Consider the following 57671-nt stretch of genomic DNA (forward strand, 5'->3'; position numbering starts at 1 on the left):
GGTCTTGAAACCGGCATAGACGGCAAGCTTTACGAGACGGCAATGGGAAGCCTGATCGGCGGGATTACCGCGCATTACGGCTATGCCAAGGCCACCATGGGCTCGGTCCACGGCCAGGGCGGGGTCGATGCCAACGGATATGGCTTCGGTGGCACGCTGACCTGGTATGGCGACGATGGCGTCTATGTCGATACTGTGGCGCAGACGACCTTCTACACCAACGACCTGACCTCGGACACGGCGCGGCGTTCCCTGGCCGACGATATAGACGGCTTCGGCTATGCGCTGAGCTTCGAAGCGGGCAAGCGGGTGGCCATCAACTCGAACTGGACGGTGACGCCGCAGGCGCAGCTCACCTGGTCATCGGTCACGTTTGACGGCTTCCGTGACACCTTCGATGCCCATGTGAGCCACGATCAGACCGATAGCCTGAAGGGCCGTCTCGGCATCTCCGCCGATTATGGCAATGCCTGGCGCGACGAGCAGGGGCGGCTGACCCAGACCCAGCTCTACGCCATCGCCAACCTCTCCTATGAGTTCGGCAAGGCGAGCAAGATCGAAGTGGCGGGCGTTCCCTTCGCCACACAGAACGACCGCTACTGGGGCGGCCTCGGCGGCGGCGGCACCTATAGCTGGGCCGACGGCAAATATGTGCTCTATGGCGAAGTCACCGTCGACACCAGCCTCGAGCACTTCACTGACAGCTACAGGTTGAACGGAAACCTGGGAATGAAGGTGAAGTGGTAATCGGGATTGGAAAAGCTCGAATAGTGTGCGCCGAATGGCCCCGGCCAAAAGGCCGGGACTTGCTCGGACGCGGCGGCGTCCTACTCCACCGGCCTCATCACAATTGTTTCGGCAGCAGGCGGTCCACGGCGTAGCGGCCGCCTCCGGCGATTGCAATGTGCAGAGCCACGAAACCGAGCATGAGGGGGTATTCAAGGCCCCGGTCGATCCAGGCGAAGGTCGGCGCGTGCGCGACGCAGATCACTGCCATCTCCACTGCAAGGGCGGCTGCAAAGGCGCGGGTCATGAACCCGGCGGCGACCGCGACGGCTCCGATGGTTTCAAGCAGCATGGCCGCGATGGCGAGCGCGTATGGAAACGGCAGATGCAGCACATTGGCGATCAAATTGGTCGCCCCCGCGAGCGGGTCGGCCATGGAGCCGTGCGGCAGTCCCAGGGCTTTCGGAATCCCGTGGGTGAGAATGATAAGCCCGAAGGAGGCCCGAAGCAGCGCGTAAGTGACCGGCTGCATGGCCGCGTAGAACGGCGCCAGCTTCGGAAACAGATAGGGCGTGGAAACATCCCGGTCTTCATGTTCCACTCGCAGATAGGATGTTTCCTCAGTCACGCAGTACCTCTTTCCCTTGTTCCTCTATATCGTCGGATGTTAGCGGCGGCGCTTGCGCGCGATAATCGGCCTCAAAATGAACGGCCCGTCCGGCTGGCCGGACAGAACGCGGCGTACGGCTTTTCGAACGGCGGCGACTGGATTGATGCCTCTTGCCGGATAATGCGCGGCTTAGTACCAGTGGAAGCCAAGCGTGAGGGGCGTCCCGGATGGTCAGCCGCGCGGGATTGAGAGGGATGATGGCTTCGCCGAATTTCGCTGACATCTCGAACTTCATTGCGGTCGTCGATGCCGGTGGCTTCCGCGTCGCCGCGCAGATCAAGCGTATCAACGCATCCACATTGAGCGATTCCATCAAGCGGCTCGAGGCGGATCTCGGTGTGCGGCTCCTCAACCGGACCACGCGGAGCATTACGCCCACGGAAGCCGGGACACGGCTTCTGGAGCGGGTGAAGCCGGCTTTTGCGGAGATCGAGGCGGCGGTCAACGATCTCCACGACGATGCCAGCCGCCCGGTCGGGACGCTGCGATTGAACGTGCCCGTTCCCGTGGCGCGGCATATTCTGCCGAAGATCATTCCAGGCTTCATGGAAAAATATCCCGGTGTGAATGTCGACGTGGTGATGGAGAACGATTTCACCGATGTGATCGGCCGAGGCTTCGATGCGGGCGTGCGGTATGAGGAAAGCATCGCCAAGGATATGATCGCCGTGCCCATCGGCCCGCGCCGCCAGCGCTTCGTCGCCGCGGCGTCGCCCGTCTATCTCGCCCGCCATGGCACGCCGGAGGACCCGCGTGCGCTCGCCAGCCACCGCCTGATCGGCAACCGTTTTCCCAGCGGAGCGGTGGGGACATGGGAATTCGAGCGTGGAGACGAAGTGCTGCGCATCGTGCCCGCCGGCCCGCTGGTCTCAAGCTCCATCGATCTGCAAATCGCCGGCGCCTTGGCCGGAGCGGGCATCATCTATACGTTCGAGGAATATGTGCACCCCCATTTCGATACGGGCGCGCTGGTGCCGGTTCTGGAGGAATGGTGGCAGGCATTTTCCGGCCCTTACCTTTATTATCCCAGCCGCCGCCACATGCCGTCGCCGCTGCGCGCTTTCGTGGATTATCTGTGGACGGCGCGGGGCTGAAACGGGCTTTGCATGGGCGGATTGTCCGATAAGGCGGACGGCCCGTTGGGGACTCCTGGTCTAATCGGCCGGGCATAGCGCCGTTAATCTATCCCTGTCTTTGATATAAGCAGGGAAGAGCCGGATGTCTTCGATCAGCATACCCTCGGAAGTCAGGAACAACTGGAAGATCTTGCTGATCGCGATGATCGGCACCGGTTGCGGCCTGCTCTCGATCACCTTCTACACGCAGGGGCTCTTTTTCGGGCCGGTATCGCGCGAATTCGGATGGAGCCGCGCCGAGTTCTTCACCAGCTATACGGTGCTCATGCTCCTCGGCGTCGTCACCGGTCCGCTGGTCGGCAAGCTCATTGCGCGCTATGGCATTCGCACGATTGGCCTCGCGGGGCTTGCCGGGCATGGCATCGGCTATCTTCTGCTGGCGATCAATCCCGGTTCGCTCGCGCTCTGGTATGTGAGCTACGCGCTGCTTTCGATCCTGGCGGCGGGCTCGCTCCCCATCACCTGGACCGCGCTTATCAGCCGGCATTTCCAATCGCGGCTCGGCCTTGCCATCGGCATCACCATGTCGGGCACGGGTGTTGCCGCGGCGCTCGCCCCCCTCTATGTCCAGTTCGGCTTGAGCGCATTCGGCTGGCGCATGACTTATGCGACGCTCGGCCTCATCGCCTGGGCGCTGGCGACCGTGACCGTGCTCGCACTCTACCGCAACGAGCGGCAAGAGGGTTCAAACGCTCCCCGGCAGGCAGGCGATCAAGAGGGGATGACGCCCGCGGCGGCCTATCGCGACTATCGTTTCTGGTTCCTCTGCACGGCCGTTTTCCTGCTGTCGCTGGCCGTCGGCGGCCTCGTTCCCAATTTCGTCCCGCTGCTGACCGAGAAGGGCATCGCGCCTGATGATGCCGGGCCTGTCATGAGCCTTCTCGGCATCGCCGTCATTGCCGGGCGCCTGACCGCAGGGGCGATCATGGACCGCCTGTGGGCCCCTGCCGTCTCTACGATCTACTTTGCAGGCACGATTGTGGGCATCCTGATGATCTGGACGTTCGCCTCGCTGCCCATCGCGCTGGCGGCAATTGCGGCCATTCTTGCCGGCCTCGCCCTCGGCGCGGAACTCGATATCATCGCTTATCTCACGCGGCGCTATTTCGGCTCCCGCCATTACTCGGAGATTTTTGGCGGCGTTTATGTCGCCTTCGCGGTGGGCGTTGGGCTTGCCGCGCCGATATGGGGTGCGCTCCATGACCTGAGCGGCAGCTATACGCCCCATCTCATCGGCTCGATCCTCGTCATCGCCGCCGCCCATGCGATGATCCTGGCGCTGGGGCGTTACCCAGCCAGCTTTGCGGGCCACATGGACTCTGCGCGTCCGCTCCTCACTGCCCAAAGCAACTCTACCAACTAAGCACACAGAACAGGAAATGACCCATGTCAAACATTGAACGTCGCGTCGCGATCGTCACCGGCTCCTCGCGTGGCATTGGCCGGGCGGCGGCGGAGCGACTCGCAGCGGATGGCCTCGCCGTGATCGTCAACTATGCCGGCAACGAGGCGGCGGCGCGGGAAGCGGTCGAGGCCATTCTGGCCGCCGGTGGCGAGGCCAAAGCCTTTAAGGCCGACGTCGCGAGCGAAGAGGAGGTCAAGGCGCTCTTCGACTTCGCGGAGCAGGCGTTCGGCGGCGTTGATGTCAGTGTAAACTGCGCCGGCGTGACGACGACGAAGCCGCTCGTCGAATTCACCGTGGAAGAGTTCGACCGCATCCACGCGATCAATGTCCGCGGAACCTTCCTCATATCGCGCGAGGCGGCCCGCCGCATGCGGGCGGGCGGCGCAATCATCAATATCTCCACCTCGGCAGAGCGCCAGGCGCTGCCCGGCTACGCCCCCTACGCCATGTCGAAGGGGGCCGTGGAAGGGCTGAACCTGATCCTCGCCCGCGAACTCAGGGGCCGGGACATCACCGTCAATGCCGTCGCGCCGGGGCCGGTGGCAACGGAACTGTTCTTCCAGGGTAAGGACGAGGCGACGATAGAGCGCATCGCGAGCTTCAACCCCTTCAACCGCATCGGCCAGCCATCGGAAATCGCCGAGGTCATCTCTTTCCTCGCCGGTCCCGCCCGCTGGATCAACGGTCAGACCATCTTCGTCAATGGCGGGATGAACTGACCGCCAAGGCTGTTTTGCGGGCGAGCAGCTCAGTTTTCAGATAGCCAATGCGCTTTGCCGCAGGACGTCGATGAAGGCACGCAGCGCCGGAGGCACGCGCCGATGGCCGGGGTAATAGAACTTCAGCCCTTCGCTCGGAGGGCACCAATCCTCGAGCACGGATTTCAGGCGCCCCGCCGCCAGATGGGGCGCCGCTGCCAGGTCCATGATGTAGGCAATCCCCAGGCCGTTCAGCGCGGCTTCGATCATCAGGTCCTGATCGTCGAGGACCACGCCGCCGGGGACATCCACCGTGATTTCGCTGCCATGCCGTTCGAATTCCCAGCGGTAGAGCTTGCCGCTCGGCATACGGTGGCGGATGCAGCGGTGGTTCATGAGATCGTCGGGTGTTTGCGGCTCGCCCGCCTCTCCGAGATAGGCGGGCGAGGCAACGCAAAGAAAGCGGCGCGGGCCTCCGAGGGCGACTGCGATCATGTCTCGCGGCACCGCTTCCGCCAGACGCACACCGGCATCGAAGCCTGCTTCGACGATATCGATGAGACGCCCCTCCGTGACGATATCGACGGAAATTTCCGGATGCCGCGCCATCACGCGAGGAACAACATCGCGGACGAGAATGTTGGCCGCCAATTGGGGCGCGTTGATGCGAACCGTTCCCGCGACCTTGCCGCGGAAAGGCGCCACGGCCTCCAGCGCCGCATCGAGTTCGCCGATTGCGGGTCCGAGGCGCGAAACCAATTCCGCGCCGGCCTCGGTCGGCGATACGCTGCGCGTCGTCCGGTTGAACAGACGGACGCCGAGCTGATCCTCCAAAGCGCGGATCGCATGGCTCAGCGTCGAGGGGGCAACGCCGAGCTCATCCGCAGCCGCACGGAAACTGCGATGCGAAGCGACGGTCAGAAAGGCCGTGAGGTCGTTGAGGGAAGGGCGCTCCATTGCTGGCGATTTTGCATCAACCCGTGCAAATTTCAATGTCTAATCACAGCAAAGCCGGTTCCCTATCTTGTTTCCGAGACAACAAGGAGAAAGATTATGAGCAAGACATGGTTCATCACCGGGGCATCTTCCGGCTTCGGACGATTACTGACGGAAAAGCTGCTGGCGCGCGGTGACAGGGTGGCGGCGACGAGCCGCAACACCACAGCTCTCGACGATCTGCGCGAACGCTATGGCGAGCGCCTCTGGACGTCGGCGCTGGACGTGCGGGATTTCCACGCGGTAGCGCAGACGGTCGATCGCGCTTTCGCTGATCTTGGCCGGATTGATGTGATCATAAGCAATGCCGGATATGGCGTGCTGGGCGCGGCGGAAGAGACGACCGATGCCCAGCTGCGCGACATCATGGATACCAATCTCCTCGGCTCGATTGTGCTGATCCGCTCGGCACTGCCGCATCTGCGCCGGCAGGGCGGCGGCCGCATCCTGCAAGTCTCGTCGGAAGGCGGGCAGATCGCTTATCCCGGCTTCAGCCTCTACCATGCGACCAAATGGGGCATCGAAGGCTTCGTGGAAACCGTGGCGAAGGAAGTCGCGCCGTTCGGCATCGATTTCGTGCTCGTCGAGCCAGGGCCGGCCAGGACCAAATTCGGACAGGGCATCGTGCAGCCCGAGCCAATCGCGGCCTATGACAGTACGCCCGCTCACAATACGCGCGTTGCGCTGCTGGGCGGCGATTGGGTGATTATCGGCGACCCAAATCGCATGACAGACGCCATGCTCGCAATTGCTGAAGAAGCCAAGCCGCCGCTTCGTCTGGCGCTTGGAAGCACATCTTACCAGGCGATCCGCGATGCCCTCACCAGCCGCCTTGACGAACTGGAAGCCTATCGGACAATCACCGTTTCAACGGATTACCCCGGGGAGGAACTTGTCTGATTGTAGTCACCTCAACAAGCCGCTCCCGCCGAGCTCATATTGGCGGGAGCGGCTCCTCCCATAATTACTTGTTCAGGTCGGTGGCCATCTTCAGATGGTGTTCCAAAGCGGGGAGGGTCTTTGCGGCCCAAGCCTTGAGATCAGGATTCTCGCCCTCTTCGCCGTAACGCTTGAAGAGATCGACCGCGTCTTCATGAACGTCTTCCTGATCCGACCGATATTGCTTCGTGAAATCTTCACCCTGAAGTTCCTTCAGCTCATTCAGCATGTCCTGATGGGCCGAAGACATCGCAGTGGGGAGGGTAGCTTTCACTTTTCCTGACGTGACCAAATTTTTAAGCTCATCGGACGTCTTTTGATGATCGGTCAGCATCTGCTGCGCGAAAGCCTTCGTCGTCGCGTCGGCACGTTCGAGTGCGAGCTTGCTCGATTCGATCTCGAACAAATCGCTGCTGGCAGCTTCCGTGACAAAATCCTGAGTCTTGGGCGCGACGCCCAGGACGGAATTCACGCCGGTCTTTTCGGCTGCCGATTGAGCAAAAGCAGCCGAACCAGCGGCAACAAAAATGATGGATGCACAAATAAGGGTTTTCATGGGCTCTCCTCTTAAATCCAAGCTGAAAACCCCTAACGGTCCGTTTTGGTTCCGGTTCAAACCCGCAAAACCTTCTCCAGGAACTTCAGAACGGCTGCTGCCACGGCTTCCGGCTGCTCCTCGGGCTGAAAGTGTCCGCAATTCCTGACAACATCGCCGCTTACATCGATCGCATAGGGACGGAGCGCAGCAGCGATGTCAGGAATCGAGCCCTGATCCGCGCTCAGGCCCAACACGGGCATGGTCAGCTTGCGCTTTTTCAACAGCGCCCTGTTCTGCTCTGCGGATTGAGCCGCCGAGCGATAGAAGCTCAAGCCGGCGCGCAACCCGCCCGGCGCACGGAATATCCTGACATATTCCGCCATCGCCTCTTCGGTATAGCATGAGGGGTCTGCGGTCTTTTCGCGGAAGAACCAACCCAGATATTCGCGTTCACGCCCTGCGATGAGCGCCTCCGGCAGATCCGGCACGGCGTGAAATGCGAAGTGCCAGGTCTTCCATGACTTATCCGGTGAAGATGGAAGCATCTCAGGCATCGTCACGGCTGGAATGCCCGCATCCATAAGGACCAGCGCGCTGATTTCCTCGCCGAACAATAAGGCGTAAGGAAAAGCGACCCAGGCGCCGACATCGTGGGCGACAAGGCTATAGCGCGTGACGCCAATGGCGTGGAGAAGCGCGTGGACGCGTTCAGCGACCGTCTGTGTATCGTAACCGTCCAACGGGCGGTCGCTGTCGCCTTGTCCCGGCAGGTCTATCGCAAGGACGCGGTACCGCTCGCCCAGCATCGGCATGACGTGCCGCCACGCATACCAAGATTCCGGGAAGCCCGCGAGAAGGACGACGGTTTCCGCCACATCCGCGCCGCCGGCGACATAATGAAATCGCAAGCCGTTCACGCGCGTGAACCTGTGCGCGAAGCCGTCAGGTGCTCGCGGCATATCCATATTTTCCATTGATGGTCTCCTTTGAAATAAAAGTCATCAGCCGGCAAAGAGCGAGCCGGCAATCAGGATGGAGCGATCCATGATCATTCCAGGATCTTGAGTGCCAGCGAGACAAAGGAGGCGGGATCGTCGGTGAATGCCTCCGCCTTCCCAACGACGCGCATTCCATAGAGCAGCGTCAGAAGCACATCCGCTACCGCCTGCGGGGAACTGGTCGTGGTGACCGAACCGTCGCGCTGACCTTGCTCGACCAGATCGGACAGGAGTTTTCGACGCCTTAGAAGCTGCTGGCGCAGAATGTCGCCGGCGAAGGCGAACTGCGGCATTTCCGCAATTCCTGCAACCATCAGGCAGCCGAGTTTTCCCTCCTTGCCCTGGCTCAGCTCCACATAGATGCGGAGCAGGGCCGCAAGCCGGGCCCGTCCGTTTTCGGCCTGCGCCAGGATCGCGGAAATCCGCGTCTCACGCAGCGCGATGTATCTTTCCAACGCCTTCGCGAACAGGCCTTCCTTGTCCTGATAGGCCTTGTAGAGGCTACCGACTTTCACCCCGGTCATCCGGGTAAGGTCGTTTATCCCGATCGCGGAATATCCGGCTGAACTGAAGAGTTCGATTGCCTGATCGAGAAGCTTGTCTTCGTCGAAGAGCCTTGGACGTCCCCGGTTTCGTTGGCTGGAGTTTGCAACCATGGATGAGCCGAATAAATTATTGAGTGATCATTTCCTAAATTGGGGGAAGAGGGATGTCAAGCCTTGCCAGCTTGAGGGTTTCGATGGCGTAAAAGGACGACGCGGGGGAGGGAAGCCGGCAAACGCTATCGCCGCTGGCAGCTTCTCGTGCCCGCTCAACGGAAGCGTTTTGTATGGCAGGTGTTGCTGCTTTTCCTCTACGCCTTCGCGCGTTGATCTGGTATTGCGTTTTGGAGCGCTAATATAGCGCTTCCCGATCTGTCCTGCGGATGTTGCGATTCATTGGCAAAAGCCAGGCTGGTCCGGTGAGGGGTTACCAATAGAGATTCAAGGCGGGATGCCCGCCCCATTGCCACGCTTCCCGCACGGGAGGCGGTGGTCTCTACGAGAGCCTGAAGGATGCAAACGAATGGCGCAGATATCGAAGCGAAGCCTCAATCTGGATCCTGCCGTGGCCATCGGTCTTGCCGGGGCAATCGTCTTTTTTATCGTCAGCGGCTTTGTCTCCTATTTGAACCTGCAGGCCTTGCGGGAGGGCAATGCCGCGGTCATCCAGACGCATGTCACCATCGTTGGCCTGGATGAGCTGCTCTCGCAGGTTCAGGATGCCGAGACCGGCCAGCGCGGCTTCCTGCTCACCAACAATGAAAGCTATCTCGCCCCCTATAATACGGCGCTCCAGGCTATCCCGCGTGCGCTCGATAATATCGCCGAACGCATAGCCGACAATCCGGGGCAGGGTGAGAGGCTCGCCGTGCTGCGGCAGCGCATCGAGGCCAAGCTTGCAGAGCTTCGCCACGCAATCGACCTTCGCCGCACCCAGGGGCTGGAGGCGGCGCTCGCCGTCGTCAATACGGACCGCGGCAAGATCGAAATGGACGGCATCCGCGCGCAGATCGCCGCCATGGCCCAGGGAGAAACCGAGATCCGGGTCCAGCGGCTCGAGGAAATGCGCGCCGCGGAACAAAAAGCGTTCTCCAGCACCCTCCTGTCGGCAATCCTGGGCATCGTGCTGACCGCGACCATCGCCTATCTGGTGCGGCGCGCCACCATGGCCCGCCGCCGGGACGAATGGCTGCAAACCGGCGAAATGGGCTTGGCTTCCGCGATGATCGGTGACCAGACCGTCGATCAGCTGGGCAACAACATTCTCGATTTCCTCGCGCAATATACGGGCGCGGTGGCAGGAGCCGTCTATACCGGCGGCGGCGATGGTTACCAAAGGGCCGCCGTCTATGGCGTGCCGGAACAGGCGAATATTCCCGCACAGTTCCGGCAGAGGGAAGGCTTGCTCGGACAGGCCGCCGCGGAAAGCCGGACGGTCGTCGTCGATGACGTGCCGGACGGCTATCTCACCTTCGGCTCGGCGCTCGGACGGGACAAGCCTCGGCATCTGGTGATTCTGCCGGGGCGGATCGATGGCTCGGTCAACGCGGTCATAGAGCTTGGCTTCCTGCGGCCGGCCGGCGAACAGGTCGTTACCCTTCTGGAGCGTGCGTCGAGCGCGGTCGCGGTGGCGGTCAGGTCGGCGGTCTATCGTAGTGAGCTTCAGAATCTCCTCGAGGAGACGCAGCGGCAATCCGAGGAATTGCAGGCCCAGAGCGAGGAGCTCCGCGTTTCCAATGAGGAACTGGAAGAACAGAGCCGGGCCTTGAAGGAATCCCAGACGCGGCTCGAGCAGCAGCAGGTCGAGCTGGAACAGACCAACACCCAGCTGGAAGAGCAGGCCCAGCAGCTCGAGACACAGCGGGACGAACTTGAACGGGTCAATGCCTCGGTCCAACTCAAGGCACGGGAACTCGAACAGGCGAGCCGGTATAAGTCCGACTTCCTTGCGAACATGTCGCATGAATTGCGCACGCCGCTGAATTCCTCGCTGATTCTCGCCAAGCTTCTGGCCGACAATCCCGACGGCAATTTGAGCGAGGAGCAGGTCAAATACGCAAAGACGATCCAGTCCTCGGGTAATGATCTCCTGACGCTCATCAATGACATTCTGGATCTCTCCAAGATCGAGGCCGGGCATGTAGAGATGAGGCCGGAAGTCGTTCCTCTCGAACGGCTCGCCTATAATCTTCGCCAGGTCTTCCAGCCCCTGGCCGAGCAGAAAAAGCTAGACCTGGCGGTGGAAATCGCACAGGACTGCCCTCCAGTGATCGAGACTGATCCGCAACGGCTGGAACAGGTTCTCAAAAACCTCCTTTCCAATGCCATCAAGTTCACGGATGCGGGCAGCGTCAAACTGTCGGTCGGTCCCGCTGGCGATGGCCGCCTGGTCTTCACGGTATCGGACACCGGAATCGGCATAGCGAAGGAACAGCAGCAAAACATCTTCGAAGCGTTCCATCAGGCCGACAGCACGATCAGCCGCAAATATGGCGGCACCGGCCTTGGCCTCTCCATCTCGCGTCAGCTCGTGCGCCTTCTGGGCGGGACGATCGGGCTGGAAAGCCAGCCGGGACAAGGCAGCACCTTTACCGTCACGATTCCGGCGTCTTACGATCCGTCCAAGGTCGAACCGCGCAGCGAGCCGCCCATCCCTCCCGCGACCGCACCCGCAATTGTCGAGGCGGAGCAGGTCCATGCGAAACCGCGGCGGGCGGCGCGCAGGCTCAAAGACGACCGCGACGCGCTGAGCGAGGCAAAGCGCGTCCTGCTGGTTATCGAAGACGACGCCAGCTTCGCCGCCATCGTGCGCGACTTGTCGCGAGAGATGGGCTTTCAGACACTCATCGCGGGCACCGCCGAAGAGGCGCTGGGCCTCGCCAAGGAATTCATGCCCAGCGCCATCGTGCTCGATATCGGCCTGCCTGACCATTCGGGCCTCGCGGTTCTCGACCGGCTCAAAAACGATGTCCAGACCCGCCATATTCCCATCCATGTGGTTTCAGGCGCGGATCATACCGAAACGGCCTATTCTTTGGGTGCTATCGGCTATGCCCGCAAGCCGGTCGATCGCGAGCAGCTCATCGAAATGCTACAGAAGCTGGAGGGCAGGCTTTCCCAGCGGGTTCATCGCGTGCTGATCGTCGAGGACGATCCGGTGCAGCGCGATGCCGTGGCTAAGCTATTGGGCTCCTCGGATGTCCAGACGGTGACGGCAAGCACGGCGGCGGAATGTCTCGACCTGTTAAAGACCGAAACCTTCGACTGCATGGTGCTCGATCTGACCTTGCCCGACGCCTCGGGCTATTCGCTTCTGGAATCCCTCAGTCATGAGAGCGCCTACGCCTTCCCGCCGGTTATCGTCTATACCGGCCGGGAGCTCACGGCGGACGATGAACAAAAGCTCCGGCGCTACTCGAAGTCGATCATCATCAAAGGGGCGAAGTCTCCCGAACGCCTGCTCGATGAAGTGAGCCTGTTCCTGCATCAAGTCATCTCGGAGCTCCCCGCCGAGCAGCAGAAAATGATCCGCAAGGCGCGCAACCGGGATGCCCTGCTCGAAGGCCGGCGCATCCTCGTCGTTGAAGACGATGTGCGCAATGTCTATGCCCTGACCAACATCCTCGAGCCGCGCGGAGCAATCGTCGAGATTGCCCGCAACGGACAGGAGGCGCTGGATGCCTTGGAAAAGGCTGCCAATGAGCGCAATACGCCCATCGACCTTGTCCTCATGGATGTGATGATGCCCGTCATGGACGGGCTTACGGCAACCCGCACAATCCGCAAAAACCCGGCTTGGAAGAAATTGCCGATCATCACCCTGACGGCCAAGGCGATGCCCGACGACCAGCAGCGCTGCATCGAAGCCGGTGCAAACGATTATATGGCCAAGCCTCTCGATGTGGAGAAGCTGCTGTCGCTTGTTCGTGTCTGGATGCCGAGATGAAGGACATGGCCGGTTTCGAGAAGATCGAAGACATAGAGATCCGGCTGCTGCTGGAGGCTCTGTTTCTCAAATATCACTATGATTTCCGCAATTATGCGATGGCGTCCATCAAGCGCCGCCTGAAGCAGGCGCGCGAGCAACTGGGCTTTGAGACCTTTTCCGCGATGCAGGAAAAGCTTCTGCACGATCCCGCCATGCTGCCGCAATTGCTGCGGTTCCTGACGGTCCAGGTCAGCGAGATGTTCCGCGACCCCGGCTACTTCAAGGCGATCCGCGAGAAAGTGGTGCCGCATCTGCGGACCTATCCTTCGCTCAAGGTCTGGGTCGCCGGATGCAGCCATGGCGAGGAATTATATTCGCTCGCGATCCTCTTCCGCGAGGAGGGGCTGGAAGACCGCACCATCTTCTATGCCACCGACATCAACCAGGAAGCGCTGCAGGCCGCGGAAGCCGGGATATTCCCATTGGATCGGGTGCAGCTTTTCACCGAAAATCATCGCAAATCGGGCGGAAAGTCGTCATTATCCGACTATTACCAGGCGGCTTATGGCAGGGTGACGTTCGACAAGACGCTGCGCCGCAACGTCGTGTTTTCGGACCATAGCCTCGTGACGGATGCCGTCTTCGGGGAGATGCATCTCATCTCCTGCCGCAACGTCATGATCTATTTCGACCGTGCATTGCAGGACCGCGCGCTGGGGCTTTTCAAGGATTCGCTGGCCCGCAAGGGATTTCTGGGGCTGGGGGCGAAAGAAAACCTGCGCTTCTCCCAGCACGCGAAAGCCTTTATAGATTTCGTCCCTACGGAGAGGATCTACCAGAGGCAGGGGGAATGATGGCGGTCCAACCAGAAGCCGTGGTCATCGGTGCGTCGGCGGGGGCCGTGGAAGCCCTCTCGGTGATCCTTCCGGCGCTGCCGAAGGATTTCAGCCTGCCGGTGATTGCGGTCGTGCATATTCCGCCCGACCGGCCGAGCGTGATGGCGGATCTTTTCCAGGCCAAGTGCCGGCTTCCCGTGCGCGAGGCCGAGGACAAGGAACCGTTGGCGGGCGGCACGATCTATTTTGCACCGCCCGATTATCATCTGCTCATCGAAGCCGATAAAAGCCTGTCTCTTTCCAGTGACGAGCCTGTCTTTTTCTCGCGTCCCTCCATCGACGTGCTGTTCGAAAGCGCGGCGGATGCCTATGGACCGGCGCTGATTGCAATCGTGCTCACCGGCGCCAATAGTGACGGGGCAAAGGGCCTCTATGCCGTCGTTGAAGCGGGGGGAACCGCCATCGTGCAGGACCCTGACGATGCGTATGCCGCCGCAATGCCTGCCGCAGCCATTCATATGTGTCCGGGGGCCCATGTCATGCCGCTCCAGGCGATAGCGGCATTTCTCAGAGGGGTTTGATAAATGAGCCCAGTACCGTTGCTTCTGGTCGACGATCTCGAGGAGAACCTCCTGTCGCTCGAGGCGCTGCTTCGGCGCGATGAATTGCTGCTGTTAAAAGCGCGGTCAGGCGACGAGGCGCTGGAACTGCTGCTTCAGCACGACGTCGCGCTGGCGCTGGTCGATGTGCAGATGCCGGGGCTCGATGGTTTTGAGCTCGCCGAGCTGATGCGCGGCAATGAGCGGACAAGGCGCATTCCGATCATGTTCGTGACCGCCGGAACCACCGATGGCAGGCGCCGCTTCCGCGGCTACGAGGCCGGGGCGGTGGATTTCATTCAGAAGCCGATCGAACCGGATATTCTTCGCAGCAAGGTGGAGGTCTTCTTCGAACTTTATCGGCAAAGGCAGCAATTGGCCGCGCAACGCGACGAGCTGGCCTCGCAGGCCGAAGCATTAAGGCAAGCTGCCCAGCATAAGGATATTCTGCTGCGGGAGATCAATCACCGTATTAAAAATCTCTTCAGCCTTACCGCCGGCCTCATATCGCTGAGCGCGAAGCCGGCGACGAGCGTGGCGGAACTCGAGACCGACCTTCGCTCACGCCTGCAAGCGCTCGCGCGGGCGCATGAGCTCACCCTTCCCGATCTTGTCAGGGATGGCGGAGTTCCCCAGATTGCAACGACCGTCATCGCTCTCCTCAAAGCGATTGTCGCGCCGCACGAAAGCTTGGAGGGGGCTCGCATCGAGATCAGGGGTTCCGATGCGCCGCTTTCCGGCAAGGCGCTGACCTCGCTCGCCCTTCTGCTGCATGAATTGACCACCAACGCGGCAAAATACGGAGCGCTGTCGATCCCGGACGGACGGCTGGCAGTGGACGTCTCCGTAGTGGACGACGAATTGCACATGACCTGGGAGGAGCATTGCTCGCCCAACCTCAGCGAAGTCTATGACCGCAAAGGGTTTGGCACCACGCTCGAAAGGGCAGCCTTGCAGGGGCTGAAAGCGACATTATCGCGCGACTGGTGGAGCGGCGGCCTGTTGCTGTCGCTGAAAATCCCGTTGACGAGCCTGGGCGCTGAATCATCCGCGCAACAGGCCTCCAATGCGGCGTCTCCTGTCGTCTAATGCCCATGCATAAAATAAGCCCCGGCGCCCTTTGGCGAACCCTGGAATTCCCAGCCATGCATGCATTGCAACCCTGCCTAGGAGAATTCCATAGTAGTCCTCTTACTCATGGCAATGTACTTTCATCGGGAAAGATAATCCTGAAGAGAGTTCCCCATGATCAAGCCAATCAAACGCCTCGCAAAAGCTCTTCGTGGCCGTACGAGAGAAGAAAAAGAGTTCGCATATCTTTCGGAAGCTTGCGATCTGATCGATCTTGAATATCGTCAACGTCAGATTGATCGCGGCCTTCTGGGCGGACGCTGATGTGTTCTCTGACGGTCTTGGCCGGACCTGACTATTTTTAGCGCCGCTACCCATTCGCAACGTCCTCGCAATGCTGCCGTAATCTTGAGGGCAGACAAGGGCAGTGAAGGCCCGAGGGACGATGCGACTTCTGCTGATCGAGGATGAGAGGGAATTGGCGAACGCCTTGTCGGCGGCGCTCGGCAAGCATGGCATCGTCACGGATCACACCATGCATCTCGCCGACGCCTTGGAGCTGACGCGCCAGAATGATTACGATGCGATTCTCCTCGATCGCCGCCTGCCGGATGGCGAGGGGCTGAGTTTTATTCCAACATTGAGGCGGTCGGGCTCGGGCACGCCCATCATCGTGCTGACGGCGCGAAACGAGCCGCTGGAGCGGGTCGAGGGGCTGGATATCGGCGCCGATGATTATCTCGGCAAGCCCTTTCTCGTCGAGGAGTTGATGGCGCGGGTGCGCGCCGTGCTGCGGCGGCCATCTCATGTGGCGGAGCCGAAAATAATTGCCGGGCGCATGGTGATCGATCCCCTGCATCTGGACGTGACCATCGATGGGGCGCCGCTCGATCTTCCGCGCCGCGAACTCCTGGTGCTGGTGGCGCTCGCCAAGCGCAAGGACAAGACCGTTCTCCGCTCCGCGCTCGAAACGGCGGTCTATAATTACGAGGAAGAAATTCAGTCGAACGCGCTCGATGCGCATATTTCGCGTCTGCGCAAACGACTCTCCGATGCGGGAGCCGGCGTGACGATCCACAGCATCCGCGGCGTCGGCTATCTCCTGAAGGAGGAGTGATGGGTGAGGCGCAGAAGCCAAATCCATCGCTTTGGTGGCGGCTTAGCTGGCAGCTCAGCCTCGTTATCGTCGCTGTGGTCGTCTCTGTCATTGCAGGGCTGTGCGTTTGGGCGACGACGATCATGTCGCCCAACATCGCCATGGAGGACAAGGTCGTTTCGGCAATTGCCGGAGCCGTTTCCCGCGACAGCCGGAGCGGCCTGGCACTGCGAGATACCCCCGCGCTCACATCGTTGAAGGAGCAGAACGGCGGGCTTTGGTTCATTGCGTCGGGCATGGATGGCGCTTTCGTTTCCTATGGCCCGGTTCCCTCCGCCTATGTGGCTCTCGGTCCGCTGGTCCGCCTGTTCGAGGAGGCGGATCTGCGCGGATCGCCCGCAACCGGCGAGATTGCGACCATCGAGAATGCCAAAACGAGCGTCGGCGAGGTGCGGATCCTGTTTGGCGGCGTCGCCAACAAAGGCTGGCCTGTTCTCGCGCTGCTGGCGCGAAGCTACCCGATCTACATATCGTTGATTGCACTGGCCTTGCCCGCGATCTTTCTTGCTGTGCCGCGGATCGTCAGCCGTGCGCTGGCACGGGTGAGCGATGTCGCGCAAAGGGCCGCGGAGATCGAGCCGCGCCGTCCGGAAGCCCGCCTGCCGGTGGAGGGTATTCCGAGGGAGGTCGCCCCGCTGGTGATCGCCTTCAACGGCACGCTGGCGCGGCTGGACAGCGAATTCCGCAAACGGCGGCATTTTTTGATCGACGCGGCGCATGAACTGCGAACGCCCATCGCCATCATGCAGACGCGGATCGACGGAATGCCGGACGGACAGGAGCGCAGGCGCCTGATGGACGATGTCGCACGGCTGGCGGAAACGGCGGAACAGCTTCTCGATTTCGAACGCAACGACCAGGCCGCCGATCTCCACGAAACGGTCGATCTCGTGGACATCGCCCGCACGGTGGTGGCCGATCTTGCGCCGCTTGCGATTGCGGCGGGCTACCAGATCGCTTTCCAGAGCGAGGTGGAAGCACTGCCGCGCAAGGGCAGTCCGTCCGCCCTGCCACGGGCGATCAGCAATCTCGTTCGCAACGCCATTGATCATGGCGGCAATAGGGGAACAATCACGGTTTCGGTTTCAGCAGGCGGCGAGATCGCCGTGGCCGATGAGGGGCCGGGGATTCTGGCTGAACATCGGGAATTGGTGTTCGAGCCATTTTACCGCGTCACGCCGAAAAGCACCGGGGCAGGGCTGGGTCTGAGCCTGGTCAGGCAGGTGGTGTCCAACCATGGCGGGCAGGTCAACATCAAAAGCAGCGAAATGGGGACGCTGGTCGCGATCTATCTCTGAGCGCCATCCTGTAATGTTGCGGCAATTCTGCCCTCGCATGGTCGCTTCCGGAACATCCGTCACGGAGGCAAGGAACCGGTGCATAGCAATTCATCCAACAACAAAATAACCCGCCGGCATGCCGGGCTTCCGCCCCTAAAGCTCGTCGTCGTCCTGCCTTTCGTCTTCGCCGCCGGGTGCGCCTCGGTGCCTTTAACGGAAGGCGGGACGCTTACGTCCTATGGCAATCTCAGCGCGCCCAAGGGAAAACTGGCCAAAAAGCGGATTTATGTGGATGGCGCGCGGCTGGCCACGGTGAAGACGGTCAGCATCGTGCCGACAGGTTTCGTCCCCAGCGCCGCGGGCCGCGTAAAATCGGACGCCGACCGCGCGATGGTCGCTAACGCGCTTGACCGGGCGCTCTGCGTGGCGCTCAGCGATAGATATCAGATGGTTGCGGCCGGCCAGCCGGCGGATATGACCATCCGGTCCGTCGTCACCGACCTTGTCCCGACCGACAAAGCCATGGCCGGGGTCGCCACGGCGGTAAGCGTCGGCAGCGGCTTCGCGTTGCCGGTCAGTGTGCCGCGCTTGCCTGCCGGGCTCGGCGGCCTTGCGGTCGAAGCGGAGGCGGTCGACAGATCAGGCGTCCAGACTGCGGCCATAGTCTGGGCGCGCGGGGCGAATTCGATTCAGGATAAGCCGCGTGTTTCGGAGGTGGGTGATGCTTATGGCCTCGCCTCGAAATTCGCGGAGGATTTTTCCAAGATGCTCATTACGGGCAAAGAGCCGAAGGGGCTGGACATCGCCATTCCCTCAAGGCAGCGAGTGCAGTCCTGGCTGGGCGGCAAGCCGAAATATGCCGCGTGCGAAGCCTTCGGCCGCGCGCCCGGATTGCTGGGCGCGGTCGCAGGCAAATATGGACTGCCGCCGCAGTGGACCGACAAAAGGCCGAAGCCTGTTGGAGCAAATATTGCCAGCGTCTCGACAACAGCCAGAGCAGGAGCAGCCAGCAATTCCCCCGCCTCCGGGATATCTGGAGGCGGGGGAACTTAAGGCTCTCAGCCGAAGAACAGCGGGCGGTCTTCCGCGCCATCCCTGATACGGGTCGGCAGGCCGATCCGGTTGAGGAGGTTGAGGAAGGGCCGTGGCGGCAGTTCCTCGACATTGGCCATCTTGCCGACATCCCATGCGCCTTCTGCGATCAGTATCGCGGCGGCGGCGGCGGGGACGCCTGCCGTATAGGAGATGGCCTGGCTGCCGACTTCGGCATAGGCTTCCTCGTGGTCGGCGACATTATAGATGAAGACTTCGCGCTCCTTGCCGTCCTTGACGCCCTTCACCACATCGCCGATGCAGGTCTTGCCCTTGTAATCGGGCGCGAGCGAGGACGGGTCCGGCAGCACCGCTTTTACCACCTTGAGCGGGACGACTTCCTGCCCCTCGGCGGTCTTGATCGGCTGCTCGGAGAGGAGGCCGAGATTCTTCAGCACCGTGAAGACCGTGATGTAGCGCTCGCCGAAGCCCATCCAGAAGCGGACATCGGGCACGCCGAGATTCTGCGAGAGCGAATGGATCTCGTCATGACCGGTCATGTACGTGGTGCGCGTGCCGACGACGGGGAGATCCCAATCCTTGCGGATCTCGAACATCTTGTTGGAGGTCCACTTATTGTTCTGCCAGGACCAGACCTGGCCGGTAAATTCGCGGAAATTGATCTCCGGATCGAAATTGGTCGCGAAATAGCGGCCATGGTCGCCCGCATTCACATCGACGATGTCGATGGAATCGATGCGGTCGAAATATTCGTCCTTGGCGAGCCGCGCATAGGCATTGACCACGCCGGGATCGAAGCCGGCGCCGAGAATGGCCGTCACGCCGGCCTTTTCGCAATCCGCGCGGCGCTTCCACTCATAGTTCGCATACCAGGGCGGCGTTTCGCAGATCTTCAGCGGGTCTTCGTGGATGGCCGTGTCGATATAGGCCGCGCCGGTGGCGATACAGGCGGAAAACACCGGCATGTTGACGAAGGCCGAGCCCACATTGATGACGATCTCCACGCCCGTCTTCTGGATCAGGGCCTTGGTCGCTTCCACATCCAATGCGTCGAGCGCATGCGCCTCGAGCCGGCCTTCCACCTTGAGGCTCTTCTTTTCCCTGACAGAATCGATGATCGCCTGGCACTTGTCGAGCGTACGCGAGGCGATATGGATATCGCCGAGCACATCGTTGTTCTGGGCGCATTTATGAGCGACGACGTGGCCTACGCCACCGGCGCCGATGATAAGGATGTTCTTCTTCATTTAGGCTGGGGCCTCCTTCTTTCTTCACATCACCAGGAAGAGCCTCAGGACAGGCTCGACAGATAATCCTCAAACGAGAATTCGCGGACGACACGCAGGCTGCCGTCGAGCTCGCGCACGACAATCGACGGCATCTGCACGCCATTGAACCAGTTTTTCTTGACCATGGTGTAACCGGCGGCATCCTCGATGGAGATGCGGTCGCCGGGCTTCAGCGCATGATCGAAGGGGAACTCGCCGAAAATATCGCCGGCGAGGCAGGACTTGCCGCAGATCATGTAGCGGCGGTCGCCTGTTGAGGGGGACATGCGGGCGCTTTCCCGGTAGATCAGCAGGTCGAGCATGTGTGCCTCGACGGAGCTGTCGACGATGGCGATATCCTTGCCGTTGAAAAGCGTGTCGAGCACGGTGACTTCCAGTGTCGTGCTTTTGGTGATGGCGGCTTCGCCGGGCTCGAGATAGACCTGCACGCTGTAGCGCTGCGAAAAAGCCTTGAGCCGGTCGCAGAAAGCGTCGAGCGGGTAATTCTCGCCGGTGAAATGAATGCCGCCGCCAAGGCTGATCCAGTCGACCTTCGAGAACATCGAGCCGAATTTCTCCTCGATCTTATTGAGCGTCCGGTCGAACAGGCCAAAATCGGCGTTCTCGCAATTGTTGTGGATCATGAAGCCGTTGACGCGGTCGAGGACGGCGGCGACCTTTCCGGCATCCCACTCGCCGAGGCGGCTGAAGGGTCGCGCCGGGTCGGCAAGATCGAAGCTCGAAGAGCTGATGCCGGGGTTGAGCCGCAGCCCGCGGCTCAAATTTCCGGAACGGCCGGCGAAGCGTTCGAGCTGGCTGATCGAATTGAAGATGATCTTGTCGGCATTGGCCACCACCGCATCGATCTCATGGTCGGCATAGGCGACGCTATAGGCGTGGGTCTCGCCGCCGAACTTCTCGCGCCCGAGCCTCACCTCATTAAGCGAGGAGGAGGTGGTGCCGTCCATATAGTCGCGCATCAGGTCGAAGACGGACCATGTGGCGAAACATTTGAGCGCCAGCAGCAGCTTGGCGCCGGAATGCTCGCGGACATGCTTGATCGCCTGGAGATTGCGCAGGAGCTTGCTCTTGTCGATGAGATAATAGGGGGTCTGGATCGTCTCCATAGGGGATCCCGTCAAACAGAATAACGATGGAGCCACGGTTGCCCGTGGCGGCGGATGAGGCTGGAAATGGTCGAAAATGCTGAAGGGAGCCGTCAGGCTCGTGCGGGGCGCGTTTAATTTCCCGCAGCGGAGATCAGCGTTTTGGCACTGTTCCCCCGGCATCTTTTTTCGGCGCGGAGAAGCTCGGCAATCGCATAGGCGATCACCGTGAAACCGATGCGTTCACTCCGGCGAACGGCATAAGGCACCTTCACGCACGCTTCGATGGCGCGCGGGATGAAAGAGTCTTCCGTTTGGGTGGCGTCCAGTTCGACTGAGCCCATCCCCAATTGGAAGAGGGCGTCGTGTGACATAGCGTCCTCCCCAACCAGCAGATGATGCCTGCACCAGGCAGGGGCCTTATAGCAGCCTCCGCCGGGAATTCAACCGGGCTGGGGCAAGTTCCTCCCTATATGCTATCCGTTCAGCGCTTGCGGAACGTGGAAGCATCGATCCGCAAGCGCTGCAGGCGGGCGTAGAGGCTGCGCCGGGGCAGTTGCAGCTGTTCGGCGGCAAGGCCGACATCGCCGCGGCAGCGCTCCAGCGCGGCGCGGATCACGCCTTGCTCGAACCGGTCCATCTGTTCGGAAAGCGGCAGATGGTCCGGTTCGGCGGCAGGGTCGGGATTGAGGCCCAGCACGGTCTGCTTGGCGAAATTGCGCAATTCCCGCACATTGCCGGGCCAGTCATGGGAATTCAGGCGGGCCTCGACCCTTGCGTCGATGGCAGGGCGCGGCTGACCGAATTGCGACGCCGCCTCCTCGAGAAAATAGGCGAAGAGCAAGCCGATATCCTTGCGCCGTTCCCGCAGGGGCGGGACGCGCAGGCGCACGGTTTCGAGCCTGTAGAGAAGATCGGAGCGGAACCGTCCTTCCGCCACCGCGCTATCCAGATTGCCTTTCGCGGCAGCGATGATGCGCAGGTTGACGGCGCGGGGTTCGCCATCGGGGGAGGGTAACTCCCGCTCTTCCACCACGCGCAGCAGCTTGCCTTGCAGGGCGGGTGACATGCTGTCGATCTCGTCGAGAAACAGCGTGCCGCGATCCGCCTCGGCGATCCGGCCCCGCTTGACCCGGCTGCCGAACAGCACTTCGTCCGCCACGCTATCGGGCAGCGCTGCGCAATCGATGGCGATGAAGCTGCGCGAATGCCGCGCGCTCCAGCGGTGGAGAAGCCGGGCGGCAAGCTCCTTTCCCGTGCCGGTTTCGCCCTCGATCAGCACGTCCACATCGACGCTCGCCAGTTGCCGGATCGTCTCGCGCAGCCGCAGCATGACCGGCGTTTCTCCCAGGAGGGGATAGTCATGCTCGGCCTCGGCCGCGGCCTGGCGCAGACGGCGGTTCTCCAGCACGAGGCGGCGCATTTCCAATGCCCGGCGCACGCTTGAAATCAAATGATCCGCCGAAAACGGCTTGGCGATGAAATCGAACGCGCCCTTTTTCAGCGCCGACACCGCCATGCCGATATCGCCATGGCCGGTGATCAATATGACGGGAAGTTCGGGATCGCGCGCCAGCAGCGCTTCCATCACCGCATGGCCGTCAATCTTGGGCATGCGGATATCGGTGACGACGATGCCCGGATAGTCGGGTGAGAGGCTGGCAAGCGCCGACTGGCCGTCGCCATGGGCTTCTATGTCGATGCCGGCAATCTCGAACGAATCCGCCAAGGCCGTGCGGAAAGCCGCGTCGTCATCGACCAGCATGACCCGTAACGTCTCATTTTCCGCCATGATTTGCCTCCCCCTCTGCCCGTTTCACTGTGGCGGCAAAGGCTGCGCCGCCGAGCGGCGAGGGAACGATGGTCAGGCTTCCCTCCAACTCCGTCATGATGTCGCGCGCGATGCCAAGCCCCAAACCCAGCCCCTCCGGCTTGCCTGTCACGAAGGGGTTGAAAATCTCCGCGCCAAGCTCAGGGTCGATGCCGGGGCCGTTGTCTGCCACAATAAGCGACACATGATCGCCGGTCTCGCTGACGAGCAATGCCACATGCGGGTCGGGCCATCCGGCCACCGCGTCGAGCGCGTTCTGAAGGAGATTGACCAGCACCTGCTCCAGCCGCACCCGGCTTGCCATGAGATGAAGGCTAGAAGGAGCGGGCAGGTCCAGCCGGACATTGGCGTTGCGGAAGCGGTCGCCCATGAGGAGCAGCGTGCCTTCGACCAATTCGGACAGGGCAATGAGCCTGATTTCGCCACGCCGCCGTCCCGCAAAGCGCCGCATTTCCTGCGTGATCGAGCCGATACGGGCCGTTAATTCGACCGATGCCGAGAGATTGGCGGCGACTTTATCCAGCTTGCCCGTTTCGAGATGGTGGCGCGCATTTTCCGAAAGGGTGCGGATGGTCGCGACCGGCTGATTGATCTCATGCACCAGCCCCGCGGTGATCGAGCCCAGCGATGCGAGCCGGTTCGCCTGCGCCAGTTCCTCCCGCGCCTCGCGGAAGCGCTTGTCGGCGCGGGCGCGTTCGGCCATCTCCGCGTGGAGCTCCGCCGTGCGGCTTGCTACTGCCGCTTCCAGCGCGGCGCGGTCCGCCGCGGCGCGCGCCGCCCGCGTCATCCGCCAGTATAGCGCCGCCGTCAGGCAGGCGAGGAGCGCCATCGCCGCCACGGTGATGAGACGCGCCAGATCGTTTGCCGTGCGGATGGCGGGCGCGGTCGCTGCTATATGGACGAGCTTCAATTCCGTTCCCGCAATCGGCTCACTCACGCCAACGAATTGCCGGCCATCCGGCCCGCGCATCCTGCCGCCGGGCTCGAATGCATAATGGCTCGGCTCCAGATTACCGGCGGTGAACTGGCCGCTCCCAATGATTTTCGCCCGTTCCGCCGCCGAAATCGGCTGGAAGGACCGCAAATCCTCGGCCTTGTCGGTCGAAGCCAGGATGATCCCGCGCGGATCGATCACGAAGGTCTGCCCCGGATCGTTCGACCAACTGTGCACAAGCCGGTGAAACTCGAACTTGATGACCACGACGCCGACGGGATCGGCTTCACCGCCGATGCGCCGGGCGAGGAAAAGGCCGAACCGCCCGGTCACATCGCCAATGGCATAATATTCGGCCACGCCGTTCTGGACCGCCATCTGAAAATACGGCCGGAAACTATAGTTGCGCCCGACGAAGCTTTCCGGCGTATCGGCATTGGAGGAAGCGATGGCTGTGCCGTCGCGGGCGATGACATAGATGATGGGCGAGCCGACCTGACGGGCGAGGAGGTCAAGCTTGCCGTTCAATCGTCTGGTGGCGTCGGGCGAGCCTGCGGAAAGCACGTCCTGAAGATCGCTATATTCTTTCAGCACCACCGGCAGCAGCCGGAACTTTGCCAGCTCGCTGTCGACCAGCCGCGTCTGCTGGCGCGCGATCAGCCTCGCGTCCTGCGTAAGCCGGGTCAGCGCATCGTTCTGCGCCCAAAGCGTGGCTGCCCACCAGACAGCCGAAGCCGACAGCAGGGCGATGAGGACCGCGAGGGCTTTGACGGATTTTCCAGATAGCTGCATTTGTGCAGGATTATGCAATCCACCGCATAAAGTCACGCAGCTTTTTGCATAAATGAAACCGCCACGGCACGGCCAAGACGGCGAAATTTCATTGATTTCAATTGCTTAAATATCAAGCGCTTAAAATCTGGAGAAATTATGTCCCAGGCTCTAGCGTCGCCCCAACCATGAAAAATTCATCAGGGAGGGAGACGCATGGTTTCCATGGCATCCGAACAAACCGGTGCGCAGAGCACCAATAGCCGGCTCAAATCCATCATCGGCGGATCGACAGGCAATCTCGTCGAATGGTTCGACTGGTATGTGTATGCGGCGTTCGCGCTTTACTTCGCCCCGCATTTCTTTCCGGCTGAAAGCCAGACGGCGCAGCTTTTGAGCGCCGCCGCCGTTTTCGCCGTCGGCTTCGTCATGCGCCCCATCGGCGCGTGGGTGATGGGCATTTATGCCGACCGAAAGGGCCGCAAGGCAGGTCTGGCGCTCTCGGTGACGCTGATGTGCGCGGGGTCGCTGATCATCGCGCTCACCCCCGACTATCAGACGATCGGCCTTCTCGCTCCGGCGCTCCTCGTTGTCGCGCGCCTGATGCAGGGGCTTTCGGTCGGCGGCGAATATGGCGCGAGCGCGACCTATCTCTCGGAAATGGCGGGCAAGAGCCGTCGCGGCTTCTACTCGTCCTTCCAGTACGTCACGCTCATTTCCGGCCAGCTTCTGGCGATCATGCTGCTGATCCTTTTGCAATCGGTCATGGAGAAATCCACACTCGATGCGTGGGGCTGGCGCATTCCGTTCGCGGTCGGCGCGGTGCTGGCGGTGGTGGTTTTCTGGCTGCGCCGCGGCCTTGCCGAAACCGAGAGCTTCAAGAATGCGAAGAGCACAGGCGCGCCGAAATCCGGCTTCTGGACGCTCCTCAAATACCATCCGAAGGAAACTGCGCTGGTCATGCTCCTGACCGCTGGCGGCACGCTCGCCTTCTATGCCTATTCGATCTACATGCAGAAATTCCTGGTCAACACATCAGGCTTCAGCCGCGAGGTGGCGAGCCAGATCAACGCGGTGACGCTGTTCATCTTCATGTGCCTGCAGCCCGTCGCCGGGGCGCTCTCGGACAAGATCGGCCGCAAGCCGCTGATGATCGCCTTCGGCGCGGCGGGCGTTCTCTTCACCTACCCGATCTTCGCCACACTCGAGCAAACGCGCGATGCGCTGACGGCGGGCCTCCTGGTCATGGCGGCGCTTATCATCGTCACCGGCTATACCTCGATCAATGCCGTAGTGAAGGCCGAGCTCTTCCCGGCGCATATCCGCGCGCTCGGCGTGGCGTTGCCCTATGCGCTCGCCAACACGCTCTTCGGCGGCACAGCCGAATATGTGGCGCTGAGCTTCAAGAATGGCGGCTGGGAGCGGGGCTTCTACTGGTATGTCACCGTCATGATCGGCATTTCGCTCATCGTCTATCTGCGGATGCGCGATACAGCCAAGGATAGCCTCATCAAGGAAGACTGAGCCCAGGCGGTCTGGCATTGCACGGCGGCGCAGTATATACGCCGCTCGTGCAGTGAGGTTTTGAACGATCATGGTCCGTATCGGCATCCTGACCATCTCAGACCGCGCCAGCCGCGGCGAATATGAAGACTTGAGCGGCGCGGCCATCGCGGATTGGCTTGCCCGCGCGCTCACGTCGGAGTGGGAGCCGCTGCGACGCATCGTGCCCGATGGGATCGAGCCGGTGCGGGACGCCCTCGTCACGCTTTGCGACGAGGACCATGCCGATCTGGTTCTTACCACCGGGGGCACCGGCCCTGCGCCGCGTGACCTGACGCCGGAGGCAATGCGGCTCGTGATGGAGCGCGAGCTGCCCGGCTTCGGGGAGCTCATGCGCCGCATCAGCTTCGAATCCGTGCCCACCGCCATCCTGTCGCGCCAGACGGCAGGCACGCGGGGACGCACGCTGATCGTCAATCTTCCCGGCAAGCCCCGCTCGATCGATGTGTGCCTGAATGCGGTGTTCCCGGCGATCCCCTATTGCCTCGACCTGATGGGCGCGGGCCGGATAGAGACCGATCCGCAAATATGCCGGGCGTTCAGGCCGGCTTGACCGCGCGCAATTGCTCTTTCCCCTCTGTCGTTTAAGCTGGGCCCTGTCTGTAACGAGAGACGGAGGCCCTCAATGACTATCCGCAATCTCGAACATGCCGTCGCGCCCCGGTCGGTGGCGGTCTTCGGCGCGTCGATCCGGCAGGGATCGGTCGGCTGCACCATCATGGAAAATATCCTGAAGGGCGGATTCGAAGGGGAGGTCTGGCCGGTCAATCCGAAATATGGGGAGGTTCTGGGACGCCCCTGCTATGCGGACGCGGAAGCGCTTCCCGCCGCGCCTGATCTTGCTGTCATCGCGACGCCGCCCGCGACGGTGCCTGATATCATCCGCGCGCTCGGCGAGAAGGGAACGCGGGCCGCCGTGGTCATCACCGCGGGCCTGACGAGGGAAAACGGCCTGCGGCAGGCCATGCTGGATGCGGCGCGGCCCCATCTCTTCCGCATCATCGGCCCCAACACCATCGGCCTCCTCGCTCCCTCGGCAAAGCTCAATGCGAGCTTCGCGCATATCGACCCGCAGCCCGGCGGCCTCGCGCTCCTTTCGCAATCGGGCGCGATCACCACCTCGCTCATCGACTGGGCGGCGGATGAAGGCATCGGCTTTTCCAACATCGTCTCCCTTGGCGACATGGCCGATGTCGATGTCGGCGATTATCTCGACCTGCTCGCGGGCGATGCCAGGACACGCGCGATTCTGCTCTATCTCGAAAGCGTTCCCGATCCGCGCAAATTCATGTCGGCTGCGCGCGCCGCCGCGCGTATCAAGCCGGTCATCGCGGTGAAGGCGGGCAGGCACGCCACCGCCGCCAAAGCCGCCGCCACCCACACCGGCGCGCTTTCCGGCTCGGACAAGGTGGTGGACGCGGCGCTCAGCCGGGCGGGCATTTTGCGTGTGCGGGGCCTCGGAGAACTCTTCGATGCCGCCGAAACGGTGGCACGCTTTCCGCGGCTCGACCGCTCGCGTGTCGCCATCGTCACCAATGGCGGCGGGGCGGGCGTGCTCGCCGTCGATACGCTCGCCGATCTCGACGGCGAATTGGCAGAATTATCCCCTGCTACCATCGAGCGCCTCAACAGGATATTGCCCGCCGCCTGGTCGCACGCCAATCCCGTTGATATCATCGGCGATGCGCCGGCCGAGCGCTACAGCGCGGCGGTCACCGCCGTCGCCGCCGACGCGAGCGTCGATGCGCTGCTGGTAATCAACTGCCCGACGGGCCTTGCTTCCCCAGCGGCGGCCGCACGGGCGGTCGCTCAGCTGACGAAGGCGGGGATGATCGACGGCAAGCCGGTGCTCACCTGCTGGCTGGGAGAGAAGACGGCGCGGGAAGGCCGCCACATCCTGCAGGAAGCGGGCCTTGCCAGCTTCGAGACGCCCTCTGCCGCAGCAACGGCGGTCTCTTACCTAAGCGGATGGTCACGCGCGCAGAAGGCGCTTATGCGGGTGCCGTCGAGCCGGGGAGAAGACATCAATGCCGACCGGGAGGCGGTTCTTGCGATTTTCCGGCAGGCGGCGTCCGAGAACCGGCGGATGCTTACCGAGCCGGAGGCAAAGGCGGTCATCCGCGCCTATGGCATCCCCGTGCCGGAGACGGTGACGGTGCGCACGGCCGATGAGGCGGCAAAGGCGGCGGAAGGGCTGCTGCAAACGTCGCGGGTGGTGGTGAAGCTGCTTTCCAGGGAGATCACGCATAAATCCGATGCCGGCGGTGTGGTGCTCGATATCGACACCCCGCAGGGCGTAGCCGAAGCGGTGCGGCATATCGAAAGCCGGCTGCGCGAGGCAGGGAACGCCGATAAGATCGACGGCTTCGTAGTGCAGCCGATGATCATGGGAAAGGGCGCGCAGGAGCTGATCCTGGGCGTCAGCCGCGACCCCGTCTTCGGGCCGGTCATTCTGTTCGGCGCGGGTGGCACCGCCGTCGAAATCCTCGACGATACGGCGATTGCGCTTCCTCCGCTCGACAGCGTGCTTGCCGGGGACCTCATCGACCGCACCCGCATCGGACGGCTCCTGGCCGGCTACCGCGACCGTCCGCCTGCCGACCGCGAGGGCATCGTCCGGGCGCTCAATGGCCTGTCGCAGCTCGTCGTGGATTTTCCCTGCATCGTCTCGATGGACGTCAATCCGCTTCTGGCGGGAAGCGACGGCATCGTCGCGCTGGATGCCCGGATAGAGATCGCGCATGACGATGTCGAAATGCCGGGGCCGAACCCCGGGCTTGCCATCCGGCCCTATCCCGCCGCCTGGGAAAAGGAATTCAGTCTTGCGGATGGCGACTACCGCCTGCGTCCGATCAAGCCGGCGGATATCAGGTTCTTTCCGGAATTCCTCGCGAAAATCTCGCCCGAGGATATCCGCTTCCGCTTTCTGGCGCCACGGCGCCATTTCCCCGACGAAATGCTGCTGCGGCTCACGCAGATCGATTATGAGCGTGAGATCGCTTTCCTCGCCGAGCGCAAGGACACCGGCGAAATGGCGGGCATTGTCCGTCTCCTGTCCGACCCGGACAAGGAGAAAGCCGAATATGGTATTCTCGTTCGCACCGACCTGCAAGGCCATGGGCTCGGCTGGACGCTGCTCCGGCATGCGGTCGATTATGCGCGGGCGGAGGGGCTTTCGCAAATCGAGGGGTTCGTCCTCAGCGAGAATATCAGAATGCTCGCCATGGCCGAGGAATTCGGCTTCAAGCTCGCCCCGCATCCGCAGGAGGCAGGCGTGGTCATCGCAACGCTGGCCCTCTAGAATCGCCCGCCCCACAAAAAATTTCACCGGAGCGGGATTAAGATCATGATCGGCTCCGTATATAGGGCATGATCAGATCCAGAAACCGTTTCGATATTGTCGGACAGCTCGGCTCGCTGCGGCGCTATGCGCGTTCGCTGACGCGCGATGCCACCGAGGCCGAGGATCTGGTGCATGATGCACTGGTGCGAGCCTATGAGCGGCGCGCAACTTGGCACTCCGGCGGCAATTTGCGCGCCTGGCTGCTTTCGATCATGCACAACACATTCATCGACCGCGCCCGGTCGCGCCGTGCGGAAGCCGGGCGCATGGACGTTGTTCAGCAATTGGCTGACGTCCGGACCGACCCGCCGCAGGAGCACGTCGTCCGGCTTGCGCAGGTACGGCAGGCCTTTTTCGACCTGCCCGAGGACCAGAGGGCGGCGCTGCATCTCGTCGCCATCGAAGGGCTGTCCTACAGCCAGGCGGCGGATACGCTGAAAATACCGCTGGGCACGCTGATGTCCCGGATAGGCCGGGCCCGCGCGACCCTGCGCGCCCTGGAGGCGGACGGGCCGTCACAACCAAGAACCCATCTCAAGATCATCGGAGGCCGCGATGAGTGAGCCGCGCGATCCCATTCTCGATACCGACCTTGACGCCTATGTCGATGACCAGCTCGACGTCTCCCGCCGCATTGCCGTCGAGGCCTGGCTATCCGGCCATCCGGACGCTGCTGCCCGGGTGATGGCGGACCTGCGGACACGGGACGAATTGCGGCTCGCGCTTGCCGGCTCGAAGAGCGCGGCGCGGCCCGCCACGGCCGATGCCGCCCGCCGGCTGGAGCGGGGGCTTTCCTATGGTCGCTTGTTCGCGAGCCTTCAGCGCGTCGCCGCCATCGGCCTACTCGTCACCGCCGGCTGGCTGGCGAACGAGGCCTTCGGGCCGCTGAAGGTCAGGGAAAGCGTCGCCTCCACGCCGCCGCCCGCCTATGTCGAGGATGCCGTGCGAGCCCACAGGACCAGCATGGTTCGCGCCGAGATGGCGTCGCAGCCGGAAAGCCGCGACCTCGATCCCGGTGAAATCCGCGCCGCCACCGCCATCATCATGCCGGACCTGCCGAATGACTGGCGCGTGAAGGATGTACAGATCTACCCCTCGCAATACGGCCCCAGCGTGGAAGTCTCCATCGGTAGCGAGGATCTGGGCGACCTTTCGCTGTTCGCCGTCCGGCCCGGTGTTTTCGACGTCGTCTCGCCGAAGACGGCGACCATCGACAGCGCTTCGGCCGCCTATTTCCAGATCGGCGATGTCGCCTACACGCTGGTCGCCAAGCCGGAGGCCAAAGATCTCGAACGTGCAGCCGAAAAGCTCGCGCGGTCGCTTCATTAATCTCATCAACCCCCGAGAGGATGTTATGAACACACCAAACTTCGGATACCAGACGGCCCATGCGAGGGCCGACGCCGCTCTCTTCGATGAGGGCCTGCGCCAGCATATGCTGCGCGTTTACAACTATATGGGCCTCGGTCTCGTAGTGACAGGTCTCGTCGCCTTCGCCGTGGCTTCGACGCCCGCGCTTTATGTGCCGATCTTCTCCACCCCCCTCAAATGGGTGGTGATGCTCGCGCCGCTGGCCTTCGTGCTGTTCTTCTCGTTCCGCATCCAGAGCATGTCGGCTGCCAGCGCGCAGATGATGTTCTGGGCTTTCTGCGCGGTCATGGGCCTGTCGCTTGCGTCGGTGTTCCTTGTTTTCACCGGCACCAGCATCGCACGCACCTTCTTCATCGCCGCTACCATGTTCGGCGCGACCAGCCTTTATGGTTACACGACGAAGCGCGACCTGACGCAGTACTCGTCCTTCCTGATGATGGGTCTGATCGGCGTGGTCATCGCGGGTCTCGTGAACATGTTCATCGGCTCGTCGGCGCTGCAGTTCGCCATCTCGGTCATCGGTATCGTCGTCTTTGTCGGCCTGACCGCGTGGGACACGCAGAGCATCAAGGAGCAATATGCCGAAAACTTCGACGCGGAGTCCCGGCAGAAGCTCGCCGTGTTCGGCGCGTTCTCGCTCTATCTTAATTTCGTCAACCTCTTCCAGTTGCTGCTGCAGTTCACCGGCCAGCGTGAAGAGTAAAGGGTTCGCTTGACTATGGACAGAAACGATCAGCAAGCCATCCAGGGGCTGTTTCAAAAACTCGCTGAGGTCGAGCGCCAATCCCCGGAGCGGGATGGCGAGGCCGACGCCTATATTCGCGAACAGATCGCGCATCAGCCCGGAGCGCCATATTATATGGCGCAGACCATCGTCGTGCAGGAGCATGCGCTGAACGCCGCCCAGGCGCGGATCGATGAGCTGGAACAGGAGCTGGCCTCGAGACCCGCCTCCGGCGGCGGGCTTTTCTCCGGCCTGTTCGGCGGCGGGGCACGCCCGGCGCGGCCCTCGGGCGCGGTTCCACTCACCGGCGGATCGGCGGCCATGGGCCAGCAGCCGTTCCAGCAGCAGGGCTATCCGCAGAGAGCGGGTGGCGGTTTCCTCGCCGGAGCGGCGCAAACCGCTATGGGCGTCGCGGGCGGCATGCTGCTCGGCAACGTGGTCGCCGGCATGCTCGGTGGTGACGAGGCGAAGGCCGCGGAGCCGCAGGCTGAAGAGCCCAAGGCCGAAAACACTGGCTATGAGGATGACGAACAGGACCAGGGCGGCTTTGACGATCTGGAAATCTAAAGCATGATCCCGATGGCGCGGGGCCTTCACGAGGCTCCGCGCGACATGCCGCTCTGTCGCGTCATTCTCAGGCTTGTCACGAGAAACTGCCATAAGAATGATGGTCGGAAGCATTCGACATAGTCCAGCAGGCGTGGGGCAAATTCCCGGAAGCAAGGCAACGCATTTATTATGCCAGACGAAGAGCCATCGAGTATGATCGTCCGCGCACGGCCCCGGAAGCGGGCTGGGCGCGGACGCAGCTTTTCCGAAATATTGCGGTCGCTGGCCGAGGAGCCGTCCCGCGAGCGAATCTCCATTCAGGACATGCTTTCGGCGATGGGCGACCGCGCCTTCGGTCCGCTCATGCTGCTTTTCGCCTTGCCGAACCTGCTCCCCACGCCGCCGGGCACATCCGGCGTGCTCGGTATTCCGCTGGTTATCCTCGCCGCCCAGCTGATGCTTGGCCGCAAGCCATGGCTTCCGAAGTTCATCGCCAACCGTTCCCTGCCCAGAAGCAGTTTCGCCGCGCTGCTGGAGCGCGCCGGCCCGTGGCTCGCGCGGGCCGAAAGGCTGGTCAAGCCGCGGCTGGCGCTGCTTGTCGCGCCCCCCGCCGAATATGCCATCGGCGCGCTCTGCCTCATTCTCGCTATCCTGCTGGCGCTCCCCATTCCGCTCGGCAACCTCCTGCCCGCTTTCGCCATCTGCCTTTTCTCCTTCGGCATTCTGGAGCGGGACGGCGTCTGGGTGATCGCGGGCTTCATCGCCTTCTTGGTCTCGGTTTCAGTCGTGGCCGGGGTGCTGCTCGCGCTCCTCAAGGGGCTTTTCTTCATCATTGAAAAAACCTTCAACTAAAAGGGACGGCGGCTGCTTGGGCTCGCCGAAAGATACAGCTAATGTTATTTGAATGGATGGCCGATCCCGCAGCCTGGGCTGGACTGGCAACGCTTATCGTCCTCGAAATCGTTCTCGGCATCGACAATCTGGTTTTCATCGCGGTGCTCGCGGACAAGCTGCCGCCGCACCAGCGGGAAAAGGCAAGGCTCATCGGCCTGACGCTGGCGCTTCTCATGCGCCTTGTGCTGCTGGCTTCCATCGCCTGGATCGTCACTTTGACGAAGCCGCTCTTCAGCATTGCCGGGCTCGATTTTTCCGGTCGCGATCTCATCCTCATCTTCGGCGGCATTTTCCTGCTCTTCAAGGGCACCATGGAGCTGCATGAGCGCCTCGAAGGGACGGCGGGGCATAAGGAGGGCAAGGTCGCCCATGCGATCTTCTGGCAGGTCCTCGTTCAGATCGTCGTGCTCGATGCCGTCTTCTCGCTCGACAGCGTGATCACCGCCGTCGGCATGGTCGACGACCTCATGGTGATGATGATCGCCGTGGTGGTCGCCATCGGCGTGATGATGCTGTCGTCGCGCCCGCTGATGAACTTCGTCTCCAGGCACCCCACCGTGGTCATCCTCTGCCTGGGCTTCCTGATGATGATCGGCTTCTCGCTGGTCGTGGAAGGCTTCGGCTTCCACATTCCGAAGGGCTATCTCTACGCGGCCATCGGCTTTTCGGTGCTGATCGAGGCGTTCAACCAGATCGCCCGGCGCAACAAGGAGCGGCTGGTGACGACCGGCGACCTCCGGGAGCGGACCGCCGATGCGGTGCTGCGCCTCCTTGGCGGCAGGCGCAGCGGCGAGATGGGCCTCGGCGAAACCGCCGACGCCATCGCCGAGCGCGCCGAGGAGAACCAGCTCTTCGCGCCGCAGGAGAAGGAGATGATCCAGGGCGTGCTGACGCTGGCCGAGCGGCCCGCCGTCTCGATCATGACACCCCGCACGGAGATCGAGTGGCTTGACATCAACGAAGACCCGGAAAAGCTGAAGGCCAAGATCCTCGACCTCGGCCACTCCCGCTTCCTGATCGCGCGCGACACGCTGGAGAACCTCGTCGGCGTGGCGCAGGCCAAGGAATTGCTGCGCGATCTCCTGGAGGAAGGGCGCATCGATATGGAGCGCTCGGTGCGCCAGCCGCTCATCGTCCATGAGAGCGTCAACGTGCTGCGTCTGATGGAGCAACTGCGCAAATCGCCGCTGCAGATGGCCGTGATCGTGGACGAATACGGCACGCTGGAGGGCATCGCCACGCCGATCGATATTCTCGAAGCCATCGCTGGGGAGTTCCCGGACGAGGGCGACGAGGCGCTGTTCGCCGAGCAGGCGGAGGACGGCTCATGGCTGGTGGATGGCTGGATGGATGTGCGCCGGGCTTCCTATCTGCTTGAGGCCGATCTCGTCGACGACACCGACCGCTATTCGACCATCGCTGGTTTCATCCTGTGGCGGCTCGGGCATTTCCCGAATGCGGGAGAAACTGTCGTCGCGGGTGACCTCACCTTCGAGGTCGTCTCGCTCGACGGGCGCAACATCGACAAGGTGCGGATCAGGCGGACGGATGCGGCCACGCTGGATGTCTCCTGAGACGCAACAAAACTTAACGCGATAGAATAACGGCACCTCTGCCGCCCGCTTAACCTGCGGTCAGAAATCCCGCCTTGCGCGGGCAGGAAGAGGTGCCGTTTCATGAAGAAAAAAGCCTGGGCAATCGCCGGGTTCCTTGCAATCGCTGTTGTCATGCCGGTTGCGCAGGCCCGTGAGCCTATGCCCGTCACTGTCGTCGTCGCCAAGCGGGGCGATGTCACGCAGCGCGTGTCCGTGGTAGGCACGCTGGCGGCGCGGGAGGAGATTCAAGTCTACCCTTCGGTGCCGGATAAGGAAATCCGGCAAATACTTGTCGAGGCCGGGCAGCGTGTCACGCGAGGAGAGCCGCTCGCCCGGTTCGACATGGCCGATGCGCAGCTTGCGCTCGACAAGAACACGGTCAGCGCGCTGCGTGCCAAGGCCGCCGTGGCGGTGGAGAGAAGCAGGCTCGATGTCGCGCTCGTCGCTGAGCGAGAGGCCCGGCAAAAGCTTGAGCGCAGCCAGACATTGCGAGCGAAAGGGATCAGTTCCGAGCAGGTGCTGGACGAAAGCCGCAATGCCGTCGATCGCGCGGTCGCGGAGACCGAACTTGCGAAACAATCGCTGAGTTTGGCCGAGGCGGACGAGCAGTTGATTGCGCGGGAGCGCAAGGAGATCGAGCTGACGGTCGAGCGCAGCACCCTGCGCGCTCCGGCGGCGGGGATCGTCCTGACACGCAATGCACGGATCGGCGCGATGACGTCGAATTCGGCGGGGCCGCTTTTCGTCATCGCCGGAGATGGCGAAATCGAGTTCGTCGCCGATGTGACGGAGACGGATTTCGTGCGCCTGTCCGAAGGAATGCGGGCGGAAATCATGCTTCCCGGACGGGACCGTCCCGTTACCGGCGCGTTGCGGCTGAGCGCCGCGCAGATCGACCCGAAGACGCGCAGCGGCAAGATTCATGTCGCGCTCGATAAGAGCGAAGGGCTTATTCCCGGCGTGTTTGCCAAGGGAATGATCGATACCACGACGAGGACGAATGTCCTGGTGCCTGGGACGGCTGTCCTAAGCAGCGGCGGCTCGCACAGCGTCTATGTGGTCAAGGACGATCTGGTCGAACGGCGCAATGTCAGGACCGGCGCGCGCCAGAACGATTTCGTCGAGATCGTCAGCGGCGTCGCCGATGGCGAGATGGTCGTTCTCAAGGCGGGCGGTTTCCTGAAAGATGGCGAGCGCGTCGCGCCTGTTGTCGCTTCGGCCGGCGCTGCTTCGGCTCCCAGGACCGCTTCTCTCATCGATAAAGATGAGGCGGCCGGCCGATGAATGCGAATATCTCTGCATGGGCCATCCGCAATCCGCTGCCCTCGGTTCTCCTCTTCGTCATCCTGACGGTGGCGGGGCTCTATAGCTTCTCGCGGCTGCCCGTCACCTATTTCCCGGCGATCATCACGCCGCTGGTCAAGGTCACCATCGAACAGTCAGGCGCGACGCCGGCGGAACTCGAAACCGAGGTGACGCGGCTGGTGGAAAATGCGGTCGCGCCGCTGGCGGACATCAAGAGGATCACCTCTACCATCGGCCAGGGCAAATCCGTCACCAATGTCGAGTTCGAGTTGGGCAAGGTCACGCCTGACCGGGCGATGGCCGATGTCCGCGATGCGGTGGCGAAAATCCGCTCCGATCTGCCCGGCACGATCGATGAGCCGATCATCGAGCGGGTCGAGGAGGAGGCTCAATCGGTCGTCACCTATGCGGTCAGCAACCCGAACATGACCGTTCCCGAGCTCTCCTGGTATGTGGATGACGTGGTCGCCCGCCATCTGCAGGGCCTGCCGGGCGTGGGGCGGATCGAGCGCGTCGGCGGTGCCGACCGGGAAATCCGGGTCGAGATCGATCCCGCCCGCCTGCAGGCGCTTTCGCTGACGGCGAACGTTATCAATGAAAATCTTGTGCAGACGCAGGTCGAGAATTCCGGCGGCAGAAGCGGTCTCGGCGGGCGCGAGCAGGCGCTGACAACGGTGGCGGCGGCCAAGACAGTGGCGGAGCTTGCCGACCAGCGCCTCGCGCTTTCGCCCGACGCGTCCGTCCGGCTGGGGGATATCGGAACGGTTGAGGACAGTGCGGCGGAGCCCCGCGCCTTCGCGACGCTCGACGGCGCGGATGTGGTGGGGTTCGCCGTCTATCCCTCGCAAGGGGCGAGCGATATTTCCGTCGCGGAAGCGGTTTCCGAGGCGCTGGCGGAAGTCGAAAAGCGCAATGCGGAGGTGCGCTTCCGCCCGGTGGATGACAGTTTCACCTATACCGCCGGAAATTACAGCTCGGCCATGCACACGCTTCTCGAAGGCGCGGCGCTTTCCGTCATCGTCGTCTTCCTGTTCCTGCGCGACTGGCGGGCGACCATTGTCGCGGCGATTGCGCTGCCGCTCTCGATCATCCCGACCTTCTTCGCGATCGATCATCTGGGCTTCTCGCTCAACATATTGAGCCTGCTCGCCGTCACGCTGGTGACGGGCATTCTCGTCGATGACGCCATTGTCGAGATCGAGAATATCGTCCGCCACCGCAATATGGGCAAGACCGCCTACCGGGCGGCGCTCGACGCATCGGACGAAATCGGCCTCGCGGTCATCGCCATCTCGGCCACGGTGATTGCCGTCTTCGCGCCGGTCGGCTTCATGAGCGGCGAAGTCGGGCTTTATTTCCGGCAGTTCGGCCTGACGGTCGCCATCGCCGTGTTCTTCTCGCTGCTGGTGGCGCGGCTGATAACGCCTGTTCTGGCGGCCTATTTCATGACCGAGGCCCATATGCATCAGGAGAAGAAGGGCCGCTTCCTCCTCGCCTATGAGCAGTTGCTGCGGCTAAGCCTGCGCCGGCGCTGGGCGACCCTCGGCCTTGCCGCCGGTTCCTTCGTACTGGCGCTGATGGCCCTCATGTCGCTGCCCACCACCTTCCTGCCGGAGGAAGATACCGGCCGCCTGACGCTTACCGTCGAACTGCCGCCCGGTTCCACGCTCGATCAGACGCGCGCGGTATCGGATGAAATCGCTGGTCGCATCCGGCAATTCCCGGAGGTGGAGGGCGTATTCACCCGCGCCGGCGCGAACAATTCGGGGCTGGAGGATGTGCGCTATGCGGTGGTCCTCATCGATCTCAGACACAAGAGCGAGCGGGAGCGTTCATCCTTCGCGCTTGAGGCGGATATCGAAAAGACCCTTGCCTCCATTCCCGACGTGAAACTGCGCTTCCTCAACAATCGCGGCGGGCGCGATGTATCCTTCGCGGTCCTCGGCACCGATGGAGAGGCTGTCGAGAATGCCGCTAGGGTAATTGTGGCGGAGCTCGGCATGGACGGGATGTTCATCGATCCCGGCATCGACAACACCGCCATGCGCCCGGAATTGAAGATGCAGGTGCGCACCGAGAAGGCGGCGATGCTCGGCGTATCCCCGGCGGCGATAGCGGATGCCATCCGCGTTTCCACCATCGGCGATGCGGACAGCCGCCTGCCCAAATTCACCGAAGGCGCGCGGCAAATCCCTATCCGCGTCGCGATAGCGCGCGAGGCGCGGGACGACCTCGCCACGCTGGAAATGTTGACTGTCGCGGGGCGGGATGGGGTGCATATTCCGCTGTCGGCTGTGGTCGACATGCGCTTCGATGAGACTGTCTCCGCCATTGAGCGGCTCGACCGGGAACGGCGGATCGAGATCGGAGCGGATCTCGCAGACGGATTCACCTCGGGCCAGGGGATGGAGCGGCTTCGCCAATTGCCGGGCGTCAAGGGCCTGCCTGACGGTATCCGCATTCAGGCGACCGGCGATTCCGATACCGAAGGCGAGGTTTTCGCCAGCTTCGCCGTGGCGATGGGCGCGGGCATCATGCTGGTCCTCGTCGTGCTGATCCTGCTCTTCGGCAGCGTGCTCGCCCCATGGACGATCCTCGCCTCACTGCCCCTCTCCATCGGCGGCGTCGCGGCGGGCCTCTGGCTTTCAGGGAGCGCCATTTCGCTTCCTGTAGTTATCGGCATTTTGATGCTGATGGGCATCGTCACCAAGAATGCCATCATGCTCATAGACTTCGCCATGGAGCGGGAGGCGCACGGGCTGTCGCGGATCGAGGCGATCATCGAGGCGGGCTCGGAACGCGCACGTCCCATCGTCATGACGACGCTCGCCATGGCCGGTGGCATGGTTCCCTCCGCCCTCGGCGCCGGCGATGGCGGGGAGTTCCGCTCACCCATGGCCATCGCCGTCATCGGCGGATTGCTCGTCTCCACCCTCCTGTCGCTGGTGGTGATCCCGTCGCTCCACCTCACCGTCTCGAACCTTGGCGACCGCATAAGCGCAATGTTGAAGCCGCTCTTTCAACCCGAAGGCGCAAAATCGCCAAATTCGTGAGGGAGCGTGCCGCCGCTGTAATAAACCGTAACAAAACGCAACATTCCCACGCGCGTCCCTATGCATTATGCAGCGGGCCAAGGGGACGCCATGCAACCGAATTCCACAAATGCCCGGATATTGATCGTCGAAGACGATCCGGAGATCGGCGAGCTCATCGCCATCACCATGCGGGAGAACGGGATGATCCCAACCGTTGCGGAGGATGGCCGGGTGATGCAATCGCTGCTGCGCCACAATGCCTATGATCTCATCATCCTCGACGTCATGCTGCCGGGCGAGGATGGTCTCAGCATTTGCCGGAAAATCCGCTCGGAGAACACGATCCCCATCATCCTGCTGACGGCGCTGGGTGAGGAGGTGGACCGGATCGTCGGGCTGGAAGTGGGCGCGGATGATTACATCACCAAGCCGTTCAGCCCGCGCGAAGTCGTGGCGCGGGTGCGCAGCCTGCTGCGGCGGGCGTCCTATGGCCTCGTCAAGAATGTCAGCCAGCGGCGGCTGCGCTTCGACGGCTGGCTCATCGACCCGATGCGCCGCCAGCTTCATGACCCGAGCAACGCCCGCGTCGCGCTCACCACCACGGAATTCGACCTGCTCCTCGCCTTCTGCCGCAATCCGGGCCGCGTCATCACCCGCGAGGAGCTGCTTTCGCTTACCCATTCGGGGCTAGCCGGTCCAATCGAGCGCAGCATCGACGTCCATATCAGCCGCCTGCGGCAGAAGATCGAGGTCAACCCGAAGGAGCCGTCGCTTCTGCAGACGGTCCGGCTCGGGGGGTATACGTTTACGGCGAGGGTTGAGGAGGCGTGAGGCGCCCTTTGACCGTCATTCTCGGGCTTGTCCCGAGAATCTGCCAACGCTGGAATTTGTCAGTACGGTAATTGCTCATCTTTTTCTTATGGCAGATTCTCGGGATAAGCCCGAGAATGACGGATTTCCGGGCCTTCACACATCGCAACAAAACGAAACGCCCTGCCGTCGCGCGGCGCGCTACTCCGTGACTTGCAAAGTCATGAGGAGCGCCAAATTGCCCGATATCCAGGCCGTTCAATCCCATCTCAACCGGGTGCAATTGCGCCGCAAGGCCGCGATCTGGTGGATCAGCATATGCTTCCTGCCGGCCATTTTCTTTACCACCGCCCATTTCAAGGCCGGAACATGGCAGCGCGACTGGATCGAGGATTTCGGCGCGCTCCTGATCTTCGTCGCCATTCTCGGCCGGGCCTGGTGCACCCTCTATATCGGCGGGAAAAAGACGGTGGCGCTGGTAAAGTCAGGGCCTTACTCGATTTCGCGCAATCCGCTTTATTTCTTTTCCTTCGTCGCCGTCGCGGGGCTCGGGCTGCAGACGGGCAGCATCAGCATGGCGGCGTTCATGACGCTCATGGCCTATCTCATCTTCTTGCCGGTGGTGCTGAGCGAGGAAGCGGGACTGTCATCCGCCCATGGCGCGCAATACGAGGCCTATCGCAATGCTGTTCCCCGGTTCTTTCCGCGCCCAAATCTGTGGCAGGATGGGGATAGTATAACCGCGAACCCCGGCATGCTGCGGCGGACGATTGCTGATGGTATGGTCTTCGTCCTGCTGGCGTTTCTCATCCGTGGCCTGTTGCGGTTGCTGCCCGATTTGCCGCGGGTGACGCTGTATTAAGCTCCAACTATCACATGGGCAGGGTGAGCCGCACGATGAGGCCGCCCTGTTCCCGGTCAAGGAATTCCAGCGTGCCGCCATGGGCCTGCACGATTTCCGAAACAATCGAAAGCCCCAGCCCGAAACCTGTATTGCCGCCTCTTGCCGCGTCGATCTTGAAGAACGGCTCGAGGACCCGCTGCCGGTAGGAAGCGGGAATGCCCGGCCCATCATCCGCAACGTCGATGATCATCATTCCCGCATCCGTCCGCAGTTCGACCGCAACCTTCTTCGCGAACTTCGTGGCATTGTCGCATAGATTGGTGATGGCGCGGGTGATGGCGAGCGGCTTGCAGTTTACGATGAGCCGGTTCGGCCCCCGATAGGTTACGTCGTGGCCGACATCGGCAAATTCGCTGCAGATCGTCTGGAGGGAGCTGGCGATATCCGTCCGCTCGAAATCCTCCCTGCGGTAATTGTCGCGCAAATAATCCAAGCTCTCGCCGAGCAGCCGGTCGAGATGGTTGATGTCCGACAATATCGCTTCGCGGCTATCCCCCGAAGGCAGTCGCTCCGCCTTGAGGCGCAAGCGCGTCAGCGGGGTTCGCAGGTCGTGGCTGATGCCGCGCAGCATGCGGGTGCGGGACTCCACCATAATCGCGATGCGCTTGCGCATGCCGTTCAGCGCCCGCGCCAGAGCGACGATTTCGATGCTGCCGCGCTCCTCGAAAACCTCCTCGTCATTCGAGATGTCCGCACTCATCGCCGCGCGGGAAATGCGCCGCAAGGGCAGCATGATCGCCCAGATGGCGAAGGCGAAGAAAAGAAAGATCAGCGTGATCAGCGCCACAAGATAATAAGACCCCCGCCCGACGAAATCGCTCGTCAGGAAAGGGTCGGAGGAAACGGGACTGACCAGCATCGTCGAGCCATCGACCTGGACGGCGACAACGCGCCTGCCGTTCAGAAATGTCCTCCAGCCGCCCAGCGGAGAAATGGCATTGTCGGGCGGAAACAGCCATTCGACGGCCCGGCCCCAGGCCGGTTCCTCGCTGGAGGAGGTAGTGAATTGCATGCGGATGGATAAGGGAAACAAAGTCATGTCCCAACCGGACCGGCGGGCGGCGTCGAGGATGGTTTCTCTCTCGGCCGGTGTCGCGGCGGCTTCCAGCAAACGGCCTACCGTGTGGACATGCTCGGTGACCTGCTCGATGTCAGGCGGCCTGTGGTCGCCGCTGACCCAGCGCTCGAGGAGCGGACCGGCCAGCACGACGACGATCAGCAAGGCAAGGAAGACGAGAGCAGTAATCTGCCCATAGATGGTCCTGAGACCCAGAAGCACGCGCAATCTCCTAATCCTCCCTCCGGTTCTCCCAAGGGCTTTGTACCATGATGGCCGCGCTTCGGACGGGGAGGATTGTTAAGTTTTATTACGGCTGACGCCCTGCGGCAGGCCCTGCTCGCTTCGTAACAAAGCTTAACATAACGACATGCGCGGGGCGGGCCGTCCATGGAAAGTAGCGTTGTCCCCGGTCGCGCTGCTGGTTTCATCATGCGGCGCCGGCAAATCGCTCTGGAGCCTTCATGTCCTCGATATCTCAAACCAACCGGCTTGTTTCGCCTCGTTTTCTCGGCCTTGCATTGGGCATCATGGGGATGGCCGCCAGCGCATCCGCCGCCGATCTTTCGCCCCCCGAACCGCCTTCCGAGCCTGCCCTGGATCAGGAGCGCTTCAACGAGCGGTTCGAGCCGAAGCGGAACTGGAGCCTGATTATCGGCGGCGGCGCCATGTACAAGCCGGAATATGAAGGCAGCGAGGACTTCAAGGTCAGCCCCATTCCCTTCGTCAGCTTCACCTATGGCGAGTGGCTCGAAATCAACCCAAAAGGCGTGACCGTCACCGCGCTCAACCACAATGGCTTTTCGCTCTCGGGCAATGTCGGTTACGAATCGGGCCGGGACGAGGACGATCAGGACAGGCTTCGCGGCCTCGGCGAGATCGATCTGGCGGCGACCGTCGGCGCCGAAGCGGCATACGAGCTGGGCCCGGTCGAGCTTTACGCAGCGATCGATCAGACGATCGGCGGCAGCGAAAGCCTCATCGGTACGTTCGGCGTCGGCTATTCTGCGCCGGTGACCGAAAGGCTCATCCTCGGCGCGAAGGCAGAGGCCATCGTGGCGAACGACAAGCATATGGAAGCCTATTTCGGCGTCGATGCCACCCAATCGGCGGCCTCCGGCCTGCGTGAATACAAGCCGAAGGCAGGGCTCAAGCGCGTCAACGTCTCGGCCAACGCCACCTATATGCTGACCGACAACTGGCTCGTCCGCGGCCAAGCGGAACTGGGCATATTGACTGGGGACGCCGCGGACAGCCCCATCGTCCAGGAAAAACTGCAGCCCTCGGTTTCGCTCGGCCTCGGCTATAAATTCTGAGGCTGAGGAGGGAGTGCTGCGGTTGGCTTGTCCCCCGCCTGGCGCGGCACTCCCCTCTGAAGTATTTCTCCTTGATCGATTAGAGCAAATTGCTTTCAGAAGGGATCACTCGAAACCGTTCTGAACCGTAGTCGCCATGGAAATGTTGAGGCATGGATTCCTGTGACAAGCACAGGAATGACGGAAGTGGTGATGGCTTCTCCCACGAGAACCGTTGTGCAGGCCGCGCGGGTGAAGATTATCAGCGACATCAAAGCAATCCGTCATTCCTGTGCTTGTCACAGGAATCCATGCCTCAACGTTGCCACCGATGCGAGGGCGAAGATACGTTTATTGCTTCGGTCTAAAACAAACTTCTCCAGAAGATCAGCTTGGAAGATGACGTAATTTCAGCAGCGTTATAAATACAGTTAATACTTTTATTATTGTGACTTAGTAAGTATATTTATAGTATAATTTATGTAAATCATGAGATAAAGCTCATTATTATCGCTTCCGGAGAAGACAATGCAGCGAAATATAAATCCGCCTCTTCGCCGGCGCGATTTATTGTCATTGATCGGCGTGGCGGCTGGCAGCGCGGCCATGTATCAGGCGATGACCAGCTTGGGCTTCGCCTCCGAGTCCGGATATAAGGGGCGAGTCAAGCTGGAGGGGGATCCGAAGGGCGCCACGGTGCTCATCCTGGGGGCAGGGCTTGCGGGAATGACGGCGGCGCTGGAGCTGCGGCAGGCGGGCTATAAGGTGCGGATTCTGGAGTATAACCAACGCTCCGGAGGGCGTAACTGGACGCTTCGCGGCGGTGACAGCTATACCGAGCTGGGCGGCGCCACCCAGAAATGCGGGTTCGACGACGGGCTCTACATCAATCCCGGTCCATGGCGCATTCCATATCAGCACAGCGGCCTGCTCGATTATTGCAAAAGGCTGGGTGTCAAGCTCGAGCCGTTCCAGCAGGCGAACCACAATGCCTATCTGCATTCCTCCAAGGCGTTCGGCGGCAAGCCGCAGCGCGTGCGTGAAATTCAGGGCGATTTCCAGGGCCATATATCGGAATTGCTGGCCAAGGCTGCCCAGAAAGGCAAGCTTAACGATGCGGTGGCAACCGAAGACCAGGAAATGCTGCTGGAGGCGCTGAAATCCTGGGGGATGCTCGACAATAATTATGCCTATAAGGCCAGCGTAACCCCGAACACCGTACGGGGCTGCGAGAAGGACCCGGGCGGCGGTATCGGCGCCGCACCCATAGCGGGACAGGTGCTCGGCCTCTCCGATATCTTGAGCTCGCGCCTATGGATCGCCCTTCGCTCCTATTTCATCTACGAGCTGCAGGCGACGATGTTCGAGCCGGTCGGCGGCATGGACATGATCGGCAAGGCATTTACCCGCGAGGTCGGCGATCTCATCACCCATAACGCCAAGGTCACGAAGATCCAGCAGGACGGCAAGGGCGTGACCGTGACATACGAGAACGTGCAAAATCCCGGTGAGACGCAGCAGGCGACCGCGCAGTGGTGCATATGCACGATCCCGCTGACCATTCTCAGCCAGATCGAGATGAACGTCAGCCCATCCATGCTGGCGGCGATCAATGCGGTGCCTTACGCGGCGTCTGTCAAGGTCGGGCTGCAGTTCAAGCGCCGCTTCTGGGAGGAGGACGAGAATATTTTCGGCGGGGTCAGCTATACCGATCTGCCCATCAGCCAGATTTCCTATCCCAGCACCGATTTCAATACCGGCGGCAAGGGCGTGCTTCTCGGCTGCTATACCTGGAACGGGCCGGACTCCTACGAACTGACCGCGAAACCGCCCGATCAGCGCGTAAAGCTTGCTGTCGATTATGGCGCGCAGATTCATCTGCAATATAAGCAGGAGTTCGAGAACGGCATCTCTGTCGCCTGGCATCGGTCGCCCTTTACGCTTGGCGCGGCGGGTGACTGGACCGATGAGGCGCGCAAGCAGCATTATTACCATCTGTGCAAGATCGATGGCCGCATCGTTCTGGCAGGCGAGCATTGCTCCTATCTGCCGGCGTGGCAGGAGGGGGCAATCCTCTCGTCGCTGGATGCCATCACGCGGTTGCATAAGCGTGTGTTGGCAGGATGACCGCCATGCACCGGATCAGTCCAACAAGGCGCCTCACCATGAACATGCAACCCCTGAGACTTTTCCGCCTGTCATTCCTGATCATGGTCGTCATTTGCGCGTCCGAGGCTGCGGCGGATAGCCGGAAGTCGAACAACGCATCCCCCGATATCAGCGGGCAAACCGATTTTCAGGAGCAGGCCGGTGCGGCGCTCTATGCCGATTCCTGCCAGGCCTGTCATATGGACAAGGGGCAGGGCGCGGCCGGAGCGGGGCGATATCCTGCTTTGGCTGACAATCCCAACCTCGCGGAAAGCAGCTATCCCGTCTATATCGTGCTGCATGGACTGGACGGTATGCCGCCGGTCGGGCAGATGATGAGCGATGCGCAGGTGGCCGCGGTCATCAATTACGTCCGCACCCATTTCGGCAATAATTACAAGGATGCGGTGACGGCCAGGGACGTGGCCGCCGCCCGGTAGGCAATCCCGGCCAAAACGCTTCGACCGGTTATTCCTTCACCGCGCCCGTCATCGAAGACACGTAATAATCGACGAAAAAGGAATAGAGCAGCACCACCGGCAGCGAGCCGAAGAGCGCGCCGGCCATCAGCGAGCCCCATTCGAACACGTCGCCGCGCACCAGCTCGGTGAGGACGCCGACTGGGATGGTCTTGTTCTCGGAGGACTGGATGAAGGTCAGTGCGTAGATGAACTCGTTCCACGACAGCGTGAAGGCGAAGATGCCGGCGGAAATCAGCCCCGGCACGGCCAGCGGCAGGATGATCTTTATGAGGATCTGCCAGCGCGACGCGCCGTCGACCAGCGCGCTTTCCTCAAGCTCGAACGGGATCGAGCGGAAATAGCCCATCAGCAGCCAGGTGCAGAAGGGGATGAGGAAGGTCGGATAGGTGAAGATCAGCGCCAGCTTGGTATCATAGATGCCGAAATTGAAGACGAGCACCGCCAGCGGGATGAACAGGATCGACGGCGGCACGAGATAGGCGAGGAAGATGAGCAGGCCCACTGCGCGCGCGCCTGTGAAGCGGATGCGCTCGATGGCATAAGCGGCGAAGACCGATGCGGCGAGCGACAGGAATGTCGCTGAGACCGCCACCACCATGGTGTTGAGAAGCCAGCCCGGATAGGACGTCTCAAAAAGCAGATATTTGATATGGTCGAGCGTCGGCCCGACCACCCAGAACGGGCTGTAATTGCTGTAATCCGTCAGCTGCGAATTGGGTTTTACCGCCGTGATCGCCATCCAGTAGAACGGGAAGAGCAGCACGAAGACGAAGACCGCCAGCGGCAGGTAAAGCACGACGACCCGCCGCGGCAGGCGGTTCAAATAGCTCATACCCTCCGCGTCGTCGCGCAAGGTCGCGGGGGCGGTATCGGTTTGCATGGTCATGGGATCACCTCTCAATCCTGGCCGCCCTGCTGCCATTTGCGGCGCTGCAGACCGAAGAAGCTGAACATGATGGCGGCGAGCAGGAAGGGGATCATCGCCACTGCGATGGCCGCGCCTTCGCCAAGCTGGCCGCCGGGAATGCCGCGCTGGAAGGAAAGCGTCGCCATCAGATGGGTCGCGTTGACCGGGCCGCCCTTGGTCAGCACATAGATCAACTGGAAATCGGTGAAAGTGAAGAGCACCGAGAAGGTCATTACCACGGCGATGATCGGCGTCAGCATCGGCAGCGTCACATAGCGGAAGCGCTGCCAGCCCGTCGCCCCGTCGAGCGAGGCGGCCTCCTGCAGCGATTGCGGAATGGTCTGCAGCCCCGCGAGCAGCGATATGGCGACGAAGGGAATGCCGCGCCAGACATTGGCCGCGATGACAGACGCGCGGGCGTTATTGGGGTCCCCAAGGAAATTGATCGGCCGGTCGATGAGGCCGAGTTCCATCAGCGACCATGAGAGGATGGAAAATTGGGAATCGAAGATCCACCAGAAAGCCAGCGCCGAGAGCACCGTTGGCACCACCCATGGCAGAAGCACGATGGCGCGGAAGAAGGATTTGAACGGCAGCCTCTCGTTGAGCAGCAAGGCCAGCCAGAGGCCGAGCCCGAATTTCAGCACCGAGGCGACGATGGTGTAAAGCAGGGTGTTGAAGACGGCGAGCCAAAAGACCGAGTCCTCTGCCAGATATTGATAGTTTTCCAGCCCGATGAAGATTCCGGGGCGCCCGATGCGCGTATCGGTGAAGCCGAGCCACACGCCCAGCCCCAGCGGATAGGTCAGAAAGCACAAGAGAAACACCGCCGCCGGCAGCATGAACAGAAAGGCCAGCATTTTGCCGTTCTGCATCAGGGCGGAGAAGGAAAAACCGGTCTTCTCGGATGGTAACGTGGTGATCGACGACATCGGATATCTCCGGTGAATTTCGTGGGGACATCTGCCGGGGCCGGTCGGCTCGCACCCTCCTTCCCCCCTGCGGGGAAGGTGTCCGCGTTAGCGGACGGATGGGGGTGGTGGCGAATGCGCTTTTGCTAGAGACCTTGGCGCAAACGTCACCACCCCCACCCGACCCTGACGGGCCACCCTCCCCGCAAGGGGGAGGAAGGGGTGCTAGACCTTTACACCCGGTAATACCTGTTCGCCCGCCGCTCCGCCTCAGCCGCCGCGTCTTCCGGCGATTTCTGGCCCGTCACCGCCTGGGCGAACATATCCACCAGCACGTAATCGGCCATCGTACCCGCCGAGGCGTAGCCGAGCGGGCCGGCATAACCATTGGGGCGCAGGGTTTCCGAGGCGCGGGCGTAAGGGGCGTGGATCGGGTCGGCCTTCCACACCGGATTGTCGGCGAAAGCCTTGAGCGGCTGGCAGCAATAGGCGCTGGAGCCTTCGAGCCAGGCATTCATCTGGTCGGCTTCCATCATGAATTTGATGTAGGCCTTGGCGGCTTCCGGATATTTGGTGTGCTTGAAGGTGAGGAGCGAGCTTGTCTGGGCGAGTTCCACGCTCTTGCCGACCGGGCCGACGGGGAAGTTGGTCGCGCGAATGTCGGTGGCAAGCTCCGCCAGCGCCGGATCCTTCTTCGCCGCGTAGTAGAGCGACACGCCATTGGCCGTCAGCGAGACCTGCCCCGCAAGGAAGGCGCGGTTGTTGTTGATGTCGAGCCAGCTTTCCGTGCCGGGGATGAAGGTGTCATAGAGCGCCTTGGCATAATTGATCGCGGCGATGGTTTCGGGGCTGTTGATGGTGACCTTGCCGCTCTCGTCGACCATCTGGCCGCCATGGCTCCAGAGCAGCCAATGGGCGTAATTGTTGCCGTCGCCGACCGCCTTGCCATGCGGGAAACCGGCAGGGGTGCCCTTGGCCTTCAACGCCTTGCACAGTTCGAGGAAGCCCGCCGTATCCTTCGGGAATTCGCTGAACCCCGCCGCCTTCATTTGGCTGTCGCGATAGCAGATGGCATTGCCGATCGTGGTCAGCGGAACGGCGATGAACTGGTCGCCGCGCGCCGCATAGCCGCGCAGGCCGTCATACCAGCCGCCATATTTATTGCCGAGATAATTGGCGAGCTCGGTCATATCGATGAGCTTGTCCGGATATTGATGCGCGTCGTCGAACCAGCACATCACGATATCGGGTCCGGAGCCGACATTGGCGGCAACGGCGGCTTTGGGGCGGATATCCTCCCAGCTTTCCTTGTCGATGCGCACCTCGACGCCGGTCGCGTCGGTGAATTTCTTGGTATTGGCGAGCCAGGCGTCCTCGTCACCCTTGACGAAAGGCGTCCAGCGCAAAAGCCGCAGGCTCGCGCCTTCCTCCGGCTTGTAACTCGGCTCGCTCTGCGCGAATGACTGGCGTAGTCCCAGCGCATTCATCCCGGCAAGACCGGCAAAGCCCGCCGAACCGGCGATAAAATCACGTCTCCTGATTGGCATGATATTCCCTCCCTTGATCGCGCATGGTCCCGAAAAGGATCAAGCCATGCGGCTAAAAACGGGACCCGATATCTCCAGCAATCACCGTCCCGGATGTGACTGCCGCCTGTTGGACCGGCCAGCGTTCAGGAACACCCTCCTCGTGTTCTCTGATTGCGGACCGACAGATTTGAACCACTTTATGCTTTGACGGAATCGCTGGATATATCCTCTCATCCGTCGACGCTGGGCAGGTTGGCGCCCTCCTTCCCCCTGCGGGGATTGAGGAGTGTCGGCCGCAGGCCGAGGAAAAGCCAACGATTTGGCTTTTCCAGCGACGAACGTCCGCGTTAGCGGACGGATGGGGGTGGCGACGTGCCTCAACGGGCAATTACATCGCGCTGCCTTTACTACCCCCACCCGCCCCTATCGGGCCACCCTCCCCGCAAGGGGGAGGGAGGGCGCTAGTCGCCCGGCGCTTCCATCTAACTCGACAACCTCTCCCCCGTTTCCGCATCGAACAAATGCACATGATCCGCGTCGATGGAGACATGGATCGTCTCGCCCGGCTTTGCCTGCACGCGCTCGCGGAACACGCAGGTCACATCGCTGCCGCCAAGCCGGGCGATCATCTGCGTTTCATAGCCTGTCGGCTCGATCACCACGGCTTCGGCAGGTAGCCCCGCCGGATCGAGATGGATATATTCGGGGCGCAGGCCGTAGATCAGGTCGCGCCCCTCCGCCCGTGCCGAGGGGTTGGCGACCGGCAATTGCGTTCCGTCCCTGGTCACGAATTTGGTGCGGTCGTTGGGGCTGAGCCTGCCCGGGATCATGTTCATCGCCGGCGAACCGATGAACCCGGCGACGAACAGATTGGCCGGCCTGTCATAGAGATCGAGCGGCGCGCCGATCTGCTCGACGATGCCGTCATGCATGACGACGATCTTGTCGGCCATGGTCATCGCCTCGATCTGGTCGTGCGTGACATAGACGGTGGTGGTCTTCAGCCGCTGGTGCAGCTCCTTGATCTCCGCACGCATGGCGACGCGCAGCTTGGCATCGAGGTTGGAAAGCGGCTCGTCGAAGAGAAACACTTGCGGATCGCGCACGATGGCGCGGCCCATGGCGACGCGCTGGCGCTGGCCGCCCGACAATTGCCGGGGATAGCGGTCGAGAAGCTTGGCAAGGCCCAGGATTTCCGCCGCGCCGTTGACGCGCTTGGCTATTTCCTCCTTCGCCGTGCCCGCCAGCTTCAGCGAAAAGGCCATGTTGTCGGCAACCGTCATATGCGGATAGAGCGCATAGTTCTGGAACACCATGGCAATGTCGCGGTCCTTGGGCGGGACGGTGTTGACGACGCGATTGCCGATACGGATTTCTCCGGCGGAAATGTTTTCGAGCCCTGCCAGCATCCGTAGCAGCGTCGATTTCCCGCAGCCGGACGGCCCGACCAGAATGACGAACTCGCCATCGTCGATATCGACATTGACACCTTTGATGACGGGCACCGCCCCGAAGGACTTCCGCACATCGACGAAATTTACCGCTGCCATTTCCGCTCCTCCCAGAGTGCCTGTCTATATGTTCGATTGAACCGTTTGCGGGACAGTACCCCCCTCTGGCCTGCCGGCCATCTCCCCCTCAAGGGGGGAGATTGGCTGACGCGGCTGTCTGCCCTTGTTCCGCAACATATGCGATTGGTGCCGGACGTCTGTGAAAGCGTAATCTCCCCCCTTGAGGGGGAGATGCCCGGCAGGGTAGAGGGGGGTGCCTGTGCCTCGCGCTTCCATCACCCCTCTATCCCCGCCCCACCAACGGCATCTTCGTCGCCATGACCGTCATATCAAGCACATTCGCATCGAGCGGCAGGCTCGCCATGTAGATGATCGCGTTGGCGATATGTTCAACCGCTATCGTCGGCTCGCTGGCGATTTCGCCATTGGCCTGCATGACGCCGCTGCTCATCTTCGAGGTCATGTCGGTGGAGGCATTGCCGATATCGATCTGGCCGCAGGCGATATCGAAGGGTCGTCCGTCGAGCGCGGTCGATTTCGTCAGCCCCGTGATGGCGTGCTTCGTCGCCGTATAGGGCGCCGAATGCGGGCGCGGGGTCGTCGCAGAAACGGAGCCATTGTTGATGATGCGCCCGCCGCGCGGTGTTTGCGACTTCATCAGCCGCATGGCCTGCTGCGTGCAGAGGAAAGCGCCGGTCAGATTGGCCGAGAGGATGGCGCTCCATTGTTCGAAGGTGATTTCCTCCATCGGCACCGCTGGCACGTTGATCCCGGCATTGTTGACGAGGAGGTCGAGCCGCCCGAAACTGCTCTCGATCTCATCGAAAAGCGCCTTGACCGCTTGCGGGTCGCCGACATCCGCAATGACCGGTTTGACCGTGCCGCCGGTCTTCGCCGCCATTTCGCGCGCGGCATTATCGAGCACGTCAGCCCGCCGCCCGCTGATGACCACGGTATAGCCCTCCGCGCTCAGCGCCTCGGCGATGGCGCGGCCAACGCCGGTGCCTCCGCCGGTCACCAGCGCGATCTTTCCCTCTCCCGATCTTCCCTTTGACGCCATGTCAGACCTTTCCGCCCAATTCGTCCTCGATATGGATCTTGATGATGTCGTCGAAACTCGTCTCGGCCTTGAAGCCGAGCGCTGCCGCCCGCGCGGCATCGAAGCGGGTGGGCCAGCCGGCGACGATCCCGGCGATGACAGGATCAGGCTCGCGCCGGATCAGCCGGACGGCCTTTTCCCCGGCAATGCGCCGCAGCGCCTCGATCTCCTCGCCGACAAGAGCCGAAAGGCCCGGCATTGTCAGGTTGCGCCGCGGCCCGATTTCGGCCAGGTCCAGCCGCGCGGCATGGAGGAAAAAGCCGACCGCCGAGCGCGGGCTGGCGAACCAGTGGCGGACATTCTCATTGACGGGAAGCACCGCTTCCTTGCCGGCGAGCGGCTCACGCAGAATATTGGAGAAGAAGCCCGACGCCGCCTTGTTCGGCGCGCCAGGGCGGATGCAGATGGTCGGCAGGCGAATGCCGATGCCGTCGAAAAAGCCGCGCCGGGAATAGTCGGAGAGAAGCAGTTCGCAGATGGCCTTCTGCGTGCCGTAGCTGGTGAGCGGCGTGGTGAAGAAATCGTCCCCGATGGTGTCAGGGAAAGGCGCGCCGAAGACGGCGACGGAGGAGGCGAAGATCAAGCGGGGGCGATAGGGCTCCTTCTGCCCCTCCAGCCGGATCGCCTCGAAAAGCGCCCGCGTGCCGTCGAGATTGACCCGATAACCCTTCTCGAAATCCGCTTCCGCTTCGCCCGAGACGATGGCCGCCAGATGGATGATGAGATCGGCGCGCAAGGCGGCGAATTTAGCCGCGCTCTCGGGCGCGGAGAGGTCCAGGGCAAGCGCTGTCGCGATGCCCGCCAGGGCCGGGGGCACTTGCGGCTCGGCCATATCGGCAAGCCAGATATGATCAATGGAACGGCCCATAACGCCGTCCTCCGCGGCGATCCTTTCCACCAGCTTGCGGCCCACCATACCGGCGGCGCCAATTACCAGCACTTTCATTCGCGGTCATCCTCCCTTGCCCGCTTCCCGTCAGGGAATGTCTACTCCGTCGTCTCGCATCTCCTGCTATTGGCGCATTCCGGTAGTAAGGCCCGAAGCGGCGCACATTGCAAGCTCATATCCGCTTGAGCCAGCCGAGCCCTGCCATTGTTTCCCCAGCCGGGCGGTATTCGCACCCGACATAACCCTGATATCCGAGCTGGTCGAGCGCCTGCAAAACCTTGAAATCATTGAGTTCGCCGGTGCCGGGCTCGTTACGGCCGGGCACGGAGGCGATCTGGACATGGCCGATCAGCGGCATCATCTCCCGCAGCGCGGTCAGCACGTCGCCGCGCATTACCTGCCGGTGGTAGATGTCGAATTGCAGCTTGAGATTGGGGTGGCCGAGGCTGGTGATGATGTCAGCCGCGCGGTCGAAATCGTCGAGGAAATAGCCCGGCATGTCGCGCCCGTTGATCGGCTCGATCACCAGGCCGATCCCTTCAGCCCCTGCGCTATCCGCGGCAAAGGCCACCGCATCGCGATAGCTGCCTTGCGCGGCTGGATCGTCAGGTGAGGCGATCCCCGCCATCATATGCAGGAGCGGGGTTCCGATCACCCTGCCATAGTCGATGGCCTTTTTCACCGATTGCCGGAACTCTTCCTTGCGCTCCGGCAGGGCGGCGAGCCCTCGCTCACCCCTGGCCCAATCCCCGGGCGGCAGGTTGAAGAGCGCCTGTTTGAGCCCGGCTTCCGATAGTTTTTCGGCAATGAATTCAACGGGATAATCATAGGGGAAAAGATATTCGACGGCGGAAAAGCCCGCAGCCGCCGCAGCCCCGAACCGGTCGGGGAAGGGGTGCTCGTTGAACATCATCGTCAGATTGGCGGCGAAGCGGGGCATATCAGGCTTTTCCCTCCATGCCGGGAAGGGCGACGCCTGCAATCTGCGCCAGCAGCCTTGCCACCGAGGCATCGTCATCGCCGCCCATGCCCGCCGCTTCGGTCATGACGAAAAGCTGCAAGGCGGCGCTGGCGATCGGAAGCGCGAATTTCTGCATCCTGCCGAGGTCGGAGACAATACCCAGATCCTTGGTAAAGATCGAAACGGCGCTGCGCGGGCTATAGTCGCCGGCGAGCACATGCGGCACCCGGTTTTCGAACATCCAGCTGTTGCCGGCCGATCTGGTGATGACCTCGAAGACTTTCGAGATATCGAGATCGAGGCTTTTGGCAAAGGTGATCGCCTCGCAGGCCGCCGCGATATGCACGCCCGCCAGCAACTGGTTGACGATCTTGAAGGATGAGCCGACGCCCACCGCATCGCCCAGCTCATAAACCGTTTCGGCCATGGCATCGAGGGCGGGTTTTGCCTTGGCGAATGCTTCGGGCGAGCCGGAAGCCATCACGGTCAGCTTTCCCTGATCGGCCTTGGCCGCCCCGCCGCTGATCGGCGCATCCAGGAAAAGGATGCCTTTCTCCGCTGCCCGCGCCGCGAGGCCCCGGGCGTGGGCGGGCGACATGGTTGCCGAGGAGATGATGACCGAACCCGGCTTCATGACGGCGGCGGCACCGTCAGAACCGAAGAGCACGCTTTCGGTCTGCTCAGCGTTCACTACGACGACAACGGCAATGTCTCTACCTTCGCAGGCTTGTGCCGGTGCCGGGAAGGGACGCCCTCCGCTCGCCTTCAGCTTTTCGAGTGCGGCGGGGTTGATGTCGCAGCCGGAAACATTCAGCCCCGCCCGCAATAGGGAACGGGCCATGCCTAGCCCCATGGAGCCCAGTCCGATGACGGCGATTTCCGGCTGTTCCATAATCTCCTCCCGGCTGCCGCATTATTGTCTTATGACAGCGCTAACATCAGTTATAGACACGGAGGCTCAGATGGTGCAAGAGGGGATGTTAGCGCTGTCAATTATTTAAACAGAGAGGGGATTTGCCCGATGCGGCAGGGTGCGCCGACATTGGCCGATGTGGCGAGGCTCGCCGAGGTGAGCGAGATCACCGTCTCGCGTGTCGTCCGCAACAAGGGCCCGATTGCCGAGGCGACGCGCGTCCGCGTGGAGGAGGCGATTCGCCTGCTGGGCTATGTGCCCAACCGCGCGGCGGGAGCGCTGGCGTCGGCGGGCTCGCCCTTGATCGGCGTGATCTTGCCATCGCTCTCCAACATCGTTTTCCCGGAGGTGCTGCGCGGGATCCACACCGCCCTTGCCTCGACCGGCTACCAGCCGCTGGTCGGCGTCACGGATTACGATCCGCTGAAGGAGCAGCATCTCGTCTCCTCGCTTCTGGCCTGGCAGCCCGCCGCCATCATCACCACGGGTTTCGAGCATACCGAATCGACCTGGCTGATGCTCACCGACAGCAGGATTCGTGTTGCGGAATTGATGGATATCGACGCCGAGCCGATCGATATCGCGGTCGGCCTGTCGCAGCAGGGGGCGGGCTACGAAACCGGCAGGCATCTGGTAGGGCGCGGCTACCGGCGCTTCGGCTATGTCGGCCATGACTGGAACGCGGACCGCCGTGCGTACCTGCGCTATAAGGGCCTGCGGACCGCGCTCGCCGAAGCGGGCCTCTGCCTCGCCGCCGAGGAGCGGTTCGACGGCCCGAGCTCGACCATGGCCGGCCGCGAGACGCTCGCCGTTCTCCTGTCCCAAAAGCCAGATCTCGATGTCGTGGTGTTCTCGAATGATGACATGGCCGTGGGCGGCTTCTTCCATTGCCTGAGCGCGAACATAAGCGTCGGCAAGGAGCTCGGCCTTTTCGGCTTCAACGGCCTCGATATCGGCCAGGCGCTTCCCTTGCCGCTCTCGACCATCCGCTCCCACCGCTTCGACATCGGCAGGATCGCGGTGGAAACACTTCTGGAGACGAGCGAGCGACCGCCTGAAAAGAAGATCGTCGATACCGGCTACGAAATCATAACAGGCGCAACGGCGTAATGACATGACAGGGAGGAGTTGAGGGACATGCTTCTGGGTGCGATTGCCGACGATCTGACCGGCGCGACGGATCTCGCGCTGACGCTTTCACGCGAGGGAATGCGCGTGGTGCAGGTGGTGGGCGTGCCGCCTGCCGGCTTCGATTTCGGCGACGCCGATGCCGTGGTCGTGGCGCTGAAATCGCGGACGATCCCGGTGGCGGAGGCGGTCGCCCAGTCGCTTGATGCCGCCCGCGCGCTTCTTGCAGCCGGGGCAGGGCAGATCTTCTTCAAATATTGCTCGACCTTCGATTCCACGCCTCAGGGCAATATCGGCCCGGTCGCGGAAGCCCTTGCCGATCTTCTGGAGGCGCCGCTCGCGATTGCCTGCCCGGCCTTTCCCGCCAATGGCCGCACCGTCTATCAGGGCCATCTTTTCGTCGGCCCGATGCTGCTTTCCGAAAGCCCGATGAAGGATCATCCGCTGACGCCGATGCGGGACGCCAATCTCGTCCGGGTGCTGCAAGAGCAGACGAAGCGGCGCGTCGGCCTCGTCCCCTTCGCTGCCGTCGACCGGGGTAGCGAGGCGATTGCCGCGGCTTTCACTGAGGCGACGGCAAGGGGCGAACGGTTCGTCATCGTCGATGCGGTCACGGACGGGCATTTGCGCGCGATCGGAAGGGCGGCGGCGGATATGAGGCTCATCACCGGGGGATCGGGCGTCGCGCTCGGCCTGCCCGAGAATTTCCGCCGGGCGGGCAAGCTCGCTCCCGAAGCGGTCGATACGGCGTTCGCCGCCCCTGCCGGGCGCGCCGCCATCCTCGCCGGCTCTTGCTCGGCGGCGACACGGCGGCAGATCGAGAACGCCATTGCCGCCGGTATCCCCGCGCTGAAGATCGATCCGCTCGCCATCGCCAGGGGAGAAATCACTGCCGCCAGCGTCGCCGATTGGTTCGCATCTGTAGGTCACTCCAATCCGCTTGCCTATTCGAGCGCGGACCCCGATGAGGTGCGCGCCGCACAGGAGGCGCTCGGGCGCGAGCGGGCCGGGGCGCTGGTCGAGCATCTCCTGGCGGAGGTTGCCGCAAGGCTGCGGGACAGTGGCTTCACCCGCCTCATCGTCGCCGGAGGCGAGACGTCGGGCGCGGTGGTCGGCGGGCTCGGTATCGCCGCGCTCAGGATCGGGCCGGAAATCGACCCCGGCGTTCCCTGGACACGGAGCCTCGACAGGGACAAGCCCATGGCGCTCGCCCTCAAATCCGGCAATTTCGGCGCGGACGATTTCTTTCTCAAGGCATGGGATCTGCTGCAATGAGCGCCATCCTCTCCGAAACAACCAGAACCCGCGATGAGATCATGCGCGTCGGCAAATCTCTCTTCGACCGCGGGCTGACATCCGGCTCCACCGGCAATATCAGCGTCCGGCTGTCCAACGGGGAAATCCTGATGACGCCGACCAATGCCTCGCTCGGCGGTCTCGAACCGGAGCGCCTGTCCCGCTTTTCCGCCGAAGGGGTGCATATCGACGGCGACAAGCCGACCAAGGAGGCGTTTCTCCATCAGTGCATGTATTGCAAGCGCCCGCAGAGCGGCGCGGTCGTGCATCTGCATTCGACCCATGCGGTGGCGGTGAGCCTGCTGGCCGACATCGATCCGGAAGACGTGCTGCCGCCCCTGACCGCCTATTACGTCATGCGCGTCGGCTCGCTGCCGCTCGTTCCCTATTTTCCGCCGGGCGACCAGGCGCTGGCCGAGGCCGTGGCGGCAAGGGCCGAAAAAAGCCATGCGGTGCTCCTTGCCAATCACGGTCCCGTCGTCGCTGGCAAAACGCTTCTCGACGCGCAATATGCGACGGAAGAACTGGAGGAGACGGCAAAGCTTCACCTCCTTCTGCAGGGCCACCGGATCAGGCCACTGACACCGGAGCAGCGCCGGGGGCTTGGCTGAATTTCAGAGCATTCCCTTTGTTAATGGAAGCGCCCGGCATATCGCTCATCCCATTCCGCTGTGCCTGGCGCTTCCATCAACGAACGAAACGCCTCACTCCAGGAAAGACAGCGCTGGGGTTTTTGGGCGTTTCCGTCAAAAAGTGGAATACTCTAAAGTGATCGGTCAGCCCTTGAATGTCTCGAAGATCAAGCCTCGCAACCACCGATGCACCGGGTCCGCATCCATCCGCGGATGCCAAGTCTGGGCAATGGTGAAGCCGGGGGTGGCGACTGGCAGCTCGAAGATTTCGGTGTTGCTCGCCGCGGCGAGCGGAAGGCAGGAGCGCGGCACCAGCCCGACGAGGTCGGACACCGCCGC

Annotated in this window: 51 protein-coding genes and 1 pseudogene (1 of these 52 running past the window's edge); 32 read left to right on the forward strand and 20 right to left on the reverse strand. The window is 62.2% G+C overall.

What is annotated here, in order from left to right; all coding sequences use genetic code 11:
• On the forward strand, positions 1-747 hold a 747-nt coding region (locus ACOWVG_RS15130), incomplete at its 5' end, for an autotransporter outer membrane beta-barrel domain-containing protein (RefSeq protein ID WP_420963112.1).
• 97 nt (positions 748-844) lie between these two features.
• Here the strand turns inward: ACOWVG_RS15130 and ACOWVG_RS15135 are convergent.
• Positions 845-1354 (reverse strand): DoxX family protein, encoded by a 510-nt coding sequence (locus ACOWVG_RS15135; RefSeq protein WP_420963113.1) that lies wholly within the window; start codon positions 1352-1354, stop codon positions 845-847.
• A 236-nt stretch (positions 1355-1590) separates the two neighbouring features.
• On the opposite strand from ACOWVG_RS15135, the gene ACOWVG_RS15140 reads away from it, so the two are divergent.
• The 3 genes from ACOWVG_RS15140 to ACOWVG_RS15150 all read left to right on the forward strand — a co-directional run bounded on the left by ACOWVG_RS15140 (position 1591) and on the right by ACOWVG_RS15150 (position 4656).
• Entirely contained in the window at positions 1591-2490 is a 900-nt protein-coding gene (locus tag ACOWVG_RS15140; protein ID WP_420963114.1) for a LysR substrate-binding domain-containing protein, read from the forward strand.
• A 124-nt stretch (positions 2491-2614) separates the two neighbouring features.
• Positions 2615-3895 carry an MFS transporter gene (locus tag ACOWVG_RS15145; protein WP_420963115.1) on the forward strand — a complete coding sequence of 427 codons (1281 nt, stop codon included), beginning with the start codon at positions 2615-2617 and terminating at the stop codon, positions 3893-3895.
• Positions 3896-3918: 23 nt separating this feature from the next.
• On the forward strand, positions 3919-4656 hold the full coding sequence (locus ACOWVG_RS15150) for an SDR family oxidoreductase (protein WP_420963116.1): 738 nt from the start codon (positions 3919-3921) through the stop codon (positions 4654-4656).
• Between the two features lie 36 nt (positions 4657-4692).
• Here ACOWVG_RS15150 and ACOWVG_RS15155 read toward each other — a convergent pair whose 3' ends face one another.
• Positions 4693-5592, reverse strand: coding sequence for a LysR family transcriptional regulator (locus tag ACOWVG_RS15155; protein WP_420963118.1), 900 nt, complete (start codon positions 5590-5592; stop codon positions 4693-4695).
• A gap of 96 nt (positions 5593-5688) precedes the next feature.
• Here ACOWVG_RS15155 and ACOWVG_RS15160 point away from each other — a divergent pair, with 96 nt between their 5' ends.
• Entirely contained in the window at positions 5689-6531 is an 843-nt protein-coding gene (locus ACOWVG_RS15160) for an SDR family oxidoreductase (RefSeq protein ID WP_420963120.1), read from the forward strand.
• Between the two features lie 64 nt (positions 6532-6595).
• Here ACOWVG_RS15160 and ACOWVG_RS15165 read toward each other — a convergent pair whose 3' ends face one another.
• The 3 genes from ACOWVG_RS15165 to ACOWVG_RS15175 all read right to left on the reverse strand — a co-directional run bounded on the left by ACOWVG_RS15165 (position 6596) and on the right by ACOWVG_RS15175 (position 8762).
• Complete coding sequence (locus ACOWVG_RS15165; protein WP_420963122.1) at positions 6596-7126, reverse strand: DUF4142 domain-containing protein; 531 nt, start codon at positions 7124-7126, stop codon at positions 6596-6598.
• A 56-nt stretch (positions 7127-7182) separates the two neighbouring features.
• Entirely contained in the window at positions 7183-8082 is a 900-nt protein-coding gene (locus ACOWVG_RS15170) for an alpha/beta fold hydrolase (protein WP_420963124.1), read from the reverse strand.
• A gap of 74 nt (positions 8083-8156) precedes the next feature.
• Positions 8157-8762, reverse strand: coding sequence for a TetR/AcrR family transcriptional regulator (locus ACOWVG_RS15175; protein WP_420963126.1), 606 nt, complete (start codon positions 8760-8762; stop codon positions 8157-8159).
• Between the two features lie 409 nt (positions 8763-9171).
• Here ACOWVG_RS15175 and ACOWVG_RS15180 point away from each other — a divergent pair, with 409 nt between their 5' ends.
• From ACOWVG_RS15180 to ACOWVG_RS15215, 8 genes and pseudogenes are all read left to right on the forward strand, one after another.
• Complete coding sequence (locus tag ACOWVG_RS15180; RefSeq protein WP_420963128.1) at positions 9172-12594, forward strand: response regulator; 3423 nt, start codon at positions 9172-9174, stop codon at positions 12592-12594.
• Complete coding sequence (locus tag ACOWVG_RS15185; protein ID WP_420963129.1) at positions 12591-13430, forward strand: CheR family methyltransferase; 840 nt, start codon at positions 12591-12593, stop codon at positions 13428-13430. The genes ACOWVG_RS15180 and ACOWVG_RS15185 overlap by 4 nt, the downstream gene beginning before the upstream one ends.
• Complete coding sequence (locus ACOWVG_RS15190) at positions 13430-13993, forward strand: chemotaxis protein CheB (RefSeq protein WP_420963131.1); 564 nt, start codon at positions 13430-13432, stop codon at positions 13991-13993. Before ACOWVG_RS15185 ends, ACOWVG_RS15190 begins: the two co-directional genes overlap by 1 nt.
• A 3-nt stretch (positions 13994-13996) precedes the next feature.
• Positions 13997-15100 carry a sensor histidine kinase gene (locus ACOWVG_RS15195; RefSeq protein WP_420963132.1) on the forward strand — a complete coding sequence of 368 codons (1104 nt, stop codon included), beginning with the start codon at positions 13997-13999 and terminating at the stop codon, positions 15098-15100.
• Between the two features lie 156 nt (positions 15101-15256).
• The gene (locus tag ACOWVG_RS15200) at positions 15257-15406 is read left to right on the forward strand and encodes a DUF3563 family protein (RefSeq protein ID WP_420963133.1); all 150 of its coding nucleotides are present in this window, start codon (positions 15257-15259) and stop codon (positions 15404-15406) included.
• A 121-nt stretch (positions 15407-15527) separates the two neighbouring features.
• The gene (locus ACOWVG_RS15205; protein ID WP_420963134.1) at positions 15528-16199 is read left to right on the forward strand and encodes a response regulator transcription factor; all 672 of its coding nucleotides are present in this window, start codon (positions 15528-15530) and stop codon (positions 16197-16199) included.
• On the forward strand, positions 16199-17536 hold the full coding sequence (locus ACOWVG_RS15210; RefSeq protein ID WP_420963135.1) for a sensor histidine kinase: 1338 nt from the start codon (positions 16199-16201) through the stop codon (positions 17534-17536). The genes ACOWVG_RS15205 and ACOWVG_RS15210 overlap by 1 nt, the downstream gene beginning before the upstream one ends.
• 153 nt (positions 17537-17689) lie before the next feature.
• A pseudogene (locus ACOWVG_RS15215) lies at positions 17690-18475 on the forward strand (DUF3313 domain-containing protein); the annotation flags it as partial.
• 101 nt (positions 18476-18576) lie between these two features.
• Here ACOWVG_RS15215 and ACOWVG_RS15220 read toward each other — a convergent pair.
• The 5 genes from ACOWVG_RS15220 to ACOWVG_RS15240 all read right to left on the reverse strand — a co-directional run bounded on the left by ACOWVG_RS15220 (position 18577) and on the right by ACOWVG_RS15240 (position 24502).
• Positions 18577-19818 (reverse strand): saccharopine dehydrogenase family protein, encoded by a 1242-nt coding sequence (locus ACOWVG_RS15220; protein WP_420963136.1) that lies wholly within the window; start codon positions 19816-19818, stop codon positions 18577-18579.
• 44 nt (positions 19819-19862) lie between these two features.
• A complete protein-coding gene (gene nspC, locus ACOWVG_RS15225; RefSeq protein WP_420963137.1) occupies positions 19863-20966 on the reverse strand; it encodes a carboxynorspermidine decarboxylase in 1104 nt (367 codons plus the stop codon).
• Positions 20967-21079: 113 nt separating this feature from the next.
• Positions 21080-21319, reverse strand: a complete 240-nt coding sequence (locus tag ACOWVG_RS15230) for a hypothetical protein (RefSeq protein WP_420963138.1) — start codon at positions 21317-21319, stop codon at positions 21080-21082.
• 110 nt (positions 21320-21429) lie between these two features.
• The gene (locus tag ACOWVG_RS15235) at positions 21430-22737 is read right to left on the reverse strand and encodes a sigma-54-dependent transcriptional regulator (protein WP_420963140.1); all 1308 of its coding nucleotides are present in this window, start codon (positions 22735-22737) and stop codon (positions 21430-21432) included.
• Positions 22724-24502, reverse strand: a complete 1779-nt coding sequence (locus ACOWVG_RS15240) for a sensor histidine kinase (RefSeq protein ID WP_420963141.1) — start codon at positions 24500-24502, stop codon at positions 22724-22726. Before ACOWVG_RS15240 ends, ACOWVG_RS15235 begins: the two co-directional genes overlap by 14 nt.
• Positions 24503-24697: 195 nt before the next feature.
• On the opposite strand from ACOWVG_RS15240, the gene ACOWVG_RS15245 reads away from it, so the two are divergent.
• The 13 genes from ACOWVG_RS15245 (at position 24698) to ACOWVG_RS15305 (ending at position 40532) form a co-directional block, all read left to right on the forward strand.
• Positions 24698-26005, forward strand: coding sequence for an MFS transporter (locus ACOWVG_RS15245; RefSeq protein WP_420963143.1), 1308 nt, complete (start codon positions 24698-24700; stop codon positions 26003-26005).
• A 70-nt stretch (positions 26006-26075) separates the two neighbouring features.
• On the forward strand, positions 26076-26597 hold the full coding sequence (gene mog / locus ACOWVG_RS15250; RefSeq protein ID WP_420963144.1) for a molybdopterin adenylyltransferase: 522 nt from the start codon (positions 26076-26078) through the stop codon (positions 26595-26597).
• Positions 26598-26669: 72 nt separating this feature from the next.
• A complete protein-coding gene (locus ACOWVG_RS15255) occupies positions 26670-29345 on the forward strand; it encodes a bifunctional acetate--CoA ligase family protein/GNAT family N-acetyltransferase (protein WP_420963146.1) in 2676 nt (891 codons plus the stop codon).
• Positions 29346-29413: 68 nt separating this feature from the next.
• A complete protein-coding gene (locus tag ACOWVG_RS15260) occupies positions 29414-29950 on the forward strand; it encodes a sigma-70 family RNA polymerase sigma factor (protein ID WP_420963147.1) in 537 nt (178 codons plus the stop codon).
• A complete protein-coding gene (locus tag ACOWVG_RS15265) occupies positions 29943-30716 on the forward strand; it encodes an anti-sigma factor family protein (protein ID WP_420963148.1) in 774 nt (257 codons plus the stop codon). The genes ACOWVG_RS15260 and ACOWVG_RS15265 overlap by 8 nt, the downstream gene beginning before the upstream one ends.
• A gap of 25 nt (positions 30717-30741) precedes the next feature.
• Positions 30742-31461 (forward strand): Bax inhibitor-1/YccA family protein, encoded by a 720-nt coding sequence (locus tag ACOWVG_RS15270; RefSeq protein ID WP_420963149.1) that lies wholly within the window; start codon positions 30742-30744, stop codon positions 31459-31461.
• A 15-nt stretch (positions 31462-31476) separates the two neighbouring features.
• A complete protein-coding gene (locus tag ACOWVG_RS15275) occupies positions 31477-32049 on the forward strand; it encodes a DUF2076 domain-containing protein (protein WP_420963151.1) in 573 nt (190 codons plus the stop codon).
• A gap of 195 nt (positions 32050-32244) precedes the next feature.
• Positions 32245-32883: an exopolysaccharide biosynthesis protein gene (locus tag ACOWVG_RS15280; protein WP_420963153.1), complete on the forward strand. Its 639-nt coding sequence runs from the start codon at positions 32245-32247 to the stop codon at positions 32881-32883.
• Positions 32884-32924: 41 nt separating this feature from the next.
• Positions 32925-34499 carry a TerC family protein gene (locus ACOWVG_RS15285; protein ID WP_420963154.1) on the forward strand — a complete coding sequence of 525 codons (1575 nt, stop codon included), beginning with the start codon at positions 32925-32927 and terminating at the stop codon, positions 34497-34499.
• Between the two features lie 102 nt (positions 34500-34601).
• A complete protein-coding gene (locus tag ACOWVG_RS15290) occupies positions 34602-35804 on the forward strand; it encodes an efflux RND transporter periplasmic adaptor subunit (RefSeq protein ID WP_420963155.1) in 1203 nt (400 codons plus the stop codon).
• A complete protein-coding gene (locus ACOWVG_RS15295) occupies positions 35801-38878 on the forward strand; it encodes an efflux RND transporter permease subunit (protein ID WP_420963156.1) in 3078 nt (1025 codons plus the stop codon). The genes ACOWVG_RS15290 and ACOWVG_RS15295 overlap by 4 nt, the downstream gene beginning before the upstream one ends.
• A gap of 90 nt (positions 38879-38968) precedes the next feature.
• The gene (locus ACOWVG_RS15300; RefSeq protein ID WP_420963157.1) at positions 38969-39691 is read left to right on the forward strand and encodes a response regulator transcription factor; all 723 of its coding nucleotides are present in this window, start codon (positions 38969-38971) and stop codon (positions 39689-39691) included.
• Positions 39692-39908: 217 nt separating this feature from the next.
• Positions 39909-40532 carry a methyltransferase family protein gene (locus ACOWVG_RS15305; protein WP_420963158.1) on the forward strand — a complete coding sequence of 208 codons (624 nt, stop codon included), beginning with the start codon at positions 39909-39911 and terminating at the stop codon, positions 40530-40532.
• 10 nt (positions 40533-40542) lie between these two features.
• On the opposite strand, the gene ACOWVG_RS15310 is transcribed toward ACOWVG_RS15305, so the two are convergent.
• On the reverse strand, positions 40543-41853 hold the full coding sequence (locus tag ACOWVG_RS15310; protein WP_420963159.1) for an ATP-binding protein: 1311 nt from the start codon (positions 41851-41853) through the stop codon (positions 40543-40545).
• Positions 41854-42095: 242 nt separating this feature from the next.
• Here ACOWVG_RS15310 and ACOWVG_RS15315 point away from each other — a divergent pair, with 242 nt between their 5' ends.
• From ACOWVG_RS15315 to ACOWVG_RS15325, 3 genes are all read left to right on the forward strand, one after another.
• A complete protein-coding gene (locus tag ACOWVG_RS15315; protein ID WP_420963160.1) occupies positions 42096-42947 on the forward strand; it encodes a MipA/OmpV family protein in 852 nt (283 codons plus the stop codon).
• Positions 42948-43454: 507 nt separating this feature from the next.
• Complete coding sequence (locus ACOWVG_RS15320) at positions 43455-45053, forward strand: NAD(P)/FAD-dependent oxidoreductase (RefSeq protein ID WP_420963162.1); 1599 nt, start codon at positions 43455-43457, stop codon at positions 45051-45053.
• Between the two features lie 38 nt (positions 45054-45091).
• Complete coding sequence (locus tag ACOWVG_RS15325; RefSeq protein WP_420963163.1) at positions 45092-45514, forward strand: c-type cytochrome; 423 nt, start codon at positions 45092-45094, stop codon at positions 45512-45514.
• 28 nt (positions 45515-45542) lie between these two features.
• Here ACOWVG_RS15325 and ACOWVG_RS15330 read toward each other — a convergent pair whose 3' ends face one another.
• From ACOWVG_RS15330 to ltnD, 8 genes are all read right to left on the reverse strand, one after another.
• Positions 45543-46442: a carbohydrate ABC transporter permease gene (locus ACOWVG_RS15330; protein ID WP_420963164.1), complete on the reverse strand. Its 900-nt coding sequence runs from the start codon at positions 46440-46442 to the stop codon at positions 45543-45545.
• An 11-nt stretch (positions 46443-46453) separates the two neighbouring features.
• Positions 46454-47395 (reverse strand): carbohydrate ABC transporter permease, encoded by a 942-nt coding sequence (locus ACOWVG_RS15335; protein ID WP_420963165.1) that lies wholly within the window; start codon positions 47393-47395, stop codon positions 46454-46456.
• A gap of 212 nt (positions 47396-47607) precedes the next feature.
• Entirely contained in the window at positions 47608-48921 is a 1314-nt protein-coding gene (locus ACOWVG_RS15340) for an ABC transporter substrate-binding protein (RefSeq protein WP_420963166.1), read from the reverse strand.
• Between the two features lie 464 nt (positions 48922-49385).
• The gene (locus tag ACOWVG_RS15345; RefSeq protein WP_420963167.1) at positions 49386-50453 is read right to left on the reverse strand and encodes an ABC transporter ATP-binding protein; all 1068 of its coding nucleotides are present in this window, start codon (positions 50451-50453) and stop codon (positions 49386-49388) included.
• A gap of 244 nt (positions 50454-50697) precedes the next feature.
• A complete protein-coding gene (locus ACOWVG_RS15350; protein ID WP_420963168.1) occupies positions 50698-51474 on the reverse strand; it encodes an SDR family oxidoreductase in 777 nt (258 codons plus the stop codon).
• 1 nt (position 51475) lies between these two features.
• Positions 51476-52459: a D-erythronate dehydrogenase gene (gene denD / locus ACOWVG_RS15355; protein WP_420963169.1), complete on the reverse strand. Its 984-nt coding sequence runs from the start codon at positions 52457-52459 to the stop codon at positions 51476-51478.
• A 115-nt stretch (positions 52460-52574) separates the two neighbouring features.
• Positions 52575-53342: a 2-oxo-tetronate isomerase gene (otnI, locus tag ACOWVG_RS15360; protein ID WP_420963170.1), complete on the reverse strand. Its 768-nt coding sequence runs from the start codon at positions 53340-53342 to the stop codon at positions 52575-52577.
• A gap of 1 nt (position 53343) precedes the next feature.
• Positions 53344-54255, reverse strand: a complete 912-nt coding sequence (gene ltnD, locus ACOWVG_RS15365) for an L-threonate dehydrogenase (RefSeq protein WP_420963171.1) — start codon at positions 54253-54255, stop codon at positions 53344-53346.
• A 129-nt stretch (positions 54256-54384) separates the two neighbouring features.
• Between ltnD and ACOWVG_RS15370 the strand changes: the two genes are divergently transcribed.
• The 3 genes from ACOWVG_RS15370 to otnC are packed head-to-tail and all read left to right on the forward strand — an operon-like array spanning position 54385 to position 57311.
• Entirely contained in the window at positions 54385-55386 is a 1002-nt protein-coding gene (locus tag ACOWVG_RS15370) for a LacI family DNA-binding transcriptional regulator (RefSeq protein ID WP_420963172.1), read from the forward strand.
• Between the two features lie 27 nt (positions 55387-55413).
• A complete protein-coding gene (gene otnK / locus ACOWVG_RS15375) occupies positions 55414-56679 on the forward strand; it encodes a 3-oxo-tetronate kinase (protein WP_420963173.1) in 1266 nt (421 codons plus the stop codon).
• Complete coding sequence (gene otnC / locus ACOWVG_RS15380; protein ID WP_420963174.1) at positions 56676-57311, forward strand: 3-oxo-tetronate 4-phosphate decarboxylase; 636 nt, start codon at positions 56676-56678, stop codon at positions 57309-57311. Before otnK ends, otnC begins: the two co-directional genes overlap by 4 nt.
• A gap of 165 nt (positions 57312-57476) precedes the next feature.
• Here the strand turns inward: otnC and ACOWVG_RS15385 are convergent, their stop codons facing one another.
• Positions 57477-57671 carry the final stretch of a LysR family transcriptional regulator gene (locus tag ACOWVG_RS15385; protein WP_420963175.1) on the reverse strand. Its footprint extends 699 nt past the window's final position, so 195 of the gene's 894 nt are visible here — the last part of the coding sequence; its start codon lies off the right edge, out of view; it ends in the stop codon at positions 57477-57479.

The sequence above is a fragment of the Brucella sp. IR073 genome (genome assembly GCF_049065735.1).
GTDB lineage: Bacteria > Pseudomonadota > Alphaproteobacteria > Rhizobiales > Rhizobiaceae > Paramesorhizobium.

Coding starts and splice junctions, on each gene's coding strand:
- ACOWVG_RS15330 (WP_420963164.1), bottom strand. CDS start 46,442: ATGACCATGCAAACCGATACCGCCCCCGCGACCTTGCGCGACGACGCG.
- ACOWVG_RS15220 (WP_420963136.1), bottom strand. CDS start 19,818: ATGAAGAAGAACATCCTTATCATCGGCGCCGGTGGCGTAGGCCACGTC.
- ACOWVG_RS15205 (WP_420963134.1), top strand. CDS start 15,528: ATGCGACTTCTGCTGATCGAGGATGAGAGGGAATTGGCGAACGCCTTG.
- ACOWVG_RS15160 (WP_420963120.1), top strand. CDS start 5,689: ATGAGCAAGACATGGTTCATCACCGGGGCATCTTCCGGCTTCGGACGA.
- ACOWVG_RS15350 (WP_420963168.1), bottom strand. CDS start 51,474: ATGGCGTCAAAGGGAAGATCGGGAGAGGGAAAGATCGCGCTGGTGACC.
- ACOWVG_RS15230 (WP_420963138.1), bottom strand. CDS start 21,319: ATGTCACACGACGCCCTCTTCCAATTGGGGATGGGCTCAGTCGAACTG.
- ACOWVG_RS15300 (WP_420963157.1), top strand. CDS start 38,969: ATGCAACCGAATTCCACAAATGCCCGGATATTGATCGTCGAAGACGAT.
- ACOWVG_RS15155 (WP_420963118.1), bottom strand. CDS start 5,592: ATGGAGCGCCCTTCCCTCAACGACCTCACGGCCTTTCTGACCGTCGCT.
- ACOWVG_RS15280 (WP_420963153.1), top strand. CDS start 32,245: ATGATCGTCCGCGCACGGCCCCGGAAGCGGGCTGGGCGCGGACGCAGC.
- ACOWVG_RS15145 (WP_420963115.1), top strand. CDS start 2,615: ATGTCTTCGATCAGCATACCCTCGGAAGTCAGGAACAACTGGAAGATC.
- ACOWVG_RS15290 (WP_420963155.1), top strand. CDS start 34,602: ATGAAGAAAAAAGCCTGGGCAATCGCCGGGTTCCTTGCAATCGCTGTT.
- ACOWVG_RS15235 (WP_420963140.1), bottom strand. CDS start 22,737: ATGGCGGAAAATGAGACGTTACGGGTCATGCTGGTCGATGACGACGCG.
- otnC (WP_420963174.1), top strand. CDS start 56,676: ATGAGCGCCATCCTCTCCGAAACAACCAGAACCCGCGATGAGATCATG.
- ACOWVG_RS15260 (WP_420963147.1), top strand. CDS start 29,414: ATGATCAGATCCAGAAACCGTTTCGATATTGTCGGACAGCTCGGCTCG.
- ACOWVG_RS15255 (WP_420963146.1), top strand. CDS start 26,670: ATGACTATCCGCAATCTCGAACATGCCGTCGCGCCCCGGTCGGTGGCG.
- ACOWVG_RS15190 (WP_420963131.1), top strand. CDS start 13,430: ATGGCGGTCCAACCAGAAGCCGTGGTCATCGGTGCGTCGGCGGGGGCC.
- ACOWVG_RS15315 (WP_420963160.1), top strand. CDS start 42,096: ATGTCCTCGATATCTCAAACCAACCGGCTTGTTTCGCCTCGTTTTCTC.
- ACOWVG_RS15285 (WP_420963154.1), top strand. CDS start 32,925: ATGTTATTTGAATGGATGGCCGATCCCGCAGCCTGGGCTGGACTGGCA.
- ACOWVG_RS15175 (WP_420963126.1), bottom strand. CDS start 8,762: ATGGTTGCAAACTCCAGCCAACGAAACCGGGGACGTCCAAGGCTCTTC.
- ACOWVG_RS15265 (WP_420963148.1), top strand. CDS start 29,943: ATGAGTGAGCCGCGCGATCCCATTCTCGATACCGACCTTGACGCCTAT.
- nspC (WP_420963137.1), bottom strand. CDS start 20,966: ATGGAGACGATCCAGACCCCCTATTATCTCATCGACAAGAGCAAGCTC.
- ACOWVG_RS15240 (WP_420963141.1), bottom strand. CDS start 24,502: ATGCAGCTATCTGGAAAATCCGTCAAAGCCCTCGCGGTCCTCATCGCC.
- otnI (WP_420963170.1), bottom strand. CDS start 53,342: ATGCCCCGCTTCGCCGCCAATCTGACGATGATGTTCAACGAGCACCCC.
- ACOWVG_RS15195 (WP_420963132.1), top strand. CDS start 13,997: ATGAGCCCAGTACCGTTGCTTCTGGTCGACGATCTCGAGGAGAACCTC.
- ACOWVG_RS15345 (WP_420963167.1), bottom strand. CDS start 50,453: ATGGCAGCGGTAAATTTCGTCGATGTGCGGAAGTCCTTCGGGGCGGTG.
- ACOWVG_RS15340 (WP_420963166.1), bottom strand. CDS start 48,921: ATGCCAATCAGGAGACGTGATTTTATCGCCGGTTCGGCGGGCTTTGCC.
- ACOWVG_RS15200 (WP_420963133.1), top strand. CDS start 15,257: ATGATCAAGCCAATCAAACGCCTCGCAAAAGCTCTTCGTGGCCGTACG.
- ltnD (WP_420963171.1), bottom strand. CDS start 54,255: ATGGAACAGCCGGAAATCGCCGTCATCGGACTGGGCTCCATGGGGCTA.
- ACOWVG_RS15165 (WP_420963122.1), bottom strand. CDS start 7,126: ATGAAAACCCTTATTTGTGCATCCATCATTTTTGTTGCCGCTGGTTCG.
- ACOWVG_RS15140 (WP_420963114.1), top strand. CDS start 1,591: ATGATGGCTTCGCCGAATTTCGCTGACATCTCGAACTTCATTGCGGTC.
- otnK (WP_420963173.1), top strand. CDS start 55,414: ATGCTTCTGGGTGCGATTGCCGACGATCTGACCGGCGCGACGGATCTC.
- ACOWVG_RS15150 (WP_420963116.1), top strand. CDS start 3,919: ATGTCAAACATTGAACGTCGCGTCGCGATCGTCACCGGCTCCTCGCGT.
- ACOWVG_RS15320 (WP_420963162.1), top strand. CDS start 43,455: ATGCAGCGAAATATAAATCCGCCTCTTCGCCGGCGCGATTTATTGTCA.
- denD (WP_420963169.1), bottom strand. CDS start 52,459: ATGAAAGTGCTGGTAATTGGCGCCGCCGGTATGGTGGGCCGCAAGCTG.
- ACOWVG_RS15245 (WP_420963143.1), top strand. CDS start 24,698: ATGGTTTCCATGGCATCCGAACAAACCGGTGCGCAGAGCACCAATAGC.
- ACOWVG_RS15170 (WP_420963124.1), bottom strand. CDS start 8,082: ATGGAAAATATGGATATGCCGCGAGCACCTGACGGCTTCGCGCACAGG.
- ACOWVG_RS15370 (WP_420963172.1), top strand. CDS start 54,385: ATGCGGCAGGGTGCGCCGACATTGGCCGATGTGGCGAGGCTCGCCGAG.
- ACOWVG_RS15295 (WP_420963156.1), top strand. CDS start 35,801: ATGAATGCGAATATCTCTGCATGGGCCATCCGCAATCCGCTGCCCTCG.
- ACOWVG_RS15210 (WP_420963135.1), top strand. CDS start 16,199: ATGGGTGAGGCGCAGAAGCCAAATCCATCGCTTTGGTGGCGGCTTAGC.
- ACOWVG_RS15185 (WP_420963129.1), top strand. CDS start 12,591: ATGAAGGACATGGCCGGTTTCGAGAAGATCGAAGACATAGAGATCCGG.
- ACOWVG_RS15270 (WP_420963149.1), top strand. CDS start 30,742: ATGAACACACCAAACTTCGGATACCAGACGGCCCATGCGAGGGCCGAC.
- ACOWVG_RS15325 (WP_420963163.1), top strand. CDS start 45,092: ATGAACATGCAACCCCTGAGACTTTTCCGCCTGTCATTCCTGATCATG.
- ACOWVG_RS15335 (WP_420963165.1), bottom strand. CDS start 47,395: ATGTCGTCGATCACCACGTTACCATCCGAGAAGACCGGTTTTTCCTTC.
- ACOWVG_RS15180 (WP_420963128.1), top strand. CDS start 9,172: ATGGCGCAGATATCGAAGCGAAGCCTCAATCTGGATCCTGCCGTGGCC.
- mog (WP_420963144.1), top strand. CDS start 26,076: ATGGTCCGTATCGGCATCCTGACCATCTCAGACCGCGCCAGCCGCGGC.
- ACOWVG_RS15275 (WP_420963151.1), top strand. CDS start 31,477: ATGGACAGAAACGATCAGCAAGCCATCCAGGGGCTGTTTCAAAAACTC.